Origin of the sequence: Longicatena caecimuris, assembly GCF_004341945.1 — a bacterium.
Taxonomy (GTDB): Bacteria; Bacillota_I; Bacilli_A; order Erysipelotrichales; family Erysipelotrichaceae; genus Longicatena; species Longicatena caecimuris.
The window spans coordinates 1-53,745 of sequence record NZ_SMBP01000022.1 but is presented as its reverse complement, the minus strand read 5'-3'; the positions used below and the strand labels follow the sequence as shown (position 1 = coordinate 53,745).

Sequence of the window (53,745 nt, the reverse complement as noted above, 5' to 3'; positions counted from 1 at the left end):
ATTATCTTACCAATAAACAAATAAAAATGATGCATACTCGTTAGCTATAATTTCGAGTTTACACCATTTTTTTACTTTTAACTTCTAAAGACAGGATTCATAATAAAATGAGTAGAAATTATAGTAGAATGTTGCTTTCCCTTATTTTCTTCTCGATAACGTTTACTTCATGATACACATAGAGTAAAATAAAGAGGAAAGAGGTGTTTTTATGGTACAGATTGGCAATGATTGGGACGAAATATTAAAAGATGAATTTGCGAAAGAATATTACCAGAACATCCGCAAATTTTTAGTATATGAATATAATCATCATCCGGTATATCCTAGCATGTATGATATCTTTAACGCTTTAAAATATACACCGTATCACTGTGTTAAGGTTGTTATTTTAGGACAAGATCCATATCATGGCAAAGGACAGGCGCATGGCTTATGCTTCTCCGTTAAAAAAGGAGTTACCCCTCCCCCATCTTTACAAAATATCTTTCAAGAATTAAAAAACGATGTTGGCTGTAACATCCCTTCTCATGGAGAATTAACGAAATGGGCAAAACAGGGCGTATTATTGTTAAATACCGTATTAACCGTTCGCGGTGGTCAGGCGAATTCTCATGCCAATCATGGTTGGGAACAATTAACCGACGTGATTATTCAAAAGTTAAATGAACGCGAAGAGCCAATCGTCTTCCTTTTATGGGGGCGTAATGCCAAAAATAAAATGGCACTTATCACCAATCCGGCACATCTTATTCTATCATGTGCACATCCTAGCCCATTCAGTGCGGATTACGGTTTCTTTGGCTGCCGACATTTCTCCAAAACCAATGACTTTTTAAAACAGCATGGACAAACACCTATTGATTGGCAGATTGAATAAGAAATATCTTGCACTTTTTGTATCAATTCGCTTATAAAACAAATAAAAATAAATGGTAATGCATGAATTTCACATCCCTTTCTTGACACGAAAAACAAGCATGCTAAAATTAATTCGTATGAAGAGAAAGGAAATTGGTTTATGTTAAAAGAAGTTGCTATAAAGTATTATCGCATGGGATATAACTGTGCAGAAAGTATCATCCGTGCGGGAAATGAGGTCTATGATCTGGGGCTACATGATAAGGATATGAATATGACCGCTGCTTTTGGGGGAGGTTTTCAAATTGGGGATGTCTGCGGTGCCCTCAGCGGTGCAGCTTGTGTCATCAGCTCTCGCTATGTAGAAACCAAAGCACATGATTATGCAGATATGCGCCCATTGACGCAAAAGCTGGTCATCGCTTTTCAGAAACGCATGGGTTCTCGCCTATGTGCGCAAATCAAACCGGTATTTCATAATAAAGAAATAAAATGTGAGAATACAGTTGCTACTGCTGCTGAAGTATTAGAACATGTTATCATGGAATGGGATGCAGAACACAACACTGTAGAGCAATAACATAAAGCTGCCCTATGACAAGAGCAATCTTCACTCTTGTCATGAGCAGCTTTTTCTATTCTATTTCATCCACGTTTCCCCGTTAAAATAAATTGTATCAATTCTTCAACATCATCAAACACATCATAATCACCAAAAATACCTTCTCTATGATAAACAATCCCATTCTTTTCATTCGCTGCCAGACAATCTAAAAGTTTTTCCTCGCCATATCGCTTTGCAAATAGTGTAAAGCCATAAGGTTTGCTCTTACTCAACATACCCTTACGACATTCCTTGTCACATTCATAACAATGTCCGTATTGTTTTTCTTTTGAGCAATTGCGATTTTCACAAGCATCCATAAAAGCACAATTGTCACCTAAACACCCCTGACAAGTCGTATTTTCACTACATAAACAACAGGCAAGTCCACAGCGCGCAATACCATATTCTCTTTTCATCTTGCATCCTCCTATGTACAGCTATATCATAACAAAAAAACTACGACAACAGTATGTCATAGTTCTTGATAAAGTTGTATCCATCGTTTACTGTCTTCATAGATACGTTTTCTTAACGTTATTGGCTGTAACACTTCAATCCTATCGCCAAAGGCTAACAGATTCGCATACCAGAAATGCTCATCTTTAGGCACATACAAACGATATAAGAAAGTTTTTTTATCTTCCTGCAAAATCTCACCCGGCAGATATTCCAAAATTGATAGTTTCTTTGCTTTATCACAACGCAAACGAATTTCTATCATCGGCTGTTGATGTTTCTCATCATGCATAGATGCGATAATTTCACGTAATGCAGGATGCGGCTGCGCTTGCATATCCTTAACGAGTTCAATATCTTCCATACGCACTAACTTATACATACGATAGCCTTTTTCCATTTTGGCAATCATATACCAAGCATACCATTTATACATACATCCGGCGGCATCTGCCACTATCTTCTTTCGTTCATTACGCGCATTTGTATACATAAAGCGTAAGCAACAATGTTTCTGCATGGCTGTTTTAATGATTTGCAAATGCTGATAGATGCGCGGATGTTCCTGTAAAACACTAAAATCTAACAGGATATGGGAATCATCTTTAGAGAGTTGTTCTATCTTTTCACATAAATCAACTACCTGATTTTCTCCCATTGCGCTGGAATAACCTTGCAATGCAGTAGCCATCATAGAAAACTCTTCCTCATTCACCCATTGTTCATCCAAGCGATAACCTTCTTGTATTTCATAACCGCCATCACTACCGGGATAAGCAATAATAGGAATTTTCGCCATGCTTAAGGCATCCATATCCCGCTGAATCGTGCGCACTGAAACCTCAAAATATTCTGCTAATGTTTTGGCGCTGGTACGCCCATGATTCAACAAATATATCGTGATTCCATATAAACGATCACGCTTCATCTGCTTTTTCCTTTTTTTAAATCTTCGATGGCCTGCTGTTTTTCACTAAGATACTCCCAGCGTTCCATTAATTCTTCCATCTTGGTTTCCAAGGCTTCCCGCTGTTCACTTAAAGATTGCAATTTCACAAAATCTTGTGTATCCATCTCCATTTGCTCATCAATCGCTTCAATTTGTTTTTGCAGCTTTTCCATATGTTCATCCATCATTTCCAGTTCCTGTTTCTCTTTACTGGATAAACGCGGACTTACCTTTGGTTTCACTGCTTTTTCATTCTTATCTACTGCTGTGTTCTTTTCCCCTAGTTCCATCAAGGCACTATAGCCTCCCAAAAACTGCTGTATCGTTTTATCCGAATTAAATACAAACAGCTTATCACAAATACGATCAAGGAAATAACGGTCATGTGACACCGTAATAAGCGCCCCATTAAATGTATCCAGATAATCTTCCAGAATCTGTAAGGTCTGAATATCTAAATCATTGGTTGGTTCATCCAAAAACAAGATATTTGGTGCCTGCATCAATACCTTTAATAAATATAACCGTCTGCGTTCACCACCGGATAAACGCCCAATTGGCATATATTGCGCTTTGGCATCAAACAAGAATCGTTCCAGCATTTGCGAAGCTGTATATGTTCCCTCCATGGTCGTAATGGCATTCGAGCTTTCCTGAATATAATCCAATACGCGCATAGACATGTCCATTTCTTCATGTCCTTGCTTAAAGAAGCCTATTCTAACCGTATCTCCATGTACCACCTCACCGCTATCTGGAGCCAATACTTTTGCCAATATTTTCAATAAGGTTGTCTTTCCACACCCATTCGCACCCAAAATACCAATGCGGTCATTTCTTTGAAGATGATAAGAAAAATCATGAAACAAGAGGTGTTCCCCATACGCCTTAGATAAATTTTCACATTCGATAATTTTCTTACCTAAGCGAGAACTTATAGCATCCAATTTTATATTCTCTTGTTCATTCGGTTTCTCTATTGCATTAAGTTTATGAAACCGCTCGATTCGTTCCTTGCTTTTTGTTCCTCTGGCTTGTACACCGGCACGCATCCAGGCAAGTTCCGTACGCAAAATATTTTGCCGTTTGCGCTCATTCGCCTGCGCTATTTCTTCGCGTTGTGCTTTTAATTCCAAATATTGTGAATAATTAGCCTCATAGGTATATATGTTTGCCTGATTGATTTCCATCATCTTATCACAGATACGTTCTAAAAAATAACGATCATGTGTTACCATAAAGATCGCATGAGAATAACGCAATAAATACTTCTCTAGCCATTCGATCATATCATTATCCAAATGGTTAGTCGGCTCATCCAATAGTAAAAGATCACAAGGCTGTAACAAGGCTCTTGCTAAAGCAACACGTTTGCGCTGTCCACCACTAAGATGCTTCACAATGCGCGCAGTATCATAAATACCAAGTTTCCCTAATATTGCCTTTGCCTCAAATTCCTTAATATCTTTATCCATACATAAAATTTGATGCAAGATCGTATCCTCTTCATCAAACACAGGGTCTTGGGGAAGATAAGAGATTCGTAAATTATTTTTACGTATCATATTACCCTCTTCATACGTTTCAAGACCTGCTATGATACGTAACAAGGTCGTTTTACCAGTACCATTGACACCAATCAAGGCAATTTTATCATGATCTTCAATCGCAAAACTGACATCTTTTACAATTGGTTTTATATTCTGATGCTTTGTTAAATGTTCCACTGACAATAACATATATATCATCCTCTTTCGTTACCTGCTTATTTTACCATACGCAGATGAAAAAGGAAATCATCTCACAAGATGACTTCCCTTACCTATTCATTTATCTTAATAATCGTCATTGTAATATACGATACCTTTATGTTCATCATAAGCCTTTTGGAAAGATACTAAGAGCACTTTCTTTAGATTTTCCAGACATTTTAAATAATTACCACGATATTGCTGGTGTGTTTCACTAAGTAATGCTTGATACACCTGTGACATAGACAATTCTTTTAAATTTGTAATTAATTTTTGTATTTTTGCATTATCATCAATACACATCAGAAAGTAGTTTTCTTGTATATCATGAATCCGTCTGTGACAATAACTTCGAGGATGATAGTTTGTGATCATATTCCAAATATAGAAAAAATCACAACTGCGTACAGGTATGGAATAACTGGCATCAGAGAATAATTGTAAACATAAATTTTTCTCATCAAAGCCTCTGTTATCTTCACATATCACATCTAATTTCTGTATTTCAAGAACGTGTATCGTCTGCATAATTTACTGTTCCTTTCTTATGAATGAAACATATAAAGAAATAATATAAATATACAAAAATTTATATCATTTCTAAATAATTTTAACAATTAAGAATTCAAATATCCTAACATAGCCGCATTCAACAAAGAATTGCTACCATCAAAAATCCATTTTTTATTCTCTTTGCGATAGTTAACTAAAACAGTTTCTTCTTTTTGTTTTGCTTTTTTCATTTTCTTTGTAAACTCACTTTTCGTGAATTCATCATCTTTTTTTTGTTTCATAGTTTCATAGATAGCATCGTTCATTGTATCTATATAATTAAAGTTTTTTACTTTAACACTGACTGTTGCTTTATCATCTTTGATTTTTTCTTCATTAACCTCATAGGTCATATTTGCATAAGTTAACTTCATAAGTTCTTTTTGCAAATTAGCACTCTTATCATAGCTTTTTTGATCAAATTCAGCACCGACGGTATCACATGCTTCTTTATACTTTCCTTCTTTCATCTTCTCCAAATAAACTTCTGTTAACCCTTTTGGTGAAGACTTATCCGTACGCTGGCATCCGGCAATTGCCATTGCCATCACCATACAGCAGAATACTGCCATTATCTTTTTTATTCTAGCTGATTTTTGTTTCATTTTTTCGACTCCTTACTTTTTTAACTATTTTATAACCTATCATCAATACTAAAGCTCCAGTTAGCACTAACAGTATAATTATTTCCTTTGGCCACGTTTTCTTTGTTATCATTGCTTTATGCTTTGGTATGTACTTTGTTCGTATTCCTCTTACCAATAAGCGATGTGAATTGATTCCATATGGTGTACAGGTCAATAAAGTCACATGATCTTCATCGGCAATTGGTTTTAAATATTCTGTTTTATTAGGTTTCACTACGATGATCTTATCTACTTTATAAGCAAGAACTTGATTATAAATATGAATGTAAAATTCATCACCAATTTCCATTTTATCCAAATCTGTAAATAATTTTGCCTCAGGCAAGCCGCGGTGAGTACTTAAAACCGTGTGATTTCCTTTCCCTCCAATAGGAAATGGCGTCTCACGTAAATGACCAACACCTTTGCGGATAACTTTTTCTGCCACACCATGATAAATAGGCAAGTTTAAATCAATACAAGGAATCTCCAATGTGCCCATAATACCGGAGGCAACATTCATGATGTCATTATAGTTATCAGGAATAACCACACCACTTCCAGGTACAAAAGGGTCATGTACCTCAGTACCTAAGATGCTTTTGTTATATACCTTTGCCTTATCAATTTCCTTTTTTACCATTGCTTTATCATAATGCAATGCCTTATCATTGTATTTCTTTACAGCTATGGTTTGATCATGATTAGACAATAAAACATTTACGTTTGGATAGGCCAGTAAAATAACACCACCTAGAAACAGCAAGGTTGTTATTAGCTTTCGTATTTTCATCTTAGTCGTATAAAGCAGAAAAGAGGGGAACTGAATCCCCTGATTTTCTACTTAACAGCTTTACGGCTGCCTTTTCTATTTAATACAACTGCTGCACCAATTAAAGCAATACCACCGATAACAAAGATAATTGTACCAATACCACCGGTGAATGGAAGATCAGTATTTGTCAGTGCATTGTATACAGTTATTGTTTGATTATCTAAATGACTTGTAGCATTAACTGTTACTTTTAAAGGCTCACTCAATAAGCTATATGGTTCACCTTTCTCATTAATAGGAGCTTTTGTCTCTACGATCCAATAATCCGTTGAACGATTATTGTTTTCTTCATATGACTCACCCAAAGTACCGTAAGCTAAACCAAAGATTTCTACGATACCTTGTTCATTTGATACAAAAGTATTCTTACCATTAATGCTGATTGGATTCTTTTTAGCTTTTGCATCCGCTTCAGATGCAAAAACCTGGAATTCTGCACCCTTCAATACTTTTGCAGAATTTTCCTTATCAACCTTTATCATTTTAATACCGCCAGTATGTACTTCTGGTGTATCGCTATCTTTCTCATAATCTTGACCACTGAAGTTTGTAAAAGATAAATGAGCAGTATTATCAATTTCATCGCCTAAAATTGCTGAATCATTTATTTTTGTATAGAACTTCGTAACCAATTTTCCATTTCTTGCAACACTACAGATCTTTCTAATACCATCATTAGTTAATGTGATTTTCAATTCGCGTGTTGATTCATCATATTGTGTATAATAATCAGCATCGCGCGTTAAGTAATCATGTGAATTTCCATAAGAGTCTCGCATTTCGATTGAAATCTTCTCTTCATTAACAAAATCTAAGCGTGAATCAATTACATCTGTAATAATATATTTGTTATAAATTTCTTCATCATCTTTTAATGGAACCGTTGTAGTAATAATCCAAGGAAAAACATCACCAATATTTTCACCTGCATGATTATTTCCCTCATTGACAACATCTTTATCGATATCTGGACCACCTTGATGAATTAAATTCTTAGGATATACATGAATATCATATAACCATTTTGGAGCATTTGTATCTGTTTTGTTTTCAGGATTATATGTTGGTACATATATAATCGCTGGTGCCATTTTTTTGCTAACTTGCGCATGGTCTTCTTCTTGTAATAAATAAGCACCTAATGGCAAATTATCAAATTTATACTCACCATTATCATCTGTTGTACCTTCTTTAGTTCCATCAGTACCAAACGTCTTATCTCTATGGTTATTGAATAAATCAGTAGCCTCTTTAGGATCTAGTTTTACACTTCCATCATCGACAAGTTTTGTTAATTTGAATGTAATACCAGGGAATGGCTTATAATCTTTGATAAGTGGATTGTCTTTTTCTAATAATTGTCCAGTACCTTTATTATTCAATCCCTCAACTAATTTATTGTAGTCATCCTCTTCTTCTACTTTTAACTTGTGAATCGTGATACTACCCGTCTCAGGCTCAGCTGCCTTTACATTTGCGCCAACACATAATGTCATTAGCATTCCTATGCTCAATAACATAGCTGTGATTTTTTTCAATTTGTTTTTCATTTCTTTTACCTTTCCTTTCTGTTACATTTATATAAATTTATCAAGAAAAACTTTAATGGTTATGATCCATAACATTCCTCCTTTTTACGTTTTCTTAATAACCATGCTAGAATCAGCATTATACTTCCATATCGCAGATAGTTAGAATTTCCAGTGCTACCCATAATAGGCAAATCTTGTTTCTTTCTGTTAATTACCTGATATTCATAACTTCCATCACTCGTTTCCACTTTCTTAAATGCTGGAGGTAACGAATTTCCTTTTGCAGTAATCTTAATAGGATTTTCTTTATCAGTGTAATTAACTTGTATTGCCCATTGACCTTTTGGAAGTTCATAACCTTCTGGAGCTGCTACTTCAGCTAAACGATATTCGCCTTCTTCAATATCTGTGAATTCCACAAATCCATTTTCACCACTAACGACCGGTGTTTCTGATATAGGTTTCCAACAACTGCTGCCATTTCCTTCAATATCTGCCAGATCGTCGTGTGTATGTCCTGAACTAGTATCGTCACATCTATAGAGTTGGAAACTTGCTCCTGCTAATGCAAGACCATCTGGATCCACTTTACGGAATTTAAAGTTATGAGATAACTCATTTTCTATTTGATATTCGAAAGAAGTACCAATAGTTACCGTTTTCACATCAGGTGCACCATCAATTGATTTAAACACGATTGGTGTTGGTGATGAGTTCTTAATCGTTACTGACCATTGACCTGTAGGTAATATATAACCTGATGGTGCTTTGGTCTCAACCAAACGATATTCTCCATCATTTAAGCTTTTAAATTCAACAAATCCATCAGAGTCACTTATCTGTGGTGTATTGCTTATAGGTGTCCAACAGTTAAGATTAGTACCATCGATATTCGCAGTTTCATCATGAATATGTGATGATGCTGTATTATTACAACTATATAGTTGGAAATTAGCACCTGCCAACGCACTTCCATCTGTATCTACTTTGCGGAATTTCAAATTATGTGCTAGCACATTTTTAATCTGATATTCATAAGTGCCATTCGCTGAAACATATGTTGCATCAGGAGCACCTTCTAATGAGTTAATAACTACTGGTTTCGTTGCTTCATTATTTATGGTAACTTTCCATTGTCCATCAGGTAGTCCATAACCATCAGGAGCCGCCGTTTCAACTAAGCGATACTCACCATTAGCTAGTTTCTTGAATTCTACAATACCGTCTTCTCCACTTGTTACCGCAGGATTAGTGTCCATTGGTTTCCAACAACTGCCAGATTCATCAGGGTTTGCTAATAAATCGTGTGTATGGTGTTCTGTACAAGAGAATAATTGGAATGTTGCGTTCGCTAATGGATTGCCACTCTCATCCACCTTACGGAACTTAAATGGTGTAAATCCTGTATCTGGATAGTTAATAATTGGCTTATCCTCAGATATTCCATCAATTACAATAGCACCTGAACTATTGTTTTCTATGGTAAACGGATATTTCGCTGTCTCAACAGCGAAGTTATCTGCTGTATCGAGTTCCTTCACATAGTATTTACCAACTGGTAATAATGTGTTATTAGTTGCTTTACCATCACTGTCTACATGCATTAACTGAACTAGTGTATCTTTCTTGATTAATGCTCCATCATTAGCACCTTTTATTTCTTCAGCAGAGAAGATACCAAATATAACCTTAGGATAAAGTGCCGTTGCATCCGCTACCCCATAGAATTCTTTATAAACCGTTAACGAAACTTTATTTCTATGGTTTTCAATTGTTGTAGTTTCAAGCGTTGGTTTAAAGTTTACTATATCTTGGTCTAATATAACCTCATGCTCACTTGTATCAACTATGAAACCATCTGGTGCTTCTTTTTCGGCAACTACATAGGTTCCATAAGGTAATTTTCTACTAATATCCTTTGTACCGCTCTTTAGCGTATCGACGACAGCACCAACTGGATAATATGTTCCATCGATTGTAACAGCAACCTTTGTACGTATTTCTACCACCGCACCACTCAAACTATCCATTGTGAATACCGGTTTTGTAACGATATGCCCATTTTCTTCAACTGTTTCAATTGCAGTGAAGGTCTCGCCGACTTTTTGTAATTTGATTTGTCCATAACCGGCATAATTGATAATCGGATCGTCATCATTCCTTATTTGTAATTCCACATTTTTATTATCATAATTTATAACAAATGGAATAGTTGTTGTATTTAAAACATAGCCTGGTGCAGTAGCCGTTTCTCTTACATAATATCTTCCTTCTGGTAATTTAATTCCAGACATCGTACTCTTGCCATTTGAATCAATGCCAAACATTGCAACCATAGAATTCGCAGGTATCACATTCTGATTACCATTGTTATCAATGTATTCAATTGCATATTGTGTGAAGACACCGAATTTTACATATTTAAATAATTCAGGATTGTTCATACCGTCAAATTGTTTTGTTAATTTGGCCGTAAACGTAGCATGCGTATCATCCATATCGATAAACGCTTCTGCATTTTCTGTTGTATCAGATGATGTCAATTTAATTTGATGGAACTCTGTATCAAGCAAATAATCTGATGGTGCTGACAATTCTTTATACATGTAAGTTCCAAGAGGCAAATCAATACTTGTTTCACCACTCTTTAATTCAAGTATTAAATCATCTTTTTCATACTTCTTACCATCTAAATACAATGTTTCAGTAGCATAAATACCAATGGTAACATCTTCCAAATTCTTAGTTTCCCAATTCAGATGCAATAAACCACTTATCGTCTGATCGGCCACATAGCCAGTAAGAACTTCCCCTGTTTTACTAAATGTGATTTTACCTTTTTCAAGTTCGTTCGTTAAAGGAATTAAGAAACTATCGCTCTTATCTTCAACCGTAAAGTAAGTTGGCGTAGGATCTAGGCGATATCCTTCCGGTGCCCTGGTTTCAACGATTTTATATTCACCCGGTGTATAATTATTTAATAAAATCTCACCATTATCATTTGTAATTCTCACATCACTAAATGTAGGGTCATTAACAGATGTTATCTTAAATTCTGCACCTGGTAATCGTTTTTCTGGATTATCCTTGTCATACTTGAGAAGTTTGATAACACCTTCTTTAGAGGTATGATTTTCCAATTTAACTTCAACAATTGGCGCATCTTTATCGCCTATTAATCGGTGATATGAAGTCGTATCAATCTCACAGTTTGGTGGTGCAATAGTTTCACGTATTGTATACCATCCATATGGCAGATCCTTACTGATTCCGATTCCATTTGCTTTAGTTGTTATTTTGTCAACCACTTCATTCGTCGCATCACTTGTTATTTCAAAAGTGGCATCTGCTAAGGTATTGCCGTACTCGTCTACCTTTATAACTTTTAATTTGCCTGTGTATACATCATTCGTAAATTCATAAACGTATGGCTCATCAACTTTAGAACCATCAATCGTAACAGTACCGATATTTTCGTTTAAAATACTTCCATCCGGTGCTTTGGTTTCTACTATCGAATATGTTCCTTTAGATAATGTTTTACTTGTAGCCTTACCTTCTTTATTGGTTACCAAGGTATCAACAACAGCATTTTTGCTATCACGAATTTCGAAAATAGCCTTCTCTAAATTACCAATGACTTTATTGCCATCAGGGCCTTTTAAAGATTTTTGAACTTCAATTTGTCCACTGATAGGATAATTCACAATGTGATTCTCATAATGATAATAAATCTTACCATTTTTTTCCGTAGCTGTTGAATCAGAGTATAGGTTAATTAATATTGGATTGATTGGCAAATATCCCTCCGGAGCTTGCTCTTCTTTTATGACATAGAAACCAATATCTAAATCTTTAATTAATGCGTGTTGGTTTTCATCAAGCTCAATATCCATAATTTTAACATCTTCTGTGACATCGCCAAACTCTTCATCTTGATACCAGGAACTGCCTGCCTTATAAAGTACGAATTTTGCTCCAGGTAATGGTTTACCGGCTTCATCGGTTTTCCATAATTCAATTTCACCTTTTGACGGCTGATTCTCGAAATAAAAGGTATAATCATGCTTATCTGGCGTAATATCAATGATTTTAATTTCATCTGATTTATCATAGCCGTAGCTAGCAGGATTTTCTTCCGTTACATAATATCTGCCAGGAGCTAACTGGTCGCTTCGATAAGATGCAATTCCTTTACCGTCATAGCCCGTTTCAAAAGTAGCTATTTTTTCATCATCATCAGTTTGCACCTGTCCATCTTCTCCAGCCCAATGCAGTGCAAACGTTACTCCCTCTAATGGCAAGCCGAATTCATTTATTTTATGAATGGTAATACTATCATGATAAGTATTCTCAAACGTATAATCAAATGAAGGATTTTCTGCACTTGGCGTAAACCTTTCAACTCTGTCGGATAATTCATAATTCAACGGAGCTTTATACTCAATCAATACATAGCTCTCATTAAATTTAAGTTGATCATAGGATGCTTTTCCTTCTTCATCTGTCGTTAAATAAATCTCTGCTTCCGTAACAGAAATATCAGCATTAGGATCTTTTTCAAGAATCTTCAAATCTTCTAAATATTGATTATAGCTTTCTTCTGTAAATATAGCAAAGACAGCATCTTTAAGTTTCTTTTTGGAATCCTTTGCATCAACCTTTAAAATATCTACTTTTCCTTTTTTAGGAACATCATTTGTTTCAACTTGAATTAAAACATCATCATATTTGGTTTCCTCATCTTCATTTTGCTTCACTTCTGCGACAAGAACAGCATCGTTTATTTCATAATCTTTAGGTGCTTCAATTTCTTTTACATAATATGTTCCTAAATCTAGAATTTTTGATTTCACTGGAACATGCGTAATCAGCGTGTTATTAATTTCAATATTTGGATCAGATTCCTCTGCTTCTGAACCATCGCTGGCATATTCTTCAGGATTTTCATTTGGATCCATTATTTCAATTTCATCAGGTAAGGTAACCATATCATAGCCTTCCATATAGGAACTTTCTACAACTTCATACTTACCTTCTTCATTTAATATAGCTTCTTTGAAAATTCCATAAGTCGCTCCAGGTACACCAATTCCTGTTTCTTCAGCATCTACTTTGACTAACTCAATTGCTCCTTTGATAGGTTCGTTTTCAATTGTATATTCATATACTTGTCCATCTTTACTGGCGATTGCAAATGCCTCATAGAAATCTTTATTCAATTTATATCCATCAGGTACATCTGTTTCTTTTACATAGTAATTACCATATGGTATTTTATCAAGTGATGCTATTCCGTATTTATCTGTCTTCAATACTGCATATGCATTATCATCAGCATCATAAACAGTAAATTCAACACCTTCTACAGGCTCTTTCGTCTCAGAATCTTTTTTATTTAGTTTAAGACTACCAGTTATAGCATCATTTACAATGGTTTTTGTTATGACCTCTGGACTATTTTCATTAACAGTAAAGTATAAATCATTATTTTCTGATAATTTATAACCATTTGGAACACTAATTTCTACGATTTCATATTTTCCAACACCTAATAAAGTAGATGTAGCTTTACCATTGCTGTCAGTAATCAAACGTTCGATAAATTCAACACGATTACCATAATCATCTAAAGAATAAATATCAAATGTTGCACTTTCCAATGGTTTATGCTCATCAGAACTATCTACCTTAAGAATTTCCAAACTTGCCCTAATTTTAGCATTATCATAGATAAGCAATAATGAGTCTTCATCAGAATCAGCATTCAAATTTATAGTTTGTACTGGATTTTCAGCAAGCTTATAGCCTTTTGGTGCTTTTGTTTCTGTTACTCTATACTCACCAAACACTAATTCATCTGTAGTAAAGGTACCATTTTGGTCTGTCATATAGGTTTTATCATATTGAACATTAATTCCTACTACCTTAAATTCTGCACCTTGCAGTCCCTCAGCAGTATCCTTATCACGTTTTAACACACTGAATTTTCCTGTGGTCGGTTTTTTAACATCTGTGAATACAAATGGCAATGCATTTGTTTTTCCTGAATCTTTATTTACCTCCACCGTCTTAATTTCAGTCGATAAGTAATAACCTTTAGGGGCACCTGTTTCTCTTACATAATACGTTCCATAAAGTAAATTGCTAAATTCTGCAATTCCGCTATCTCCTGTTTTGATAGACTTAAGCTCTCCGCTTAATGCTTTTGCATCTTCATAGCTTTTATAGATTGCGAATGTAGCATTTGCTAAGACTTTTGATTGATCCTCAGCATCTACTTTTTTCACTTTGAATGAACCGGTTAAAGGCTTGTTTTCAACAGAAATCGTCTTATGTTTAACAGTTGGGGATATTGTAAAGTCATACACATCTGAAACTAGTTCATAACCTTCTGGAGCCTTTATTTCTTTCATTGTGTAAGATCCAGTGCTAAGGTTTTTACTCATTGCCTTTCCTTCGATATTTGTCGTTATCGTATCAACTACCTTACCGCTGCTATCATAAATTTCAAATACTGCGCCCGCTAAATATTTTTTAGTTCCTGTTGTTTCATCATACTTTACAACTTCAACATTTCCTGACATTTCATCATTAGAAATTGTCAGTGGTTCAGCTTCAAACTCAATAATATCTGCTTGTACCTTTTGATTAATAACAATGTTATGAGGCGTAGTATCTAATACATAACCATCTGGTGCTTTTGTTTCAATTACTACATAAGATATTGCAGCAGCTGGGATAGAAGCTGTATACGTACCTGGTGTAGTTGTTTCCGTTACATCTGCAATTTTCGTAGTCAGATCTTCTTTATTGAAGATAGCGAATTCAGCTCCCGATAAAGGTTTACCACCGTTGCTGTCAACTTTATAAATCGTGACCTTAACAGGCAAGCGATCGTCACTTACTATTACTTCTGTCGCTGCTGGCTTTTCATTAGTTACTGTTATCTCAAAACAGTCTTTAATAAGTTCATACCCTTTTGGAGGTACTAATTCATAAATATCATAAGTTCCAGCACTTGATAACATTCCAGTATAAACACCGTTTGCATTTGTTTTAAATTTTAAGAGCGGTTGGGCAGGATTCGTTGTGTTATATGGTGAATCACCATGCTTAAATAAACCAAATTCTGCATCTGCTAAGCGATCACCGCTTGCGGCATCCTGCTTAATTAATTTAAAACTAAATTCTGCTTTTTTATTTACGACTTTCACTTCTTTTTCATCACTATTTATGACAACGTTAGTAATTGCCCCAGAAACAGTTATATAACCCGGTGGAGTATTGATTTCTTTTACATAATATTCACCATAAGGCAAGCTTTCAACAATCGCTATACCGTCCGCACCAGTAATTAAATTATCTCCGATCTTTTCGTCTGTATCTTTACGGCGCAATTCAAACTCTGCATTAGCAAGCGGACTTCCATCTTCTGTACTCTTTTGAATAATAAGTTTTCCAGAACTTAGTTTATTTTCAACATCTAGTTTTACTGCCTTCCCATGCTCACTAACGTTAACAGACTGTAATTCATAAGATATATCGTGATCCTTCGGAGCTGTTGTTTCTTTCAGAACATATTCACCATATGCTAGATTCTTTACTACTTCAATCCCACTATCTGGAATTGTGATTGTTTCTATAAGTTTATAAGCTGGGTTATCTTTATTAACACTGTCATACTTTTCTCTTTCTGTTCCAGATGTCGGCATTTTTCCCTTATATAACTCAAATACAGCACCACTAAGTTTTTCTTTCGTGCTTTCATCTAGTTTTGTAATCTCCAACTCACCTACAATAGGGTTATTTTTAATAGTAACAGACTTATTATAAGCAGTAATTGGATTACCTGTAGCAGTAAAGTCCTTCAGTGTATAGTAATATACAGTAGAATCTAACTGGTAACCCTCAGGCGCTTTTGTTTCATGTAAGGTATATCCATCATCATATGGCAAATTAATTTTATCACCAGAAGATGTACCACTTGTTGTTACCACAATAGCTTTCCCATGTAAAGGTTTGATTTCAAATACAGCTCCAGCTAATGGTTTTCCACTATTATCTTGTTTCTTAAGAATTAAGCTGATTGGTATACTATTATTTTTAAGAGTTATTGAAGCAGCAAAACGATTTTGTGAATCAAATTTTAAATCACTCATATTTTCGTTTTTAGATAGCACTTCTAGATATTTATTAGTATTTGATGTGCCTAAATACGTAGGATGGAATTTAAAAGTAGCTGCAACACCGTTTAGTACAAGTAAACCATCATCTGTTTCTTTTTCAGTCAAACTAAATGTCCAATCACTCATTGATAGGTCAGCCATTTCACTTAAAACTGGTGTAATATCAAGAACACCATTTACTGTTTTAAGTTCTTTACTAATTGATTGACTTCCACTTGTACCATTTAAATTTAAAGTTGCGTTAGCTAACGAACCATTTTCATCTGTTTTATTTAATACAAATTCGTATTGTCGAATATTATTTATATCCAACTCCAATAAATACTTCGTTGCGACTAAGTCAGACGGGCTTTCTTTTATTTGTTGGAAATCACTAATTACATAATCTTGCTTAAACGCATCTCCAGCTATGTATCCAGGAGGAAACTTGGTTTCTTCTATATGAACTGATTCTGTATGCGGAATGGTAATTATATCTTTTTCCACATCACCTGTTGTTACTAATTTGTAAACTTCATTTTCTTTCGTTGTAATTGTGAATTCAGCATCTTTTAAAGGCTTATTAGTAGCTTTATCTACTTTTTTTATTTGTATATTTAAAGGTGCATATTCATTTTTAAAATCAATTACATACTTATAGATAGTAGAAGACTCATCACCTTCTGTAGTTAATTTAATAAGTTCACTTAATGATTTTATCTTGTTAGGATTAGATTCGTTTGGGCAATAAGTAAAAGCTTTAAATTTAGGTTGTTTAGAATATATTTTACCATCTATCGAACTACTAAATATTACTGCAGTTTCAGTGATATAAACATCATAATCATTTTCACTTGGAAGAGAAGTTAAAATATCGGTTATTTTTGTCAGTGTATTTGAATTATAATTATCAATATTTACTCCCTTTTCTGTCTTAATAGGCACTCCAGTTTGTCCTTTTTTATATATATCTATATCTATAATCGCACTAATTACACCATTATCTTCTGACTGCATAGATTTTTTCATATAGAATTCTGTTGTCGGTTTTTTGTTTACAACCTGAATCACAATTTGTTTTGATGAATTTTCAATAAATGATACTCCATCTGGTAGTGTTGAACTTATTAAATTAAATTGGTTATTAGAATCCATTCTAAAATTCAAAGTTATTGGAGTATTTAATATGGCAAAATCCCCTTCTACTTTAGTTTCCTCGATTTTTAATACATTAGTTGAACTTGATGCAGTACCATCATAGAACTCATTTAATTTAATTTCAGCTAATCCATCATCAACATTTGTAGTAATTGTTTCACTATAACTACCAGTTCTACTACTTGTAATCTTAAATGTTGCTTTTAATGGGTTGCCATTCTCATCAACTTTTTTAATATAAATTTTAGGAGCTTTTAAGCTGTTCTTTACTTTGATAATCCCTGTGTAACCATCGAAAGATAACGCATCACGCATAGCTTCACTTTCGTCTAGTGAGCTAGTAAGAATTTTATCCTGATCTAATTGCGGAGTTCCACCAGGAACATATTTTATCAAAAAAGAACCATTTAACTTTTTTTGTGTAATATAGGCTTTAGTTTCGCTAAATTCAATATGATATCCACCATTAGTACTAGTCGTTTCTAAACATTTATCTAGAAGATAATTTAAATCTTTTGGATTATCTTTTGTATTAATTTCTATATCTTCTTCATAAAATGGAGTCCCCGTTCTCGAATCTGCTTGGGAATTATTGAATAACTTTACATGGAAAGTTGCACTTATCGGTTCATTATTATCATCAACTTTTGATAATCTTAAGTTAACAGGCTTAGGTTCATTTGTTAATTTTAAACTTATTAATTCTATTTTGTGCGTAGGGTTATCAGGTAAATCAATAAAGTGTTTCTGTGTATCTAATATATATCCATGAAGCTCTTTTGTTTCAATTATGTATGCATCATTCAACTCATCTACTGTATAAGCCATACTTTTTACATAACCTTTATTATTTGTAATTAATGTCTCTAGAACTTCATCTTTACTATTTCTTAATTCAAACTCAACATTTTCTAAAGGTCGCCCACCTGCACCCTTTTTATTAACTTCAATTTGAATATAAGATTTTGGATTAGTTACATTTAGTTCTATCTTCTGCTTATCTTTGTTAATATTAAACACATATCCTTGCAATTCAGCATTCCAATAATCATCATTACCACCATTAACAAGATCATTATAATGTCCTTTAGAAGATTTTGTTTCTTTAACAACATATTCACCATATCTATACTTTTCAAATTTTACAATACCTTCTTCATTCGTTGATTTTGTTTCTAACGCCTTGGTTAGATCATTCTTACTATAGATTGCAAATTCTGCATCTTTAAGTTTTTGAGTAGGATCTTCCTCATCAACTTTCATAATTTCTATACTACCTTTTACAGGTGGATTAGCAAATGATTCTTCGAAATTTGCTTGTTCTTTCGTTAACTGGAAGTATTTACGCGTATTTTCAGGCAATATATGATTATCTCCTGGGGTGGTTTCTTCAAGATAATAATAGCCTTGTAAAGGATTTGCGTCATTTACTAATGGTACATCAACAAATTTTGCGATACCCTGATCGTTTGTTACCTGTGTACCTAACAATTGCCCTGTAAGACTATTATAAAGCTTGAAAGTTGCATTTTTTACTACTACATTATTTTTTTCAGAATCAATTTTATGAATAGTTACAAGACCTGTTGTTTCCTCATTGGTAATATTATAAGTCATCGTAAGCGTGTTAGGATTAAATGTTCCTGTCCATTTATTTCCACTGCTTGATTTTGCATTATTAAAATCTATTGTTTGATCATCAAAATCTACCAAAATATTTGCAGGTGCCCAAGTTTCTTTAAGTGTGTAAACACTACTAACTATTAATGGTTTAGATTTAGCATAACCATTTTCATCTGTTTTTAATGTCTGAATCATTTTATCGCCATCATAAACGGTAAATTCAATACCAGCTAAAGCTTTACCATCTTGATTTTTCTTATAAATTTCTATATATCCATAAATAGGCTCATTAGGTACATCTTTCTTATAGTAATATGGATGATTTCCAGTATCTGTTATTTTAAAAGCCTCTTTTTCACCATTAATAATTTTATAGCCTTTTGGAGCCTTTGTTTCCTTGATATAGTATGTAGTGTTAGCTAACAACTCAGTTGTTTTTGCCTTACCTTCATTGTTTGTAACAAGGGTACATACAACATTGCCTTTGGTGTCTGTTATTTCAAACTCTGCACCAGATAATGGTTTGTTTTTATCATCTTTATCATATTTATACACTTCAAAAATGGTAGGGATTGCTTTATTTTCAACCTTTACCTCTAAGACATTTTTCTCAATTGTGTTATCCAGAGAAAGCATAATCGGATCTTTTAATTTATCATATCCTGGTATAGTTTCTCTTTCAACTAAACGGATAAAGCCAGCATCTATGTCACCTCTTGTAAACTTATTAGTAGTAACTGCTTTACCACTCTTGTCAGTTTTTACAGTTTCTACATCGACCCATGAAGCGCCTACAACCTTCTGAACTACAAAAACAACATTTTCCAAAGGCAAATCATCTTTACCTGTTTTTATTACTTTAATTTGAACTGGTTCCTCATCATTTTTAACCGTTATCCCAATATTAGTATCATTAAAGGTAACTGTTTTAATAGTTTTATCCAGTTTGATGCTATCATCTTCACTGCTCCACTCCTGGTAATAAATTTTAGTTCTGGCATCATATAGACGCGATTCAATATAACCATTTTCATCCGTTGTTTTAAAATCAAAACCATTAGCAGCACCTTCTTGTCCATTTAAATTCGGTCCGATTTTAAATGTTACGTTTTTAAGAGGTTGATGCGTTCTACTATTCTCTTTATGAATTTCCAATTTTACTTTTATAGCTGTATTTTTAAAGGTAAATACATTCTTATCCGGATTTACATTGATTATAAGTGTTTGCGTCTTTTCCGTACCTGTCGGTGCAATAAATCCAGGCCCAGCAAAAGTCTCTGTTATTGTAATTTTTGTTCCTACTGGGAAGCTTACCTTACTAGTGAATTGTCCATTTTTATCTGTAACACCAGTATATGTAGCTTTCCCATCAGTATAGGAAAATACTGCTCCCTCTATAGGGTTGTTTGTTTCTTCATTTATTTTTTTAATTTTAAGAGGAAATGATTTAATTTTATTTTTAATTGCCAACTCAATATTTTCACCAGATTTTATTGTTCTTTGGTATATGGTTGTATCTAATATCAAATCATTCGGAACAGTTTTTTCCTTTATATATATCACTGTACCAGCGGCATAATTTCGTTTAAGTTTCGTTTCACCCTTATCATTCGTTGGCTCGGTTGTTTCATTTAAATTATTTTTATCCATTCCATAGCTAAAAGTAATTCCTTTTCTCGCCTTACCACTTGAATCCGTTTTCTTGATAAGAATATTACCATTTGTATTCACTTTTATGTAGATGTTAAATTTTACATCTTTAGGAGATCCATAAAAGTAGACACGTTGCCTGTTAGTCGCCGAATATTGTTTGACATTCCAACCTAACGAAGGAAATTTTTTAACAAAGGATATACTCAAAGTCTTTCCGTCATATTTAATATTATTTGAAAGGGTCACATTTAGTTTATTCCCATCAAAACTAACACTTTTAATACCTTCACTTTTTGAAGTAACTTCACAATTTCCTTGACCTAATATTCCATTGCTATCTGTATAACTAAATGTATTACCGCCTGCCTCTTTTCTAGTTACTGTCATTGTTTTTCCATTAAAGGAAGGAACCTTGTTATGATTATTTACTTTAGCTAAAATATCATCACGATATTGTTTCATTGCGACTTCATTTTTATAAGTGTATGTATCTTTTCCTGTTTCGTAATAAACTTTAATACCCTTGACACCACATTGTTCCCAAATCAAAGATTGTGCAGCCAAAAAGTAAAGATTCTTTTCCCATTGTTTTTTATTCTTCCATGCTGGATTATCAATACCATAATATGCATAAAGACTTAATTTATAGGCTTTATCTTTTGAATATCCATTATTATAAAGGGATCCACCTGCATAGCATAATTCATCTCCTGCATTTAAAGCTACACCAGGCTGCAGGCAATATAAATGTTGATTTTTATTATTCCCAAAATACTTTAAAACATAACCTTCAGATCCACCTGCATGCCCATTCACAGAATAACTTATTTTTACACGAAGATTATCCCAAACTCTTAAACTTACCCAATTTAAAATTTGGCAATCTGCTGATCTTGTTGCACTCAATTTAGCAATTTCTTTTTCTATTTCTTGCGTATTTTCTTGTACTAAACCTAAATTGAGGGTTTCATTCTTTGTTACATCGTATTCTGCGATGCGCAAAAAAACATCATCTTCGTAATTTCCTATTTCAAATTTATCCTTGTTATTTTTTACTGTATTATTCAAATTATATGTTGCAATATCTGAAAACTTAGCACACATATTAATTTCATATTTGCCAGCTTCATCTACTTTTATATGATAGGTACCATCTTCTTCGGTAACAGCTTTATAGGTCTTTTTATCCTTGCTAATAGCTCTTACTTCAATGCCACTTACACCTGGTTCATTTTTATCTTGTTCACCATTTTTATTTGTATCATCAAAGATAACACCACTAATAGAATATGTTGCTACTTCATCTTCACTTGTTGTTTTTTCAACAGCATAAACAGTCCAATCGATATTCGTTAAAACAAGTAATGTTACCATGATCCATACGCATGATTTATGTAATAAACGCTTTAACATATTAGCACCCTCGTCCTTTCTTCACTTTCCATATACACATACTAGCTCCTGATATCACAATCAATAATAGATATAAATATGTATTAGATGAATCTCCAGTCTGTGTTTCTTTCCCTGGTGTTTTTTCATCTGTTGGAGTATCACCGCCGGTTGGCGTATCTGGAGTATTTGGATTATCCGGAGTATTTGGTCCATCGGATTCTCCAGGAGTATTTGGCTTTGGTGATGCTTTAGGCTCCACATCTACAGTATAAAGTGGTCCATATTGAACATCTTCTATAGTTTGATAATAAGGTAGGTGCACAATAAAAGGAGAAATTACACCGTATGCATTATCGTCCTCTGCCATAAGCAGGTAAACACCTTTCTCATCCAATACCAATTCCATCTCACCTTTAGCGTCTGTACTGTTAGATAAAATCGGTTTATCTTCTAACTTTTTAGATATCATTTTAGCGACTAAATCTAATTCGTGAGCGTTTTGTGGATATGTTTCATATCCATATTTAGGATAGATTTTTGCATCTCCGTTCTTGTCAATTTCTCCAATCTTATATACATAAAATTTGACTCCATTCATATCAGAAGACTGAACTTGCAAATCCTCTAAATGAATTTTGATTATGCATCTTTCTGATTCAACTGCACGTATCGGAACTAGAAAGATCATAAAAGCCAACAAAAACGTCGCAACAAGTAATAATTTTTTCCTCATTTTGCTAACCTCCCTCAATTCATTCTGTTTAATATATTATACCTTTATAGATATTTACTTTTATGTTGTAAATGTCTTTTTTTATGCTCTTTTTTTCACTTAAATATCAAGTTTAAGAGAAAATTCGCTTGATTTAAAAAGGTATACGTTGTTCCATGTGAAAAGGCTTCCGTCTAAATTATATAGGCAATTTCTGGAAATTTCAAGACATTATCGGGCATGTTTTCACACTAAATTGACATTTTTATAACCAAATTCTTCGCTTAAAAATGTAACATTTATGATATTTAGGTTTTATTAATATCTTTCTATCACAAGAAAATCACATAAATAACACAAATTAAATTTCAAAATATTTTTGTTTGGCGTGAATTTCATAACCCATAGTCCTTCATAACTTCATATTTATCTACTTATTTCGAACATTTCCTTTAGCATAAAAAAGATTATGCTGCCGTCATAACAAGGTTATCTTCTTTTTTCTAAAAAAAAGAAACATCACAATGAAAATGACATTTCTTTTACCTTAGATTTTCCATAATTTATTAACTTTTCTTTGTCTTGCCCTTTTTATGCATCACTTATTTATTAAAATACCATGTGAAATCACATGGTATTTTGACATATTTTATATGATTATTGCTCTTATGCTGCTTATTGATCAAGCTCCCACACAATATTTAAAGCTTGCGTAGCATTTAATCCCCATGGGGCACCAGCAATTTGATCCTTACTCTTTCCTTTGATGAAGAAAGAGGTGATTCCTGTAAATCGAAATGCATTGTTAATGCTAGTAACCGTGCTAGGTATTTCAATACTTTTTAGTTTTGTGCACTGTACAAAAGCATCTGTACCAATTACTTCCAGTCCCTCAGCTAATGTTATACTTTCCAGTGCCAAGCACCAGCCAAAACCATTTGCCGGTATTTCTTTTAATTTTGCAGGGAGAGTGATATGGGTAAGACTCGTACATTTATTAAATGTCGCAAATCCCATCTTTTGCATTGAATCTGGTAAATTGATTTTCACAAGGCTGTTACATTCAGCAAACGCTTGGGAACCGATTTCCGTTAATCCATCCGGTAGTACAACGCCTTCTAAATGAATACAATTTGTAAACAAATACTCATTGATAACCGTAATATTTTTAGGAATAACCAATGTTCCTTTCAAGGCAGTGCAGCCTCTAAAGGCACTTTGTTCCAGAATCTGAAGATTATCCGGCAGTTCAACACTTTCTAAACGCAAACAGCTTTGGAACGCACTGTATCGAATAGCAGTTACGGATTCCGGTATGGTAATGTGGAGCATATACTCGGCTCGCCAGAAGGTCTGCGGCATAATTTCTTTCAAATTGTTGGATAACTTAATATCACTCAGCCAGCAATCATAGAATGCCGCATTACCGATGCTGGTGATACTGTCTGGCATGACAACACTTTTTACTTCATGTTTTGCGTTAAAAGCATTGCCTCCGATACTCACGACAATACAAGGTTTGTCATTCACGAGAATGACTTCCGGAATCACTACATCTCCTTGATTTAATATTACCTTTTCTTCTGTAACGGCATCAATGACTCCATTATCCACCATTTCACTTGTCAAAATCACAGTTCCCGCTGTCTGCAATGTTTTGGTTTCTTTTAAACCGCCATAAGCAAAGGTTAAATCAAAGGTTGCACTCGTCGGTACTTGATCCTTATCAATTACATATTCATCTTTCGCTAATGTTTTGATACTGCCATCGGAATACATTGCCCTTACGATAAAATCATCTTTATCAAGCAGTTCTTCTTTTAGAAAAAATTTCTTTTTCGCTTCTATGGACAACTGGGCCAAGATCACAGGTGCCTTAGCTTGCAGTAACATGGTATTTTCAGATAGTTTGCTTGTCTTATCTTTTGTCCCCGAGACTTCCTTTACGACATATGGTGTATTCTGTTTTTCACTCACTGTCCATACCGTGTCATCACAAACCTCTATTCTGGCAAATTGTTTCGCTTTTATCGTAATCTCGCCGGTAGCCTGCGTGGTGCGTTTGGCTATAATCTCATTTGTTTCACTATCATATATCGTATAGGCAAGATGAACACCTTTGCGTGTTTCCAAGATTTGTTTTATATCGGTGATGTTCTCTTGGCTAGCCCGCAGTACCTGACGCAACTCGAAAGTGAATTCCTGATCGCTGTCATTTTCCATTTCTTTCGCAATTTCAATGACCGTCTTGCGATTACTATTCACAAACCCCACGGCATCCTGGCAATCAATACGACCATTATAGCAATCATCCAGTGCATCAACATATCCACTTAACTGTCCCCATTCAGCATCACTTTCCTCTATCAACTCCACGATTCGATAGGTGCCATCTTTGACAATGCTAGGCTGTATTTTTACATCTGCTTCGCTAAAATAGATGATTGGATATCCATTTGCACTCTTCTCGATGCTAATCTTACCATCACGTTGTGTTCTTTGGATGCGATTACTTGAAATGCCCTTTTCATCAGCGATAATATATGCCACATTTGCGGCTGGATTCCATACTTTTCCATCATATACATCTACACGATAAACTAGTCTGGCTCCTTTCATCACTTCATCGCTGCCCAAATGCATCCGTTTATAAATGGCAGACGTTTGATCTCTTCCACTAATCTGATTCTGTAAAATAGCCAGTGGCTGCTGTTGAATCACATTTGTCAATTCCCCTATCTTTGGTGTGATTTCAATAAAACCGCCATCCTGTTTATAAAGCTTATAACGATCTTTACTGCTCTCGCTTAATCGATAGCGCGTATCTTTCGGTAAAGTATTGATCATGATTCGTTTCCATGGTTCTATCTGGATTTCTTTACCGGCTTCCCATAGTAAGGTCGCTTGTGTCTGATGTATGGTATCCAATACTTGTACTTCTGTTGTTTCCTTAGGCCAAACAGCCCATTCCCCGTTATGCTCTTGGATTTCCAGTTTCAGATGCACCTTTTCTTTATCCCTAATATCGGCATTTTGTCTGATCTCTTCTAAATAAGCATTCCCCCTTCCATTATCTTCTTCACCGACCACATATTCTTTCCCAATCATGAAGGTATTGGCATCCCCATTTACAAAAGTGACCGCACTGTTTTCCGCTAATTTTCCTATAGCCGGTGTTTTATCAACCGGATAAATTTGTTCATAATCGGCATCCGGTGTTTCAATGATCGTATATTCCATTCCTTCAACGCCCACATCTTGAAAGACGATAGTTTGCTGATGCTGAATGCTGAAATAGCCATCGTTTGATGTCTTACCCTGACCAACCGGCATACCGTTTTTCATGATTCGATATTCCTTATCGGCATATGGTTTGCCTTCGATTAAAATTTGCATCGTAAATTCTCTTGTTTCGATAGCCTGTTGCTCACTTTCTGACACTTTGGATAGATCAAAGCTGACAAGCTTTGTAATTTGGAGAGGACGTAATAGATAATCATTTACGATTGTTGCTTCAGCTTTCTTAGCATAGCATGGCATCATTCCTTCTACGGTAGCGTTAATTGGTTCATAATAATCCCCATCCGTATAACCGGTATCATCAATTTCTTTCACCTTGTAGCTTTTTCCTGCGGTAAAGCCCTCGATCTTAATGATTTTTCCTGCACATGCTGCTGAAAATCTTCCGTTTTCATCAAGGATTCCTTCTACATCGCTTTCTGATCCATCTTCATTTAAGATGACCCAACGTGCACCGGTTAGCAAATGATCATCTGAAGAAACTTCAAATGTGAATTCCTTCTTGCATTGCTCTGCATTTTGATGCTTTACTTCCTTTGTTAAATACAGTTCTTTCCATTTATAGTGATTTGTGATCGTCGCAACATTTCCGAATGTTTCCATAATGCCGCTGACGCTGGTTTGTTCACAGAACCAATCTTTACCGGGATATATTTCGTTTACTTCATAGCGTATACCTTCATCTCCGGGAAAAAGAGCTATGATTTCATTTGCTTTTATTTCAAATTGTCCATTCGCATCTGTTTTGCCCTCTTTCAATTTCATTGGTATGCCACCATCATTTCGTATGCTGTCAACGACCCAATATTCTGCATTGGCTAGTGGCTGATCATCTGCCTTTATTTGAAAGAGAAAGGTTTCTTTTGCGATATCCATTTTATCAGGATATCCTTGTACCTTCTTTTGCGCATAAAGCACTGGGCGATACGTATTTTGAAATGTCATCGTCCGGGTATCTTCATGCTTTACATCTGTGATGTCAACCTTCCAAAAAGGATTTTCCTCTTCTTTGATTTCCATCAGCGATTGATCTAAAAGATGAAAAACAGCTTTTTCATCTGCATGCAGATAGAAGCTTCCATCTGCTTCTGTTGCATACACCCGATTCGTTCCACATGCTGTCCAACCATCCCCTGTTTTCTTATACAATTGATATTCCTGTGTAGCAAATGGTTTCTGTGCATAGCTTGCCTGAAAGCGAAAAGACATGTCTTTGCTTTTCTCAGGTATTTTTCCTTGCAAAGTTTTAATAACTTCCAATGTTTCCGGCTGATGCTGTTTCACACGTACTGCATTTCCATTCACCGTGCCTTCACTTTGATCTTCAACGACCTTAGAATAAAAACTGGCATCGTTATACGCATAGGTGGCAGGATGTTTTTTATCATGGGTATTCTCATGGTTGGCGGTATCCAAAGATTCGTCTTCTTTTGGTGATTGCATATGAATCTGAAAGGATACCGCACCCATCTCTTTAATGGTAAAAGGATTTCCTTCCCTATCCTTTCTCATATCCACGGCAATTGCTTTCACCTCAGATAGCTCACGTTTCCAGTCTTCACTTCGTATCCAGCCATGTTCCACGGTTAAGACCTCATCTGGTGCCTCATCTTCAGTAGTGATTTTCGCATTGCGATTCGCATTGTAATAGACAATCGGAGCAACACCTTTTTCTTTTAGTTCATTTACATTGATACCTGTAAAGCTGCCATACCACCAATTGTTTTCAAAATGGGTATCTGCTTGGTATAAAGGAGCATCTTCTAAGCGATCAAAAACAACCATATCGCTTAATGTCTTCGTTGCATTTTTAACGCTGATTTCATACGTATAACCATGATTACAAAGTACTGTAGCCTCGGTATCGAAGCTGCCAAAGCGATCATCATCTGAACGTACTAGTTTTTCCAATTTACTCATAGAGGCCATAACGATGTCCTCATTTACAGATGCGTTTGCATATAGTACTGTTTGTTCCTTTTGATTGCCATCACCGTCAATATCTTCACCAAATATCTGATAGCGTTGTTTATCTTCATCACTTGGATAGGTCCTTCCATCATCCGGCATAACTTCATTATCAGTTCCTAACAGTGCTTCATCATCTGTTTTGGCTGGCATAAAAGCCGCAATATTGGTCGCCGCATTGCTGATATCGGCATCTTTCCAATCATAATATGCTCCAAAGCTGACGCCCCAGCCTTCCATCCACATCTTATCATAGTAGCCGGAAGCATCCTCTCCTTCGTATTGGATATGGAAGGCGATTCTCGTTCTTCCACTTCCCCGATAGTTGGTATCAATATCTTTTTGTGAATCGACAACGACCTTTACTTGCTCCTGATCCCATCCCTTTTCTTGCTTTACCGCTTCGCTGCTAGTGGAAGGAACACGACCAGCCCTTATTTGAATAGAAGGATCAAATTTAATGCCATATGGCAATAAGTCATAGAAGACAACTTCTTTTCGCCCCGGTGAAGTTACGCCATATTCCTTAAGAAAGCTTACTCCTTTTGCATCATATACCTCATACCCATCAAATGCCATGATATTATATTTCAGATGTACCCGTCCGGATGTCGTATCATTCCAAGCCTGCCCATACTTATAAGATGCTGCATGTTTTTGTAAAGAGGTTAATGTAGCTTTGGCACTTGCTCTTGTAATCAGTATGCCATCATACAATGCCTTTGTCGCTTCAATTAAGCCCGGTTCACGGTAGTTTCCGTTTTCAATACTCTGACTATGGTAATACTCTTGCGGCACGCCATAAGCCATCTTTTGCCCCATGATGCCCGCGATATTTTCTAATGTTATCTCTTGCACGTCATCATTGTCTTTGACAAGCTTTGCCAATACCGGTGAATCATGACGAAGGCGTACTTGAAGTTCGATCATACAATCAGACTCATAATTGACAGACTCATGTACGACCTTTACGCGCCATGGCTTTCTCTTTAGTTCTTCTTTTGTAAAGTAATAACGCATTCTTCCTGATGATTCCCAGGGAATTTCTTTTACTTTTTCCCATGTATGGCTGCCGGCAAACATCGCCTCAATAACAATTCCTTTTGTCTTTTCAGGAGCTGCTTCGCGATCTTCATATGGATCATAACCGATATCTGTCTGCGTAATGCTAACGCTGCTGTAATAATAATCTTGATCATCTAATACTTGATAATCGGCAACATCACCTGTGTTAGGATATGCATAAAGAAAATCATCCACGGTTGTCATAAGATAGCTGGCACCTGGAATGCGATCACCCAGCTGTATGCCATCTGCCGCTTGTATATAGTGTGTTTTCGCATAACCTCGGTTAATACCATTAACTTTAAACGGTAGATCTCCAACATCCTGTCCTGCTTTTCTGGCACTCTTATAAACTTCTAACCAACTGCTGAAGTTGCCTCCGCCACTTTTTAAAACACCTATCTCATCGCCATGATAATTCCAGTCATAATCCTGATAGATCCAGGAAGTACTGCTTTCTTTCGTTTGGTCTTCTCCACCATCACATGGATGTGCGATAACCTCGACACTGTTTTCAATGACTTCATTCGCACTGACCTTATCTTTGGGATAGGCTACAACTACCAAAACCGCATGCTCAGGTCCTGTGTAGTTGATTTTCTTCTCCATGTTTTGTGTCGCTATTTTGTAATAGCCAGCTTCTCCGTGATAAGAAATGGGTTCATAAGGGTGCTGAAAACCGACAACTTTGCCATCATGACTCGTTTGATCTTTTATATACAGATCCCATGGCTGTGTAGCATAGCCCTTAATATCTACTCTCCATGCGACAAAACGATATGCTTCAAAGCGTGTAAGAAACTCCTCGTCAATCGTTCCTTGTACCAGTTCCTGTAATTGTTCTTTCGTATAAATACCCGGATAATAGCTTTTTTCATTCAGCAGTGGGCTTTTTTTCACATCCATCAGCTGAACTTGTGAATGGATACTGCCACGCAATGGTGTAAGTTGCTTTTCTTCCATGCCATCCTTTGTCATGATTTGAATACTTGGTGTTAGACTCCATTGACTGCCATTTCTTATAGTCATGATATTCACATCTTTATACAATATCTGAAATGCGATATTGGAACCCGCTGTGATGCGATCATAGTTGAAAAAGACAAGATCCGCTCCTTCCTCATAGTAATTGAAAGGGATGATTTTATTTTTAATCGGCTGTTCTTTACTTCCTTGTGGCACTGCGATACTGGTAGGCAGGATATCCTTACCATTGCGATCTTGTAACAAACGTTTTGGAATGCGAATCGTTACCGCTTCTTTTTCTAAAACGACGCTGGTATGAAACTCCATTTGATACTTAAGGGAAAAATCATTACTCTTATCCACATAATAAGCATCATCCTGTCCTACATAATACGTTTGAAAATTCCATGTTTCAGCAGATAATGCAGATCGCATATTGGCCATCAATGCAGTATCTGTATTCCTTGCAGCGCCTGTCTTTTCCAGCGGTAAATAGGCTAGTTCTGACATACTGACAGGTGTTATATCCATGGCCTCTTTTTTTGCCGTAAGTTTCTTTTTATTGCTATCTGTTACATCTTTTATCGTTTTTTTCACAAGCTGTTTTGGCACATCCGTTTGTTTTGTTTGCAGCGTATGACTTTCGATTCTTTTCTTAGGTTTTTTCCTTAAAGATAAAGCAATGCTCTTGGTCTGTGGTACATGGATGTCTTTTATCACATAGGTTTTCTTTTGTTTCTCCTCCATGACAAAACCATCTTCCTGAGGATTTCGGATCGTATAGTCTTTCATATCCAATTGGGCATCCGCACTTTGTATCTTTAAACGATATGAACCCTCTTTCACTTTTGGATACTGAAAAGTACCATCTGCTTTCGTAAGCGTTATATAATCAGCCTCTTGCGATTTGTTGTCGAAATTGAAAAAACAAATCTCCATATCGGCATAACCCTTTTCATTGGCATCTTTTTGACCATTTTTATTTGTATCCTCAAAGATGACACCTGCAAACTGATGAAATGTACTTTCCACAGCAACAGTTTGAGAATCCTCTGTTGTTTTCATCTCTTCTGCAAATAGGGAAGTCGGAAAGGTTAAAACGATCATCGTGATGACCAGTATCATAGAGACAAGTTTCTTACCATTTTTCATCTATACGTTCTCCCTTCCATTTCCACTTTTTGTAACATAAACATGAGACATGATCTACATCTATGCGAAAGTAAGCCTTTTTCTTGTATACCATGAAGTCATTCAACCAGAAAATACCTATAGATCTTTCGACTAGGTTTTTTCATTCTATATGGCAAAGCCCATGATCATCATTGGCATTCGCTTTTTTCACTAAGTTTCGGTTGCATTTTCCCAGACATGTTGACCTTATCATAACGTTTTTCATTTGCTTGTATCCATGATCATTCTCATAGCGAAGGACAATTTTTACCAGCATCTATCCATTGCCTTTTGTATTTATAAAGCTGCTTCAGCAATACCAGCGCATTCACCTTGCATAAAGCATTATTCATTGTTTTCATAAAAAGACATCTTATCTATAACAGTGTTCGTTATAGCTCTCATTGCCCATGTACAGGATCCTTTTTGCTTAACCCATGTACAGGATAATCAATAAGCACGCGTGTGTCAATTCTTTATCAATATCTTAGAAAAACATAACAAGATATTACTAAATTTTACATACGATTATAGAAATATCGTTATGAACGTACATACTTTCCCCTTGTGGCTATAGCATAAGGGCAATAAAAAAAGGAATCTCGATACAATCGGAAATTCCTGTCATTTATCCTTACCTATTTGGTCAAGTTATTTCTATTTTCGATCAGCGAATACGCATTCCTTTAGGGTATTTATTTTTTAACACCATGCCATCCCCTTTGGCAAAGCCGATGGGATGCTGATGCCACAATAAGGCCGTATACCCCTTATACCCACTGACAGATAGAGGATGACCTTGTAAAAAGAGGTGACATTCCTCATCACACATATCATAGGTCTGTAAAAACTTATCCTGATGCAAACTTGCGCTATAAAAATGCTGATGTGGCTCTATGCGGTTTTTCATGATTTCCCCGGCTAAGATGCCCTGGCGCAGGATATGAATTTTCTTAAGTTTCAAAAAAGGCGTTTGTTTCAGATATAGCTTATCCTGCAATAGTAACGTATGCGCAGGCTGCTTTGCCAGCTGGCTTTTTAAAAAAGCTTGGGCAAACATTGGCAAGGCTGTATCCGCCACTTCTTTTTTCCGCGATATGACGGCTTGACCATGTTTCTTCATCTTGGCCACAAAATGTCCTTCCCCTTGATCCATCGGGAAAATTCTTCGCACCTTTGTCACATCCAGATCACGATAAGAAAATCCGCTTCTGCCAAAGTTAACCTGGCAATCTAATAATTCCATATCGTCATGATGCTTTAAAAATTCATAAACGACTTCTTCATTTTCTTCCATAGAATAAGTACAGGTAGAATATACAAGAATGCCCTCTTCTTTTAAGGTTTCATAGGCACTTTCTAAAATAAGCTTTTGGCGCATTGCACAGGAAGCCACATGTTCTACGCTCCAATCGTCCATTGCCTTGGCGTGTTTTTTAAACATGCCTTCGCCACTGCAAGGAGCATCTACCAAGACCTTATCAAACCAGCCGCCCATTTCCTTGGCCAGTTCATCGGGACGTGCATTGGTAATCATACATTCACTAAAACCTAAACGTTCCATATTGCTCATCAATACGGCCGCCCGCTTTGCCTCTATTTCATTACTGACTAGTAAACCACTGTGCTGCAATTTCGCGGCAATCTGTGTACTTTTGCCTCCCGGAGCTGCACACATATCCAACACCCAATCCCCCTCTTGTACATCCAAAACTTCTACAGCACTGGAAGCACTTGGCTCTTGCATATAAAACAGACCGGCAAGATGTGCAGGATGATTGCCTAACCCTTTTTCCTGGTGCGGAATATAAAAGGTTTCAGGACAGATCGCAGAAGGCTTACACTCACAAACAGACAGCTGTAAAAAAGCCTCAACGCTTATCTTTGTCGTATTAACACGCAACCCACGATAAGCATCTTCCTCTAACGTTTTTACATAAGCCTCATAATCCTCTTGCAGATATTCCTTCATCCGCTGCAGAAATTGTTCTTTCATACACATCCCTCCAATACCTTCGTATTTTATCATACTTCTTCAGCATATGCATCCAGCAGCAGTGAAGAATGTTTCAGATACCATCGTGTTGCCAGCTGCATGCTGAAGTAAAGCAAACCACCCACACAAGCGGGCAATAACAAATACATCAATAGTGAAACATCCGCTGAAAGCTTTAACAAGATCAATATGATATAGTCCCACAATAAGATGGTCGTTATAAAGATAGCTACAAACAAATATTTTCGCCATCTTCTTAAGAAGGTTTTTTCATATAATTTACGCATTGCGTCCTTTCGCTCCCCAAAAACATAATACACACTGCAAGCAAGTTGCTGATGCTGAATGGTTTTATGCAGCAGCAGAAAATAAAGCAGTACACTGCCTCCTAGAAAGAAGATGCTGGCAATCGCAAAAAAGGTGAACAATTCCTTGAAATCAATGACTAGAACTTGCAGCAGCAAAGAATTTTTTAAGCTTATCTCATATAAATTACTAGTATTCAGATACTGCAATGCCTCTCTTACTTCCTCCACACTGTTTCCTTGATAAGTTACCTGTTTGATTTGGACATTTTTCACCAGGACATTCGATAAACCGGTTTCATCCATATACACGGTAGCATCCTTTACCTGCTCGTTTCCTTCCATCATGTCCATACTCGGTAATAAGAAACCGGCAATTTTCACATTCTTACGATACAACATACTGTTAATTGGTGTGGCTTCGATTGTATACGCCTGTACCTGTATTTGTTTACCGATCATCTCATCAGCAAAGCGAATATAAGCATACAATTTTTCCTGATAGCTCATTGTCTCATCGTTTGCATAGCGTTCATAAGGGAACCCCATTTCAATAGCGGTGGCTACATCAAGGACAATTTCATCCTGTGCAATTGGGGTGTAGTACACAATCTGTTTTCCATTATAAAAACGTGAAAAGACATCGATCGGCTGAATATCTTGAATGTTTACAAAATGATCTTGATATAATAAGCGTTTGTTACTGGAAGGAAAGCTTTTCATCTTCGATAAAGGATGTTGTTTCAGATAACCGCTTTTTACATACAAGGGATAGCCCAGATGCATTCCTAAAACGCCATTTGCAGTCTTATCCCCATCCTCATCCTCAAAAACCCCAGAAATCCGTAAAGGCAGGCCATACCAAGAAATTGTCATATGCAACAGTTTCTCTGCCGGTATCTCTTGATGAAAGAGCTGATGAGCCGTTTGCAACGAAAGACAAACTTCATCAAAGGTTGTAGGATAATGCCCCTGCAATTTTTTGATCCCGGCTTGCTTGGCAGTATTTGCCTCCACCACAGGCAAGTAATTTTCTAAGGGTATGGCTTCTTTATCGTAAATACCTTCCAGATAGGCATTGGCAAAGGTTGCATTGACCGCTACATAACTACATAGCAGATTGCCCTTCATATGCTTCTGTAAGATTGAAACATCCTTTGATGATAGATTCGTTTTTAAAGCGGGATATAATGTCCCATCGTCCCCTTGGGCTATCTTATGGACGACAAATGAATTCGTCTTATCCTTTTGCAGCATGCCCAACTCAATATTGACGATATCTAAGCTCGTTGTGCTCCATAAGATACAAACAAGGATCAATGACATCAATGTTAAAAATTTTAACGCATGATAAGGCCAGCGATAGCGACGATGTTGCTCCTCAAACATCGCATGCCATCCCTCTTTCTGCATGGTTACACCAGGTTGTTGAATATCCTGTATTTTTACTTCTTCATCTGCTTGATTATCACTGATTAAAATACCTTCACGAAATTCCAAGATGCGTTCACTATAGGCATGACAGGCAGGATCACCGACAACGATGACCAGTATGTGTTCACTATAAATTTTTAACAATTGATAAATGCTTTGCAGCTCCTCTTTTGAAAATGGCGTACTATCGGGATAAAAAATGATCGAACGATAGGTACGCAAAGCACTTCGGGCAAGCATCGTTTTCACTTTATCTTGAAAGCTGACTTCTTCAATGCTTTTTTCTGCTATGGAAGACAATTGCCAATCTTGCAGCACCTGTTTCACCTTTGTCTTTTCATATGCATATTGTAAAACAATATTTTCTTTCACACTTGCTGATGGTAAGAAAAGGAAATCGCCAAACCAGCTAGTCACACAGCTTGTGCGATACCGGCTTCTTTCCGTCACAGAGAAATTGGTTACTTTTGTTTCATCACACTGTAAAAATCCGGCATCCGCTTGTTTCATACCGGCCAAAAGATAACTGATGGCCTTTTCGGTTTCTTTTTCCTTAGCCGTAATGGCACAAAACCCATGTGCAGGTAATACAAAAGAGACATCTGTTAACAGATGCCGCTGTTTGTTTGTCATGGTGATATGGGATACTTTCAGCATGTTCAACACCTCTCTTTATAACTAGCATAATTTGCTTTAGAAAGTCAATGCCTGTAAGAGAATCGTAAGAACAAGCTAAGCTTCTTTCGAAGAAATCTTATGTAATAAATCATCTTCCTTGCGCGCATACGCACTGCCCACCTCATCTGTGAGGAAAGGTTGAATTTCCGGGTCATAATTACATAGTGTATTTAATTTATAAATGCCGCAATGATAAGGATCATCGAGATATTCCTGCGTTTCATCACCAGCCATAAAACGCCAGCCGCTATCCCATTCCTGCTGTGGTTCTTGTCGATACATATAACCGATTCGACAACCATCTACCAAAATGCGGTCACTGGCAATACAGCCATCTCCGCCTTCCCAATCATGGAGCAATTGTAATATTTCTTCCTTGGACTTCACAAATTTTTTGGGCATTGTCTGATACCAGCCATGTACGCCCCAAGCACCGCCTTCACTCAACAGCTGCTGCAACAATCGCATATGCAGCTGGAATAAGCCATCTGCCTCTTCATCCGTGCCACCATTACGCAAATTAAAATATAAGGCGCCACATAAAGAGCTTAAGGCAAATTCTTGCCAGTTCGCATACCAGGAAGACACCCTGCGGGCAATTGGCAAACAGCGTTTCCAAAAGGCTTCTTCATCAATCAAATGACAGGCATACGCTCTGCGATATAGACCAATGATCTCATTGGCATCCCAAGCATAAAAGCCTTTGTCTTGTGTGAATGGATAAAAAAGCTGTGCATAACTTTGAAAATGCTCAAACATGGTTTTTGCTTCCGGCTGCAGATCTTGAAGATCAAACATCGGCTGTTCTTTCCAAAAAGATAAAAATTGAACATATTCACGGTGTGTTGTAAACAGATGTTCACAGCAGGCCTCCAAGCTTGTCACATCCTTTATGCCATAAAGCTTTTCCAGATGGTTTCGCACTTCTTGCGCCTGTTCATCATTACACACATACATCTGTTCATAGCCCATATGCTCTGGGATGCCTGGTGTCTTACGGCAGGCTGAAATACCGCTGAGCAGTAATGTAAATTTTTTTAAAGATATTTCCCCGCCTGAAAGAGCATTGCGACACATCGCAGTGTATGCCTCTTGTATCTGCGGCAATAATGCCTTTGTGTGGCTCCATGTTGTTTCCTTTTGTTTTGTCATATATAATCTCCTGTTTCTTTCTTCTTATTTTACTATAAGAATTGCTTTGTGCATAGTCAATACGGATGACTTTTCCTTAAACATGATAAAGATAAAGAAAACAGCATACTTCCTCTACGATGCTGCTTCTTCTTTGGTTGGATAGCCATATACTTTACGTAATAAATAGACAACAATACATTGAATGACAAACAAAGCGGCTAAGACCGCCGGCATAAATAAGAAAATACCGGTCAGCTGATATAAGCTAGCTACCAAAGCGATTTTCGGTGGAACACCAACAAACATATATTGGGTATCCAGCATCAGATTGACAATAAAGGCGATGGAAAACATACAGCAAATAATCAAATAGTTTTTCTTCATATAGCGATATTGTAAAAGCGTAGTATCACTTAATTGAATGAGCGAAAATAAGAGAAAGGCGCCATGTAAGATATAGAAATTGATCGTGCGATAAGATACGATTGGATATAAGCCGGCAATATTCGCAGGATAAATCATGGCTACCCCTCCTGCAACTAAGCCAACTACCCCACTAAAGAAACGCAAGCTATTTTTTTGTGTAAAGACACAGGCAGCATTCATATAAACACAGCAGCTGCAAAGTTCTAAAGGCAAGATCTGAATCCATACCTGTTCATGACAGTTAAGTAAGAGCCATAGCGTATATATGGCCTCTTCGATTAGAAAATATAAAGCCATATAGATCTGAAACTTTCGTTTGTTAGATGTGTTAAGCGTGGTGTAACGATGATACAACGCATAAATAATGATGCCCATGAGGCATAAAAAACACAAGTGCGCAATAGAAAAAGTCTGAAATGGTGCAGCCATTGACTTGATTTCGGTATAATATGTAAAAAAATCCTTCATGTAAATCACCCTGTTTTATTTTAGCATAATTTCTACTGAAAGTTCTTAGGATATCTTAATTAAAAAGAAAACATGTTCCTCGCTCATCATTCACAGAACATGTTTATGCAATTATCTTTGTTATTGAAAGGGTTGTGTTAAAATCGTGTTTACAATAGTTTTTGCATCAATGCCATATTTATGCAAGACATCTTGAGGGGTGCCACTTTCTCCATACACATCGAAAACACCTACCATGCGCAACGCACAGGCATGTGGCTGCTGCGCAAGAACTTCGGCAACGGCACTGCCTAAACCACCGATTATAGAATGCTCTTCTGCCGTTACGATCAGCTGATGATCCTTCGCCAGCGAACATAACAATGCTTTATCAATTGGTTTTATGGTATGCATATCGACAATCGTCGGCACAAATGGTAATTGTTTTGCTGCCTGTAAAGCTTCTTGGACCATGATTCCACTGGCTACGATGGCTATTTTTTCCCCTTTCTGTAGGACATTCCCTTTTCCTATCGTAAACGGCATATTTTCATCATAAACCGCATCAACAGCCATTCGACTTAAGCGAACATAACAAGGACCATCCATCCTCGCTATGGCCTTGATCATCTGGGTGGTCTGCTGCGCATCACAAGGCTGTAAGACACACATTCCGGGAATCGTGCGCATCAATGCCAGATCTTCATTACATTGATGAGTAGCACCATCTTCTCCAACGCTTAATCCGGCATGAGTTGCACATATCTTTACATTCAGATGTGGATACCCGATCGCATTGCGAATCTGTTCATAGGCTCTTCCTGCCGCAAACATCGCAAAGCTGCTGGCAAATGGGATCTTGCCACTGGCTGCCAAGCCGGCTGCCACACCCATCATGTTACTTTCCGCGATGCCCATATCAAAATGACGCTGTGGACATACTTTTTTCGCTTCGCTTGTTTTCGTGCTTCCTGCTAAATCAGCATCTAAAACAACAATGTCAGGATTTTGTTTTACGAGTTGCGCTAACGCTTCCCCATACGCCTCACGCGTTGCCTTTTTTACCATTGTGCATCACCTCCTAAGTCCTTGATAGCTTGTTCAAATTGCGTTGCATTTGGTGCTTTGCCATGCCATCCTGCTTCATTTTCCATAAAGGATACCCCTTTCCCTTTAATTGTATCGGCAATGATCACCGTCGGTTTTCCTTGTATCTGACGAGCCTGTGCAAAGGCCGTTTTGATAGCATCCATGTCATGCCCATTGATCTGCAGGGCATGACAGCCAAAGGCAATCGCTTTGTCATACAGCGAATCTACCTTCATGACATCATCCACCTTGCCATCAATTTGTAAACCATTGTGATCGATGATGACACATAAATTATCGAATTGATAATGGGCAGCACTCATCAATGCCTCCCATACTTCCCCTTCCTGACATTCCCCATCACCTAACAATGCATATATGCGATGGGTATTGCCATCTAAGCGATTTGCTAGTGCCATCCCTACTGCGGCGGAAATCCCTTGTCCTAAAGATCCCGTAGACATATCTACCCCATCAATATAATTCATATTCGGATGTCCTTGTAAGCGGGTATTGATGCGGCGAAAAGTTGTTAAATCATCCTTTTCCAATAGTCCTTTCTCACACAATAACGCATAAAGCAGTGGTGCCGCATGACCCTTGCTAAAAACCAAACGATCACGTTTTTGACCTTGGGCATTTTCCTTTGTTATATCCATCTCATCAAAAAATAAGACTGTACCAAGATCGGCAGCACTTAAAGAACCGCCGGGATGACCGCTTTGTGCGCTAAAGATCTCCCACAGCACATCCTTACGCACTTGTCGTGCTAGCTGCTGTAATTCTTCTTTTTTCATATCCCTTTATCCTAATCAGTAATCGTACAACATCCTGTAGCTCTTACCAATGATCCTTTCTTTCTATTTTGTTAAATCCAGTGAAAATGCTGACATGCCTTTTGAATGCCATCCCTTACATTCGTATCCGTTACATAATCTGCTTTTTGTTTGATATCTTCACTGCCATTGCCCATCGCAATGCTACACCATCGTTTGTCAAACATGACAAGATCGTTGGTATCATCGCCAAAGACCACGACATCCTCGATACGACCATGGATACGTTCGATCATATGTTCAATGCCTTTATCCTTTTCATCATATTGAAACATTAAATAATTGCCCGCAAAGCGCAGATGTCCTAAGGTATTGCGCAGTGTTAAACGCTCTTCTTCTTCCTTTGGAATGGAAATATAAATCTTATAAATAGCACTCAGTGCATCATAATCTAAGGTTTCATCAATGATGTATTCCGTTGGTTCTAAGCGTTCCCCCATTTGTTTACGAAAACGATTATCTTTGCTGTAGCAACGCAAGGAATCATCTAGCATTAAAAGAAGGCCATAACCTAACGCATCTGCCTGTTTACAAATCGCTTTTGCCTTCGATAGATCCAAAGGGCGATTTTCCACCAGTTCATGATCAATGACTAGACCAACACCGCCATTACACACCATATTCGACAAGCCAACCTTTTCCATGAAGCCTCTTGCTTTATAATGGGCACGACCAGTAGCGATGCTGACAAAATGGCCTGCTGCTTCCAGCTTTTTCAACGTTGCTAACGCACTGGGAACAATTTCACCCGTGGATCGATCCGTTAAAGTTCCATCTATATCAAAGAAAAAATATTTCTTGTGCATCTTTTTTCCTGGTAGTCATGTACATATCAAACATTTCTACCTTTTCCTTTCTAGAGAAAAGATGATTCTCAAAAGAAAATCATCTGTCTACTCTCGTGACTGCAGCTGCGCTAACATCGCATTTGCCATCGTTGTTAAAATGATCCAACAGGAGGTAGCTCCTGCATCCAGATGACCGCGGCTGCGTTCGCCTAAACGAGCAGCTCTGCCGATTTTCGCTACTAAATCCTTTGTGCTTTCTTTACCGGCTTCTGCCCCTTTCGCCATTTCTCTTAAGCACTGTGAAAACTCTGCATCTTGTTTCATAGCTGCTTGATAGGCCTGACAAGCCGGATAAATCGTATCCACTAATGTCTTATCGCCAACCTTAGCTCCAGCCAGATCCATCAAACCTTGTACCGCATTTTCCAATGCTTCTAAAAAAGCTTCTTTCGTGATAGGCTCTGCCTTTTTTAAAACCCGGCTCAGCTTAGAAAACATGGTGCCGTAAATAGGTCCCATACTGCCGCCAATGTCCATGACTAAGGTACGTCCTAAGATTTTTAAAGCTTCCGCAAAAGAATCGCTTGGCTCAATGCGCTCCTTTGCCATCATAAAGCCTTTATTCATATTAATGCCGTGATCTCCATCTCCGGTTGCACCATCAATCTCACTCAAGTAAGATGCTTGTTCATGAATGGCATCGATGACTTGCAAAACGATACCGGCATTTCCTTGATTACGTAAGGTTTCCATAAGTTATCTCCTTGCCAACTGGGTCATACCCATGGTTTCTACTTCCATATCGACACATTCCTTTAATTCCTCATCCAATTCCATGATCGTTAAGGTTACACCATTCATTTCCAAGGACGTAAAGTAATTGCCGACATAAGATTTATAAATACAAATACCCTGTTCCTCTAAGAGCTTGGCGACTTCTTCAAAGAAGATATATTGTTCCATGACCGGTGTTGCCCCTAAACCAGATACCAACACAGCGACTTCACTGCCTGCTTTAAATGGTTTATCTTCAATGACCAAACGGGTCATTTCTTTCGCCATTTCTTTTGCCGTACCAAGTTTTTCAACTTTAATACCCGGTTCCCCATGATGACCGATACCAAATTCCATCGTTCCTTCTTCAATGGTGAAATTCGGTTTTCCATTCGCCGGTATCGTACATGGGCTTAACCCAACACCGACACTGCGTGTATGATCAATGGCCTTTTGGGCAGCAGCAATCACTTCATCCAAGCTAGCTCCCATCGCTGCCTTGGCACCGCCAACCTTCCACATGAAGATTTCTCCGGCAACACCGCGACGTTTCGTACGATCTGCTTTATCAGCACTGGCCACATCATCATTGGCAACGACTGTTTTTACGACGATATCATCATCTTCCGCTAATTCCATCGCCATCTTTACATTCATGTTATCACCGGCATAATTGCCATACAAGCAGGCAACGCCCATACCTTGATCAACCGCACAGAAAGCATCGTAAAATGATTTTGCCGTAGGAGAAGAGAAAATTTCACCAACGGCCACGGCATCGACCATATTCTTTCCGCAATAGCCGATAAACGCTGGTTTATGCCCACTGCCGCCTCCGGTAACGATACCAACCTTTCGCTTCTTAGTAGCTTCTTTTGAAATGACAACACGAGGATTATTTTCATCAACGCGTATCAGATCATGATGACAGCGCTCAAAACCTTTCAGCATATCTTCAACGACTTCATCACAATTGTTAATGATTCTTTGCATGTTGTTTCCTCCTATCTGTATTGACACTCGATTTCCCTGATCCTATCTACCTTTGCCTTACTTGCCCCACCGGCAAATTCACACTGCAGCCAGCGTTCCATCAACATCAATGCAGATTGGATGGCAATTACTCTGGCTCCCATGCAGAGAACTTGACAGTCATTGCTTTTACGGCTGCGTTCTACGGAAAAGACATCATGCCCTACGGCTGCGCGAATGCCTGGTATTTTGTTGGCTGTGATCGCCATTCCGATACCGGTTCCACACATCAATATCCCTTTTTCGGCACGCCCTTCGACGATTTCTTTGCACAGCTTTTCTGCCGTGTCCGGGTACAAGGATGGGTTTTTATCATAGACTCCCACATCAATGACATCATACTGTAGTTCTTTTAATCGCTGATGAACTGCCTCTTTCATATCAAAAGCAGCTTCATCACATCCAATCACAATTTTCATTTTCTTCACCTTTTATATCATAATGATCAGATGAGTGGAGCAATTCCACTCATCTCATCGACGAATTCCTTTCGCAAGTCTGTAATACGAAGAACACGTTTTCCCTTTCTTGTTTTCTTCTCAGACAGTAGTTATTATTACAGCTCGGTAATCGCAAAGACTACTTTCACCGGTTTTGCTTCAAAGTTTACCAACTGATAGCTAACACCAGCTGGAATAAAGAAAGTATCTTCCGGTTCCATGACGAAGCTTTCTTCCAGCTCTACCAAATTCACCGTTACCGGTCCATCCACACAATACAAGGCGGCATCTCCTTTATGTGTATCAGGATCAGAGCAGCGAGGCCCATAACCACCGGCCGGCAAGATAAATTCACCAAAATGTCCATAGTCATTGCTGGTGATGAAACGCATTAGCATTGGATGACTGGTTCCATGCACATTGTTTAATTTTTCAAAGTCACGAACGGCATAAACGGCACCGGTTTCTCTAGCTTCTTTTGCATCCACTGGCCAATGTCCGATATCATCGGTACAGCCCTGACGGGAAATATCATGAATCTTATCGCGCATATTTGGTAATGCATCGTTGTTCGGTCCTTTGTAGAACTTTGTTTCTTCATCGGTTGGAATAACTGCCGGTGGAATCTGTTCGCTCCATGCCTTTGGTGTGATGAAGTACAGAATACGCGCTTTGCGATCTGAGAAATTATGACAACAATGCCATGCGCCTTCCGGCATGAACAGACCTTCTCCGGTTTCTAAGTAAGCAAACTGGCCATTGCCGCTGCGCTGTACGACCGGTCCATCCAGGATGTAGTAAGATTCATCACCAGGATGGATATCCAATGGTGCAAATACACCACCAGGTCCTAATTCATAGATACCCAGCATGAAGGTATCGGTTGTAATCATCGTGAACGTATTATCACTGGTAAATGCGTTGTTTGGTGGATACAATGCTGTAGAATAATCCTGTTTACGAATCAGCATTGGTTTTTTATCCTCAGGTTTGAATGGGAAATTTCCCATGATATCAAATAATTTTGCCATAAACTTGTCTTTTCTCCTCTTTTCTTATTCAGCTTCAACTTCTTCGGCGGGAACATCCTTTTTTAATACGACTAATAAAGCAGCCGTAACAATTGCCCCAACTACCGCAGCAATGATGAAGTAGATTGGATTATTCATTGCAAAGGCTACAAACAAACCACCATGTGGAGCCTGAATGGTTAAGCCTAGCATATAAGATACGGTACAACCAACAGCAGAACCAGCCATCAAAGATGGAATTACTTTTACTGGATCACTGGCAGCAAATGGAATTGCAAATTCTGTAATCATACCAGCAGCACCTGCAAGTAAACCAGCTAAAGAGTTTCTTTCAGAGCTTGTAAATTTGCTTTTCTTAACAAGGATAGCAATTGCAATACCTAATGGAGGTGTGATGGAACCAACGAAGTTTGCACCCATGACCATATAGTTTCCAGTATCCATAGCAGCCAAAGCGAATGCATAAGCAACTTTATTACAAGGACCGCCCATATCAAATGCCAACATGCATCCTTGAATGATACCTAACAGCAGTAAGTTTCCGGTTCCCAGAGAATTCAGCATATCAGTTAATGCATTGGTAACCGCAGCGATAGGACCACCGATGATGTATACCATAATTAGACCCATAGCTGTAACGCCTAATAATGGAATGATCAATGTAGGCAGCAAGCTGCGCAGCGTCATTGGCATAGGGATCTTCTTTAATAATAAGACTAAGTAACCAGCGATGATACCACCGATCAAACCGCCAAGGAAACCAGAAGCCTGATTTAAGCCCCAAGGATCGGTAGCCATCCAACCAGCGATCATACCTGGCGCAATACCTGGCTTATCGGCAATACTATAAGCCGTATAAGCACCCAGGATAGGTACCATCAAGCCAAAGGCTGCTTTTCCTAACCAGAACATTGTAGAAGCGAAGTTGCCCCCTTGCGCAACATCATTTGGAATATTATAGCCCCCCAGCAGGAAACCTATGGCAATTAACAAACCGCCGGAAATAACGAATGGAAGCATGTAGGAAACGCCGGTAAGTAGGGCCTCCTGTATCTCTTTTAATTTATCTTTCATGTTTTCTATCTCCTTTTCATTAAGATTATTTCAAAATAATGCTTGGATCTTTGATGACATCATGGGGTGAGAACTTTTTGATCTTATCTTTATATTTATCAAAGCGTTCTGCCTTACTGATGCCGACATCGTTAGCGAATACGATCAAATCAGCAGCTTCAATTTCGTAAGGTTTCAGCTGATTTTCAATGCCCAATGCCCCTTGTGTTTCCACCTTACATTCATGATGGTTTTTCTTGCAGAATTTTTTTAATGCTTCAGCAGCCATGTAAGTATGCGCAATCCCCGTTGCACATGATGTGATAGCTACGATCTTCATCACAAACCCTCCTTTCTTTTTTATGAACAAGCCTTCATCAGTGCCAACATTTCATCATAGCTGTGCACCGAATCCAACTGATCGACAAATTCTTCTTTTGCCAGCAAGCCGGCTAAAGTTGCCAATACGCGCATGTATTGATCTGCACTTTGATTCCCTGGAATCGCAAGCATAAAGACATATTTTACATCGCCCTCTTCTCCACAGCTCTGATATAGGAAGGGAGAGGAACAGCGACAAAACGCAATTCCGGATTTTACCACTTCATCACAGCGACCATGAGGAAGACCGATGAGATTTCCCATATACGTAGGTCCCATAGCTTCGCGCTCACGAAGTGCAGTAAGATACGCTTGCTGATTGGTTATAACACCGGCTTCGAAAAACTTTTCACTCAATAGCTGAAACATTTCTTCCTTGCTGTTAAAGGGCGTATGATCTAAGATCATCGCTTCCTTTGTCAGCACATTTCCTAACTGAATATCCGCCATATGCGCTTACCCTTCCTATAACGTACAGGTTTTGCCGTTTTTAAATACAGCCAGCACTTCTTTTGCGTATTCCTTCATGAAACGATAAGCTTCTTCATCGGCTTCATGCCAGTATGCATTGCCATCTCTATCTTTCAGATATTCATACATGTGCTTGCTGCAAGCTTTTGCCATATAAGAGTAATAATTTACTTTGGATACCCCTTCATTGATAGCTGCACGTACCTGATCAGCATCAACACCGCTGCCACCATGCATGACCACACGACAATCTTTTGGCATAGCTTCCCGAATGGCTTTTACACGTTCGATATCCAATACTGGTGGTTCGGCATAAATACCATGTGCCGTACCAAAGCATACAGCTAATGCATCAACCCCGGTACGCTGTGCAAATTCAGCAGCCTGTGCAGGATCGGTAAAGGTTTTCTTGATAGTTTCATGTGTCCATCCTCCACCATCACCATGCGTATCATCTTCTGTGGAAGTCATTACTCCTAATTCTGCTTCCACGGTAACACCTAACTTGTGTGCCATTTCCGTAAATACTTTTAAGTTTTCCACGTTCTCTTCAAATGGCTTTGCACTCAAATCATACATGATTGAGCTGAATCCACAGCGCAATGCACGCATAACGAAATTATAATCACTGCCATGATCCAAATGTACACATACCGGAACACTTGCCTGTTTTGCATATTCCACCATTTTAGGTCCGATCAATTCAATAGGAATCAATGGATCATGCACCTGTGCATGGTCAATGATGATTGGTGTCTGCATTTCTTCAGCAGCATCGACAACTGCACGCAATGTTGTCATGTTTGGTGTGTTGATACATCCGATGGCATATCCTCCCGCTTCTGCATCCTTTAAAATTTTCTCTAAATTTACTAACATTTTCTTATCCTCCTAGTTAATTTCATCCGCAATCTTTTGCAGATTTGCCAGTCCCTTCACTGCCAGCTCTTCGCCGGTTTTCGCAAAGCTGCGCCAAATTGCACAATTCTTATTCAATTCTTCAAAGCTTGGATCAAAGCTTTCGATCGTGCATGGTTCACTGTAACCGATCTTTTTTAAGGCGGTAAAAAATTCCTTGAATGGTACCATGCCGGTTCCCGGAATCCCACGATCATTTTCATTTACATGGACATATCCCAGATATTCCTTGCCGCATGTTTCTACCGCTTTGGTAAAGCTTTTCTCCTCACGAATCATATGGAAACAATCCAAATGCACCTTGATGTTTCCGGTGCCAACATCTTTGCAATAGCGAACGCCATCTTCTGCGATGTTAATAAAATGGGTTTCAAAGCGATTCACCGCTTCGACACAAATATTAAGTTGTGGATGTACCTTTAACGCATATTCACCAACTTCTCGCATCGCTTCCACAGAATGCTTCCATTCTTCTTCGGTTCGCGGTTTTCCGCTTAAGCATCCCCAGCCGGCATAATTGACACCGCCAAGAATCGTGCTGCTTAATTCTTTATTGATATCAACCAATTGTTTCATCGCTTCAATACCGCATCTTCTGACTTTTTCATCTTCACTGATCAAGTTGGTAGAAGCATCCAAGGTCGTCGTTGTCACGGCTCTTAAGTGAGTTTTCGCAAGCTCTTCTTTGACCCGTTCCGTGGGGAAGGTTTCAGGATGGGCAATCGCAAAATCAATTACCTCAAATCCCAATTCTTCCGCTTTCTTGATGATCCAAAGATCTTTTTCAGAGAAGTTTTCTGTCCAGATGAAACTATCCACGCCAAATGTGATCTTCATGTTTCATCCTCCTTTCCTGTTTCCTTTGCTGCCTTCATGATACCGTATGGCAAGTACAGAAAGCAAATATCATAAAGCTTCCTTTTGCACGAATGTATGTGCAAAAAGATGCCCTTCTTTTCGCACCGATAAAGCTCCATCCGTGCAATGACTTTTATCCGAATTGCACCGCTTTCCGTGCAAAAAAAGTAAAAAAGAAACTTGCTTTTTTGAGCCATTTCCACTTACTGTGAATTTGTTTCTTTTTCTTTGAAAATGCTTTCTTTTACTCATAAAATTGCTATAATATGTACTGAGGTGATGTGAATGCTAGATATAACAACGGAGAAAATTATCCATATTCTTCTGGAAAAGGACGAACCGATAACATCAAAACAGATCGCCAAAGAGATCAATATGTCCTTAAGCACCGTGAAACACAATATGCGTTATGTCCGTGAATATATCGAATCCTGTGGTGCCGAATTACAGCTACTGCCGCGGAAAGGATTTTTGCTACAGGGGGAAGAAAAGCGTTTGCAGGAATTGGCCAATACAAGTAATGATCCTCGAAACAAAGCCTACTCCTTTGATTTTCGTAAACATTATATTTTAGATATTTTATTTCAGCGAAATTCAAATTATACCGTACAGATTTTTGCAGATGATTTAGCCGTAGGCCGAACGATCATCACAAAAGATCTGGAATTAATAAAAAACTGGTTATCGTATTTTGATTTAAAACTATCGATCATTAAGAATCGCGGGGTCTGTCTGCAGGGGAACGAATTTAATAAACGACAGGCCATTATTTTTGAAAATAATTCCTATTTCAATGAAGAAGAAACACAAACGCCGATGATGGACGGCATCGATTATCGCATTGATGCCCATTTTTATCATTACTTTCTGCACTGCTATCCCAACCAGGATCTAATGATGTTGCAGAAACTATTATTGGATGCTGAAACGACGCTGAAATTTACTTATGATGAAATTTCTTTCACACAACTCTGTGAATATATCGCGCTTAGTCTGATTCGCATCTCGACCGGTAATATCATCGAAGAGGCAAATATCTTAAACCGTGCTAAGATCAGCGATCTGCAATACGAAGCCTCACGCACGCTTATTAATACAGCATTGCCTTTTTACAATAAAGAAAACCTTACAATGGAATATCATTGTTTGGCGGCACAATTCGCTTTGAACGGCGCTTATGACAGGGCCTCCAGCACCATCAAAATGGATTATTATGAAGCCATTGCCGAGCAATTTATCCAAAAGCTGAAATCCATCATCGTCAATAAAAAAATCATCACCAACGATGGTCTGATCAGTGATTTGGGCATGCTGTTTCAAAAGAAGAAACTACAAAAAAGCTATCAGATGATGAATGGCACTTCCTTTATCCGCGATATCAAAAAAGATTTACCTTCCTTGTATGGAATTGTTTTAACGAACATTCAACCAATTGAACAAAAGTTACACATTAAATTCAGTGAAAATGATATTGCCTACATTACGATGCTGTTAAGCAATGCCTTAAAAGATGATTTATTTACCCTGCGTATCATCTTAGTGACGACAAAGGATGAAAACACCTCCCGTTATATCCGTCAAAAAGTATCAAAGAGTCTGTCCTTTCTTAACACAATCTCCACTTTGCATTATGAACAAATCAATCAGATTGATCAGGAATACGACCTCTTAGTCAGTCCTTTGCCGCTTACAGATAAAAGCGAAGAAGAGTATTTATTGATTAGTCCACGCTTCGATAATCAAGATATCTTATTGATTGATGAGCGTTTGAAACAGATCCAAAAGGAAAAACAATCCATTTTAGTATCAAATAATCTGTTCCATGAAAATCTAATTGCTTTACATTATCATGCGAAAACAAAAGATGAAGCCTTAGCATATGGTTCTTCCCTTTTGGAACAGCATCACTATGTAACACCGGAATTCATTACAAACATCAAGGTAAGAGAATCTATCTTACCTACCTCAATCGGGAATGGAGTCAGTATTCCTCATGAATATAAAAAACATGTCAATCAAGGTGCTATCTCTGTCTTAATCTTAGATCATCCAATTATCTGGGCAAAAGATGAAAAGGTTGATTTAGTCTTTACGATGGCTTTAGATTTTACAAAAAACAGTGAGATTGGATCCTTCTTCGCCCATTTTTATGAGTTGATTGAAAACGAAAGTCTGTTAGATCGCATCCGTCAATCCCAAGATGCTAGTGAGGTCATGGAAGTATTAAATGAGATAGGATTAACGGCAGGCCCACCGACTTTACCACAGGAAGAGAACTGAATTTATATCAAAGTTTTACAAACATCAAGCAAAAAAAGGAAGTCTAAACTCTGCCACACACAGAGGATGACTTCCTTTTTTCTGACTTTCCTTTCGCGTATCCATTTTTCTTCTTATGATGCTTCTTTCCTTCTTTGGGCAACTCATTTAGACTAAGAATAAATAACTTCTGATTCAATGATGCTTTTTCCTAAGTCACTTATGCCCTGCAAGTGTTACATACACGTTATCTATACCCAACAGCGTACCTTAGGCTTTCCCTTTTTAAAGTGTATTTTGATAATCATCTTGCAACAATAAAATCTTACGTGCGACTAATTTACCTGCTAACGACATTGCGGCCATCTTCATCGCCGTATTTTGTAAGGTGATACCTTCTAAACGCAGGCTTCCTTTTCCCTCTTGAATATGTTTAGCTACCGCCATCAATGCGAGTTCCAATTCTTCACAAAATAAATTATACGCTTCTTTTAAACCGGATAAATTTGCCTGATACTCAATTCCCCGCTTTACCTCACTGATGGTCAACACTTGTTTTAACACCGTAATTGCGATGAGATATGCAAGATGCATGCGACTATAACGTTTCTTTTCTGCTTTTGGTATTAATTTCAACTTCACATAATTATTGATCATGGCACTGGTTAAAATCGTTTCCTCTCGTACATCCCCTAACAAAGGACGTAAATAGGTTTCCAATAAGGTAATCACCTGATCCATATATAAATCAAAGGCCGGTAACTCTTCCCAACGGGGAAGATGAAAGGTAAACAATGTATCGCTCCAGGCCATCAATTCTTTCCGTGTATCCATGTGGCATCACTTCTTTCTTATTTTAGTATACTGGTTTCTTTTCGACCGTCAATGTTTTTTCATAAAAATTCCCAAAGGGATAAAACCAACGAATCTTTGCAATGCTTAGTTATCTGCTATATATAATTTCACATCAAATTGCCACATGCCTGAAACATTCATACGCGTAGCAAGCTCCTCATAATTTTCTTTTTGATAAATTTGATCATACAAAGAGACGGCATCATTTTTCATTAGCAAATACCCTTCATACAACGTTTGTTGTGCATCATAAACCACAATTTTAAGACCATTGTTTCCGTTTTCTTCCATGGTATAAAGGATCTTGTCATGATAGATACAATGAATATTATCACTCAATTCCTGAATAAGTGGAATTTCATCAATCTGATGCAGCTGCTTATCATATACCTTTACAACCTCTCCACCATCGGTTTTTAAGAACGACACAAGCAATTCATCATTTGCCAACGTAATAAATCTTTGTACCATGGCTACCTCAGGCAATTCCACTTCTTTTAATTTCTTACCTGCAAAATCATAAGAAACAAGATAATCGTGATCGTTACGACGGATAAAGCAGGTGAGCTGATGTTCTTGAATGCTCATAAAATAAGGATCTTCTTCACCTATCTTCATCGCTGTAATACGTTTTACTTCCCCTTTTTCATCCACATGATAAATACCGCCGATATCTTCTTTACAGACATAGCCCTGCTTAGATAAATCGCTCATGAGATAGGCTTCACTGATGAAAAAATAGTAATCTTTCTTATTCGCCTGGCGAATTGGCTGATGTGCATAATTGAAAAATATATCGTAAGTGCCTTCGTCTCCCAGCTCATGGATGCTGTACTGATTTTCAGCATCTTTTACATACAGCACCGGTATTTTCTTCTTATCTTTTCGCATGATAGTTAAGGTTTGTTTCATATCATCAGGAAGCGCGATAACATTCATCGTATGCGCTTCATCAATATGATCGATCGTCAGACGATAACGGACTTCCTCTTCTTTTTTAGCAAAGTAACAACCGATTTGCTCCTGATTGCTGTCTGCATCACATAATGCCGCAATGTCTTGCATAGAGGCATCGTCTGCCATTGGTTCTGCCAGCACATAGATTTCATTAGGATCACTATTTTCCTTTTGTTTACCTAGATAAGTCGCCTTTGTTTGCTTGCCTTTCCCTTTGACAAGCCATTGTACATACCCTTCCTGTATCTTAAATTCATAACCTAATGTATCTAAAACGGAACTGTCGCCATGATCCGTTTGAATGTAAAATTGCAAATCATCACGTTGTTGGGATATTCCAAGATACAGCACAAAGAAACAAAGCATGATCATCGGTAACAACAGCAAGGTATATTTTTTCATAGTCCCTTCTCCCTTCTTTTCTGCAGACGATGCTGTATCAGCCAATAGTTGAATATCGCAACACTTCCTGCAATCAACAAAATACCATCCAAAAGATAAGGAATTTGCATAAATTGCAGCACCTGCTCAATCGGTTCTTGCAGCGATGGATGCGTCTGGAGAAAGTCAATAATAGAAGTCGATAAATGACTTAAACGATACCAGCCAAATAGTAGGAAAATGATAGCAAACAGTATCAAAAAATAGATACCATGAGAGGGGATGTTTCCATGCCTTCGCTATGGTAACACTAAAGAAAGCAAAGATAACACATAGTAAGAAAAGAAGCAGGAATTGTTCCCATGTTATAGGCAATATCGTATGAAGATAATATGCATGCAGAATGGAGCGAAACAACCCTGCCGAAGTCATTGTTTGTGTAAGTTGTCCTGCCATGATTTGATACGTCGCAAGATAAAGCAGATCAATAATAAAGCAATAGGAAAGCAAGAGAAAAACGATGGCAAAAAGTCTTCCGATCACACTGACATAGGAAGGCGCAGGCAGCAGCTCATAACGAAAAAGACGATGTTGCTTTTGCCGCCATAGCTGTGAAAAAAGCAGGTAACTTAATAAAAGCACTCCCACCAGGATATCAAGCTTCCAAAAAAGAAATTGCTGATAATATACGACATGGAAGGGCAAGAGGGCACCATGATAGGTAAACGCCTGTACAAGATGAGCCAACACGACAAGCACGACTAGCGGAATTACAAAGATCGCATGATGCAGCAATTCTTCTTGCATGATATACGCACATTGGCGCAGCTGTTTACCAATCTGTTTCATCGTCATCCCAGCCTTTCTCATCAAATAAACGTCCGCTTGGTTCCTGTATATTTTTTTCTTGTATATCTTCATGCTTTGCCATTTCTTCAGTCATAGTTTCTTTTGCCAAAGGTTGGACTAGCAATTGCCCATCTTGCAGATAAAAAATGTTATCCGCCATTGCTTTAGCTTCATGCTCTTCTTTACATCCTAATAGTAAGGTCGGTACATGACCAAGGGTAAGACATTCTTGCCATAAAAATTGCCATTTCTTTAAGGACAAAGAAGATACCACATCATCGAAGATCATCAGCGGACATTGTGTAGCATAAGCGGCAATGATTTCCAGTATTGCTCTTTCTTCTCTTTGTAAACGATATATACGTTTCGCAGCATCCAAATGACAAGTGTGCAATAGCTGTTGATAGATTGTTAAAGAAAACGCAGGATAAAATTGCGCCAGAAACTTCCCATATGCAAGTATCGTTTGTTCAATGAAAACACTGCCGTTTCCTGAGGCATAAACAACATCCATCTTTTGTAACGGTTGCTCTTCCCACAGAATTTGACCACTTTGATACTCTTGTATACCTGCCAGACAAGCCAGCAGCTCTTTTACACCACTTGTGTCATCTCCACAAAAAAGGGTACATGAGGCCGGTGGTATTTCTACATTTAAATTATGGATGATGGTCTTATGATGTCGTTTTACCATCAAATGCGCAATTTTCAGCATAGGATCCCCTCATTTCTAATGTTTTTCATGCATTTATTATAACATGTCATATACGTTTATGTTACTTTATCATTGAAAGAAAAACCGCTAAGATTCCGGTTATATTTCTATTAATCAACGATGGATGAACCAGCGTGCTTATGAAAAGTGTCATATAACATCATGTATTCGCCATCCTCTCTTTATGTTTTAACAATCGAGTAGGGTGAAATAAATCACCCTCTCACACCACCGTACGTACGGTTCCGTATACGGCGGTTCGTTTTAATTTCAAAGCGTGTCTCTCTA

The 53,745-nt window shown here is 37.5% G+C and carries 33 protein-coding genes; 3 read left to right on the top strand and 30 right to left on the bottom strand.

Annotated elements, in window-relative coordinates; genetic code table 11:
• The first annotated feature begins 211 nt into the window (after positions 1-211).
• Together EDD61_RS11495 and EDD61_RS11490 are read left to right on the top strand one after the other, a co-directional pair.
• On the top strand, positions 212-880 hold the full coding sequence (locus EDD61_RS11495) for a uracil-DNA glycosylase (RefSeq protein WP_132225482.1): 669 nt from the start codon (positions 212-214) through the stop codon (positions 878-880).
• A 141-nt stretch (positions 881-1,021) separates the two neighbouring features.
• Positions 1,022-1,441, top strand: a complete 420-nt coding sequence (locus EDD61_RS11490; RefSeq protein WP_008689325.1) for a C-GCAxxG-C-C family (seleno)protein — start codon at positions 1,022-1,024, stop codon at positions 1,439-1,441.
• A 65-nt stretch (positions 1,442-1,506) separates the two neighbouring features.
• Here the strand turns inward: EDD61_RS11490 and EDD61_RS11485 are convergent, their stop codons facing one another.
• The 26 genes from EDD61_RS11485 to EDD61_RS11355 form a co-directional block, all read right to left on the bottom strand.
• Entirely contained in the window at positions 1,507-1,884 is a 378-nt protein-coding gene (locus tag EDD61_RS11485) for a hypothetical protein (protein ID WP_008689326.1), read from the bottom strand.
• 56 nt (positions 1,885-1,940) lie between these two features.
• Positions 1,941-2,852 (bottom strand): helix-turn-helix transcriptional regulator, encoded by a 912-nt coding sequence (locus EDD61_RS11480; protein ID WP_119983202.1) that lies wholly within the window; start codon positions 2,850-2,852, stop codon positions 1,941-1,943.
• Entirely contained in the window at positions 2,849-4,612 is a 1,764-nt protein-coding gene (locus EDD61_RS11475; RefSeq protein WP_132225480.1) for an ABC-F family ATP-binding cassette domain-containing protein, read from the bottom strand. The genes EDD61_RS11480 and EDD61_RS11475 overlap by 4 nt, the downstream gene beginning before the upstream one ends.
• Positions 4,613-4,708: 96 nt before the next feature.
• Complete coding sequence (locus EDD61_RS11470) at positions 4,709-5,152, bottom strand: hypothetical protein (RefSeq protein ID WP_008979101.1); 444 nt, start codon at positions 5,150-5,152, stop codon at positions 4,709-4,711.
• A gap of 89 nt (positions 5,153-5,241) precedes the next feature.
• Entirely contained in the window at positions 5,242-5,781 is a 540-nt protein-coding gene (locus EDD61_RS11465) for a hypothetical protein (protein ID WP_132225478.1), read from the bottom strand.
• Positions 5,762-6,595 (bottom strand): class C sortase, encoded by an 834-nt coding sequence (locus EDD61_RS11460; RefSeq protein ID WP_008689334.1) that lies wholly within the window; start codon positions 6,593-6,595, stop codon positions 5,762-5,764. The genes EDD61_RS11465 and EDD61_RS11460 overlap by 20 nt, the downstream gene beginning before the upstream one ends.
• A gap of 47 nt (positions 6,596-6,642) precedes the next feature.
• A complete protein-coding gene (locus EDD61_RS11455; protein WP_008689337.1) occupies positions 6,643-8,187 on the bottom strand; it encodes a SpaH/EbpB family LPXTG-anchored major pilin in 1,545 nt (514 codons plus the stop codon).
• Between the two features lie 59 nt (positions 8,188-8,246).
• Positions 8,247-22,184 (bottom strand): SpaA isopeptide-forming pilin-related protein, encoded by a 13,938-nt coding sequence (locus tag EDD61_RS11450; protein ID WP_207901040.1) that lies wholly within the window; start codon positions 22,182-22,184, stop codon positions 8,247-8,249.
• A gap of 1 nt (position 22,185) precedes the next feature.
• Positions 22,186-22,899 carry a metal-binding protein gene (locus tag EDD61_RS11440; RefSeq protein ID WP_132225476.1) on the bottom strand — a complete coding sequence of 238 codons (714 nt, stop codon included), beginning with the start codon at positions 22,897-22,899 and terminating at the stop codon, positions 22,186-22,188.
• A 654-nt stretch (positions 22,900-23,553) separates the two neighbouring features.
• The gene (locus EDD61_RS11435; protein ID WP_132225474.1) at positions 23,554-31,329 is read right to left on the bottom strand and encodes a leucine-rich repeat domain-containing protein; all 7,776 of its coding nucleotides are present in this window, start codon (positions 31,327-31,329) and stop codon (positions 23,554-23,556) included.
• Positions 31,330-32,017: 688 nt separating this feature from the next.
• Positions 32,018-33,346, bottom strand: coding sequence for an RsmF rRNA methyltransferase first C-terminal domain-containing protein (locus EDD61_RS11430; protein WP_132225472.1), 1,329 nt, complete (start codon positions 33,344-33,346; stop codon positions 32,018-32,020).
• A 29-nt stretch (positions 33,347-33,375) separates the two neighbouring features.
• The gene (locus EDD61_RS11425) at positions 33,376-35,742 is read right to left on the bottom strand and encodes a hypothetical protein (RefSeq protein WP_132225470.1); all 2,367 of its coding nucleotides are present in this window, start codon (positions 35,740-35,742) and stop codon (positions 33,376-33,378) included.
• A 75-nt stretch (positions 35,743-35,817) separates the two neighbouring features.
• Positions 35,818-36,915 (bottom strand): immunity protein Imm33 domain-containing protein, encoded by a 1,098-nt coding sequence (locus EDD61_RS11420; protein WP_132225468.1) that lies wholly within the window; start codon positions 36,913-36,915, stop codon positions 35,818-35,820.
• A gap of 114 nt (positions 36,916-37,029) precedes the next feature.
• Positions 37,030-37,791, bottom strand: coding sequence for a TMEM164 family acyltransferase (locus EDD61_RS11415; RefSeq protein ID WP_132225466.1), 762 nt, complete (start codon positions 37,789-37,791; stop codon positions 37,030-37,032).
• Positions 37,792-37,911: 120 nt separating this feature from the next.
• Positions 37,912-38,838, bottom strand: coding sequence for a transketolase family protein (locus EDD61_RS11410; protein ID WP_132225464.1), 927 nt, complete (start codon positions 38,836-38,838; stop codon positions 37,912-37,914).
• Positions 38,832-39,656, bottom strand: coding sequence for a transketolase (locus EDD61_RS11405; protein WP_119957467.1), 825 nt, complete (start codon positions 39,654-39,656; stop codon positions 38,832-38,834). Before EDD61_RS11405 ends, EDD61_RS11410 begins: the two co-directional genes overlap by 7 nt.
• Before the next feature lie 71 nt (positions 39,657-39,727).
• Positions 39,728-40,501: an HAD-IIB family hydrolase gene (locus EDD61_RS11400; RefSeq protein WP_132225462.1), complete on the bottom strand. Its 774-nt coding sequence runs from the start codon at positions 40,499-40,501 to the stop codon at positions 39,728-39,730.
• An 87-nt stretch (positions 40,502-40,588) separates the two neighbouring features.
• The gene (gene dhaL, locus EDD61_RS11395; RefSeq protein ID WP_132225460.1) at positions 40,589-41,236 is read right to left on the bottom strand and encodes a dihydroxyacetone kinase subunit DhaL; all 648 of its coding nucleotides are present in this window, start codon (positions 41,234-41,236) and stop codon (positions 40,589-40,591) included.
• Positions 41,237-41,239: 3 nt separating this feature from the next.
• Positions 41,240-42,250, bottom strand: coding sequence for a dihydroxyacetone kinase subunit DhaK (locus EDD61_RS11390; protein ID WP_119983192.1), 1,011 nt, complete (start codon positions 42,248-42,250; stop codon positions 41,240-41,242).
• Positions 42,251-42,261: 11 nt separating this feature from the next.
• Positions 42,262-42,708 carry a ribose 5-phosphate isomerase B gene (gene rpiB / locus EDD61_RS11385; protein WP_008689363.1) on the bottom strand — a complete coding sequence of 149 codons (447 nt, stop codon included), beginning with the start codon at positions 42,706-42,708 and terminating at the stop codon, positions 42,262-42,264.
• A 137-nt stretch (positions 42,709-42,845) separates the two neighbouring features.
• Positions 42,846-43,760 carry a cupin domain-containing protein gene (locus EDD61_RS11380; RefSeq protein WP_008689364.1) on the bottom strand — a complete coding sequence of 305 codons (915 nt, stop codon included), beginning with the start codon at positions 43,758-43,760 and terminating at the stop codon, positions 42,846-42,848.
• A 24-nt stretch (positions 43,761-43,784) separates the two neighbouring features.
• Complete coding sequence (locus EDD61_RS11375; protein ID WP_008689365.1) at positions 43,785-44,834, bottom strand: PTS fructose transporter subunit IIC; 1,050 nt, start codon at positions 44,832-44,834, stop codon at positions 43,785-43,787.
• Positions 44,835-44,859: 25 nt separating this feature from the next.
• Positions 44,860-45,153 (bottom strand): PTS fructose transporter subunit IIB, encoded by a 294-nt coding sequence (locus EDD61_RS11370; RefSeq protein WP_008689367.1) that lies wholly within the window; start codon positions 45,151-45,153, stop codon positions 44,860-44,862.
• A gap of 20 nt (positions 45,154-45,173) precedes the next feature.
• Positions 45,174-45,644, bottom strand: coding sequence for a PTS sugar transporter subunit IIA (locus EDD61_RS11365; protein ID WP_008689368.1), 471 nt, complete (start codon positions 45,642-45,644; stop codon positions 45,174-45,176).
• Positions 45,645-45,659: 15 nt separating this feature from the next.
• Entirely contained in the window at positions 45,660-46,544 is an 885-nt protein-coding gene (locus EDD61_RS11360; RefSeq protein ID WP_008689370.1) for a class II fructose-bisphosphate aldolase, read from the bottom strand.
• Positions 46,545-46,556: 12 nt separating this feature from the next.
• On the bottom strand, positions 46,557-47,420 hold the full coding sequence (locus tag EDD61_RS11355; RefSeq protein ID WP_008689372.1) for a sugar phosphate isomerase/epimerase family protein: 864 nt from the start codon (positions 47,418-47,420) through the stop codon (positions 46,557-46,559).
• Positions 47,421-47,726: 306 nt separating this feature from the next.
• Here EDD61_RS11355 and EDD61_RS11350 point away from each other — a divergent pair, with 306 nt between their 5' ends.
• Complete coding sequence (locus EDD61_RS11350) at positions 47,727-49,721, top strand: BglG family transcription antiterminator (RefSeq protein WP_008979119.1); 1,995 nt, start codon at positions 47,727-47,729, stop codon at positions 49,719-49,721.
• A 264-nt stretch (positions 49,722-49,985) separates the two neighbouring features.
• Here EDD61_RS11350 and EDD61_RS11345 read toward each other — a convergent pair whose 3' ends face one another.
• From EDD61_RS11345 to EDD61_RS11330, 4 genes are all read right to left on the bottom strand, one after another.
• A complete protein-coding gene (locus EDD61_RS11345) occupies positions 49,986-50,534 on the bottom strand; it encodes a DUF1836 domain-containing protein (protein ID WP_008979120.1) in 549 nt (182 codons plus the stop codon).
• Positions 50,535-50,639: 105 nt separating this feature from the next.
• Positions 50,640-51,914: a hypothetical protein gene (locus EDD61_RS11340; protein WP_132225458.1), complete on the bottom strand. Its 1,275-nt coding sequence runs from the start codon at positions 51,912-51,914 to the stop codon at positions 50,640-50,642.
• Between the two features lie 165 nt (positions 51,915-52,079).
• The gene (locus tag EDD61_RS11335; RefSeq protein ID WP_243642724.1) at positions 52,080-52,748 is read right to left on the bottom strand and encodes a hypothetical protein; all 669 of its coding nucleotides are present in this window, start codon (positions 52,746-52,748) and stop codon (positions 52,080-52,082) included.
• Positions 52,726-53,457: an ATP-binding cassette domain-containing protein gene (locus EDD61_RS11330; protein WP_132225456.1), complete on the bottom strand. Its 732-nt coding sequence runs from the start codon at positions 53,455-53,457 to the stop codon at positions 52,726-52,728. The genes EDD61_RS11335 and EDD61_RS11330 overlap by 23 nt, the downstream gene beginning before the upstream one ends.
• Between the last annotated feature and the right edge of the window lie 288 nt (positions 53,458-53,745).

Coding starts and splice junctions, on each gene's coding strand:
- EDD61_RS11495 (WP_132225482.1), top strand. CDS start 212: ATGGTACAGATTGGCAATGATTGGGACGAAATATTAAAAGATGAATTT.
- EDD61_RS11490 (WP_008689325.1), top strand. CDS start 1,022: ATGTTAAAAGAAGTTGCTATAAAGTATTATCGCATGGGATATAACTGT.
- EDD61_RS11485 (WP_008689326.1), bottom strand. CDS start 1,884: ATGAAAAGAGAATATGGTATTGCGCGCTGTGGACTTGCCTGTTGTTTA.
- EDD61_RS11480 (WP_119983202.1), bottom strand. CDS start 2,852: ATGAAGCGTGATCGTTTATATGGAATCACGATATATTTGTTGAATCAT.
- EDD61_RS11475 (WP_132225480.1), bottom strand. CDS start 4,612: ATGTTATTGTCAGTGGAACATTTAACAAAGCATCAGAATATAAAACCA.
- EDD61_RS11470 (WP_008979101.1), bottom strand. CDS start 5,152: ATGCAGACGATACACGTTCTTGAAATACAGAAATTAGATGTGATATGT.
- EDD61_RS11465 (WP_132225478.1), bottom strand. CDS start 5,781: ATGAAACAAAAATCAGCTAGAATAAAAAAGATAATGGCAGTATTCTGC.
- EDD61_RS11460 (WP_008689334.1), bottom strand. CDS start 6,595: ATGAAAATACGAAAGCTAATAACAACCTTGCTGTTTCTAGGTGGTGTT.
- EDD61_RS11455 (WP_008689337.1), bottom strand. CDS start 8,187: ATGAAAAACAAATTGAAAAAAATCACAGCTATGTTATTGAGCATAGGA.
- EDD61_RS11450 (WP_207901040.1), bottom strand. CDS start 22,184: ATGTTAAAGCGTTTATTACATAAATCATGCGTATGGATCATGGTAACA.
- EDD61_RS11440 (WP_132225476.1), bottom strand. CDS start 22,899: ATGAGGAAAAAATTATTACTTGTTGCGACGTTTTTGTTGGCTTTTATG.
- EDD61_RS11435 (WP_132225474.1), bottom strand. CDS start 31,329: ATGAAAAATGGTAAGAAACTTGTCTCTATGATACTGGTCATCACGATG.
- EDD61_RS11430 (WP_132225472.1), bottom strand. CDS start 33,346: ATGAAAGAACAATTTCTGCAGCGGATGAAGGAATATCTGCAAGAGGAT.
- EDD61_RS11425 (WP_132225470.1), bottom strand. CDS start 35,742: ATGCTGAAAGTATCCCATATCACCATGACAAACAAACAGCGGCATCTG.
- EDD61_RS11420 (WP_132225468.1), bottom strand. CDS start 36,915: ATGACAAAACAAAAGGAAACAACATGGAGCCACACAAAGGCATTATTG.
- EDD61_RS11415 (WP_132225466.1), bottom strand. CDS start 37,791: ATGAAGGATTTTTTTACATATTATACCGAAATCAAGTCAATGGCTGCA.
- EDD61_RS11410 (WP_132225464.1), bottom strand. CDS start 38,838: ATGGTAAAAAAGGCAACGCGTGAGGCGTATGGGGAAGCGTTAGCGCAA.
- EDD61_RS11405 (WP_119957467.1), bottom strand. CDS start 39,656: ATGAAAAAAGAAGAATTACAGCAGCTAGCACGACAAGTGCGTAAGGAT.
- EDD61_RS11400 (WP_132225462.1), bottom strand. CDS start 40,501: ATGCACAAGAAATATTTTTTCTTTGATATAGATGGAACTTTAACGGAT.
- dhaL (WP_132225460.1), bottom strand. CDS start 41,236: ATGGAAACCTTACGTAATCAAGGAAATGCCGGTATCGTTTTGCAAGTC.
- EDD61_RS11390 (WP_119983192.1), bottom strand. CDS start 42,250: ATGCAAAGAATCATTAACAATTGTGATGAAGTCGTTGAAGATATGCTG.
- rpiB (WP_008689363.1), bottom strand. CDS start 42,708: ATGAAAATTGTGATTGGATGTGATGAAGCTGCTTTTGATATGAAAGAG.
- EDD61_RS11380 (WP_008689364.1), bottom strand. CDS start 43,760: ATGGCAAAATTATTTGATATCATGGGAAATTTCCCATTCAAACCTGAG.
- EDD61_RS11375 (WP_008689365.1), bottom strand. CDS start 44,834: ATGAAAGATAAATTAAAAGAGATACAGGAGGCCCTACTTACCGGCGTT.
- EDD61_RS11370 (WP_008689367.1), bottom strand. CDS start 45,153: ATGAAGATCGTAGCTATCACATCATGTGCAACGGGGATTGCGCATACT.
- EDD61_RS11365 (WP_008689368.1), bottom strand. CDS start 45,644: ATGGCGGATATTCAGTTAGGAAATGTGCTGACAAAGGAAGCGATGATC.
- EDD61_RS11360 (WP_008689370.1), bottom strand. CDS start 46,544: ATGTTAGTAAATTTAGAGAAAATTTTAAAGGATGCAGAAGCGGGAGGA.
- EDD61_RS11355 (WP_008689372.1), bottom strand. CDS start 47,420: ATGAAGATCACATTTGGCGTGGATAGTTTCATCTGGACAGAAAACTTC.
- EDD61_RS11350 (WP_008979119.1), top strand. CDS start 47,727: ATGCTAGATATAACAACGGAGAAAATTATCCATATTCTTCTGGAAAAG.
- EDD61_RS11345 (WP_008979120.1), bottom strand. CDS start 50,534: ATGGATACACGGAAAGAATTGATGGCCTGGAGCGATACATTGTTTACC.
- EDD61_RS11340 (WP_132225458.1), bottom strand. CDS start 51,914: ATGAAAAAATATACCTTGCTGTTGTTACCGATGATCATGCTTTGTTTC.
- EDD61_RS11335 (WP_243642724.1), bottom strand. CDS start 52,748: ATGACGATGAAACAGATTGGTAAACAGCTGCGCCAATGTGCGTATATC.
- EDD61_RS11330 (WP_132225456.1), bottom strand. CDS start 53,457: ATGCTGAAAATTGCGCATTTGATGGTAAAACGACATCATAAGACCATC.